Raw genomic sequence first — 56,353 nt, 5'->3', positions numbered from 1 at the left:
AAGGCGGAGTTCACCGGTCGCTGACGGCGCGGCCCCACCAACATCACGACTGACCGACCCACGCGACAAGGAAGCGATCATGACCACCGACGCCACTCCGGGTATCGATCCGGCGCCGAATCCGCATGCCACCGAGGAACAGGTGCAGGCCGCTCTGAAGGACACCAAGCTCGCCCAGGTGCTCTACCACGACTGGGAGGCCGAGACCTACGACGAGAAGTGGTCGATCAGCTTCGACGAGCGCTGCATCGATTACGCGCGTGGACGTTTCGACGCCATCGAGATCGACGAGTCGCTGCCGTACGGGCGCGCGATGGAACTCGGTTGCGGCACTGGCTTCTTCCTGCTGAACCTCATGCAGTCGGGTGTCGCCGACAAGGGTTCGGTCACCGACCTGTCGCCGGGCATGGTGAAGGTCGCACTGCGCAACGCCGAGAACCTGGGACTCGACGTCGACGGCCGGGTTGCCGACGCGGAGAAGATCCCGTACGACGACAACACCTTCGACCTCGTCGTCGGACACGCTGTGCTGCACCACATCCCCGACGTCGAGCAGGCGCTGCGCGAGGTGCTGCGCGTGCTCAAGCCTGGCGGTCGTTTCATCTTCGCCGGCGAGCCGTCGACCATCGGCGACTTCTACGCGCGCTGGATGAGCCGCGCGACGTGGGCCGTCACCACCAACGTGACCAAGTTCGGGCCGCTGCAGAGCTGGCGGCGTCCGCAGGAGGAGCTCGACGAGTCCTCGCGTGCCGCGGCTCTAGAGGCCGTCGTCGACATCCACACCTTCGATCCCGACGAGCTGGCCGGCATCGCCCGTTCCGCCGGAGCCGCCAAGGTCGCCACCGCCACCGAGGAACTGGCCGCCGCCATGCTCGGCTGGCCGGTCCGCACCTTCGAGGCCGCGGTGCCGCCGGAGAAGCTCGGCTGGGGCTGGGCGCGGTTCGCGTTCGGCGGCTGGAAGCGTCTGACGTGGCTCGACGAGAACGTCTTGCGCAAGGTCGTGCCGCAGAAGTTCTTCTACAACGTGGTGGTCACCGGCACCAAGCCCGGCGATTCGTAGAAAGCGCAGGGTTATAGCGCGCATTCTCTCTACCGATCGGGTCGTCGCCTCTGCGGCGGCCCGATCGTCGTTTTCGGGACCGAGGCCGCTTCTTGCGTGCAACCATGGGCTATGGCCACCCTGCTGACGTCCGATGAGTTCGAGATCCGTCTGCTCTTCAGTGATCCGGTACCGGAGGTGAGGCAGTTCCTCCACGAGGTCATCGCGAAGCGTGAACCGATCGCTCTCGACGTCGAGGGGACGGTGCATCTGCTGAACGTCGCCAACGCCAGACACGTGGTGCTGGCCGATCAGGACCCGGACGACGAGTCGCTGGCGACCGGCGATCGGACCACGATCGTCACATCCCTCGTGGAGCTGCGTCAGTAGGCTCTGCGACGCGGCGGGCGGCCCGGGGAGACGCGGGCCACGACGGTAGCCTGCAAGGATCATGAGCTACTCCTTCAGTCTCGACGACGTCGCCTTCCTGCGGTCGCGGCATGGTGAGAAGGCCCTGGAGACGGTGTCGGCTCTGGCCCTCACCCCGGCGTCGATGCTGTCCGACATCACCGAGGTCCGCAGCCGGTATGCACCGCATGATGCCGCGCTGATCGAGACCGTCCGGAACCGTCGACGAGCCGCGTCGAAACTGCGGGACCCGGCCGAGTTGTTGCTCACCGACGACGGCGTGCAGCAGGCGACCGCCTCGGTCGTCGCCGCGCACCGCGCCGCCGAGATCGCCGCCCGGTTTCCGGCGTCGGTGGTCCACGACATGACCTGCTCGATCGGTGCGGAGCTACGAGAACTGGTGCGCGTCAACGGGATCACCGGAGTGATCGGCAGCGACCTCGACCGCGTCCGGCTCGCGATGGCGCGCCACAACGTACCCGACGCGACGCTCCTCGTCGCCGACGCGCTCACCCCGACCTCGACTGCGGACGTACTCCTCGCCGACCCCGCGCGACGGTCCGACGCCGGCCGGATCTTCCGCCTCGACCAGCTGACCCCACCGCTGCTGGAACTGCTCGCCACCTATGCGGGCCGCGTGCTGATCGTGAAATGTGCTCCCGGACTGGATCATCAGATGCTGCGCAACCGGTTCGGATTCGACGGCGAGGTCCAGGTGACCTCGCTGGACGGCGGTGTCCGGGAAGCGTGCCTGTGGTCGGGGCCGGGGATCGAGACCCGGCGCCGGGCAACGGTTCTGCGTACGCGGCCCGACGGGACGGTGTCGCAGTTCGAGATCACCGATCACGAGGACGACGACGTGCCGGCAGGCGAGGCGGGGGAGTGGATCGTCGACCCGGACGGTGCCGTCGTGCGTGCCGGTCTCGTCAAGCACTACGCCCACCGTTTCGGACTGTGGCAGCTCGATCCCCAGATCGCCTACCTGACCGGCGATTCGGTGCCTGCGGGAGCACGTGGGTTCCGGGTGATCGAGCAGGTGGGCGTGACGGAGAAGGTTCTCCGCAAGGCCCTGGCCGCGCACGGTTGCGGGCCGCTCGAGATCCTCGTCCGCGGCCTCGACCTCGATCCCGATCAGCTCCGCAAGAAGCTCAAACCCAAGGGCGCCCGGCCACTGTCGGTGGTGCTCACCCGGATCGGACGCAAGGGAACCGCCTTCATCTGCGAGCCGGGAATCAGGTTCTGACCCGATCGCTTGTAAACCGGAGCTTGACACTCGGGCGCTTGTAAACCTAGTCTTTACAAGTGTCCGAGGTGGAAGAAACAGCACGGGAGATCGAGCGATACGCGCGCAGCGTGGCGACCGGACCCGGTTCCGAACCGGGTGACCCGGGTGCCCGCGAAGCGGCTCTGACCAGAGTCCATGACGCACTCCAATTGGGCCGTCGTGCAGAGGAATTGCTCAGTGCCACGGCTCGTTCGGCGCGCGAGTTCGGGTGTACCTGGCAGGAGATCGGCGACGTCGTCGGCGTCACCCGTCAGGCGGCGTTCCAACGCTTCGGCAAACCCATCGATCCCAGAACAGGAGCACCCATGCAGAAAGTCACGATTGCCCACGCCGACGCCATGGCCCTTGACATCATCGAGAAGATCACCGAGGCCGAGTGGGCGACCGTCACGGCACGTTTCGACGAGACCATGACGGCTGCCCTGTCCGACGCCGCACTGGCCGACGCTTGGGCGTCGGTGGTGGCACTCCACGGTGAACTCGAGAGGACCGGAACGCCTTTCGTGCGCGGTCACGGCCTCCACACGGTGGTAGACGTGCCGCTCGAGCAGGAGGCCGGGGAGGTGGTTTTCCGCGTGGCGTTCGACGCCGACGGCCGGATCGCGGGATTGTTCTTCCTCAATCCCGACGCAGCGAGCCAGGAGCTCTGAGCGACCACGCACAAACACGATGCGGGCTGAGTGCCGGTTTCCGGCACTCAGCCCGCATTCTGGTTCCGGCGCTTTATCCCAGGTTGGCCTTGCTGTCGAAGAAGTACACCTCGCCGAGGTTGGTCGCGGTCGCGATCTGGCCCCAGTAGGAGACCGAGACGCCGGTCGCGAAACCCGACGAATTCGGCAGTGGCAGGGTGCGTTTCGTCGCCCCGTCGTCGGTGGAGACCTCCACCAGCGACAGCGTGTCCTTGCCGGCGTCGCGGACGACCGTCCAGGCGGTCTTCTGCTGGGTCAACGCGGACAGGCTCACCGTGGCGAGATCGGTGCGCTGCCACACCTTTTCGGCGCGGTCACCCGCGTCTCGGTACAGCGTGAGCGGGGCACCGAGCGAACCGGTGGGGATGATCAGGCCGTCGGGCGACACGGTCATCGTCGCGAAGCCGTGGCCGCCGATGTCCTGGGTCCACTTGGTCGACCCGTTCTCGGTGTTCAGGGCGACGATCTTGCCGTCGCGCGAGAAGGCGTAGAGCGTCGCACCGTCGGCGGACAGGGTCGGCGTACCGATGACGCCGCTCGGGACGTCGGTCTGCCATGCGGTTCGCACCTCGCGCTTGCCGGCGACCTTGTTGTACTTCATCGCCCGGATCTGCGACGACGCCGCGCCCTGCGGGAAGAAGTTGAGGTAGAAGCGTTCCCGGTCGGTGTCGACCGCCGCGGGTGCCGGGATCGCGCACTGCGGTCCGTTGCGCACACAGTCGCCGAAGCCGAGGAGCGGCTCCTCCGGATCGGCGTCGTCGCGCAGCTTCACCTCGGGGGCGACGAGCTCGTTGCGCTGGGTGTCGATCAAGAGGATCTGGCCCTGCGTCGTCGTCACCAGCACCTCGTTCGGCGCAGCGAACTTCGCCGACAGCGGGACACCGATCACGCCGGCGCGCCAGCGGATCGCACCACCGGCGTTGAACGCGAGGAAGGTGGCCTCCTCGCCGAGGTACGGCTGGTCGTACTGGTCGACGAGCATCGCGTTGACCTCGACCCCGGCACGCATGTCCTTGCAGAAGTTCTTGCGTCCCGACCGGCCGTCGAGCACCAGGACGTTGCAACCCTGGGTGGCATTCGACGTGACCCCCACATTGCCCTTGCCGGAGATCGTGACCGGCGCCGTGACCGGACCGCCGGTGGGTCGGGTCCAGCTGAGGGTCAGATCATCGGGGACGTCGGCGTAGGCGAAGTTCGCGTTGCCGGGCACGCCGCCGTAGCTGGGCCAGCCGACGCTCGGGATCGAGCGTACGTCGATGTGACCGTCGGAGCAGCCGGCGAGCACCAGCGAGCTCACGGCCGTGACGGCGACGAACAGGCGGGTCAGCGCAGATCGGCGGTGTCGGGACACCTGCGGTCGTGCCAAGGCCATCGGCGCTCCTCATCGTCGGTCCTCACCGGCACGCGTCGTGCCAGCAGTGAGCCTATCGTGCGCGATTTTCGGGTCGTTTAGGGTTTGTCCCATGACCACCATGTGGAACGCCTCCTACCGGTCCCGACGCCGCGCCGGCCGTCGCCGCGACCCCGAGCAGGCGCGATTCCTCACTCTCGATTCGCTGCGCTGGGTGAAACGCAACCGCGCGTACACCCCGTGGTACCTGGTCCGTTACTACCGTCTCGCGAAGTTCCGTCTGGCCAACCCGCACGTTGTGCTGCGCGGCATGGTGTTCCTCGGCCGCAACGTGGAGATCCACTGCACCCCGGAGCTCGCCCGGATGGAGATCGGCCGCTGGGTCCACATCGGCGACGGCAACTCGATCCGCTGCCACGAGGGCAGCCTGAAGATCGGCGACAAGACCGTCTTCGGCTGCAACAACGTGGTGAACGCCTACCTCGACCTCGAGATCGGTGGATCCACCCTCGTCGCCGATTGGTGCTATATCTGCGACTTCGACCACAAGATGGACGACATCACGCTGCCCATCAAGGATCAGGGCATCGTGAAGGGCCCGGTCCGCATCGGCCCGGACACGTGGGTCGCGGCCAAGGTGTCGGTGCTGCGCAACACCATCGTCGGCCGAGGCTGTGTCCTCGGCTCGCACGCGGTGGTCAAGGGGATGATCCCGGACTACTCGGTCGCGGTCGGGGCGCCGGCTCGCGTGGTCAAGAACCGCATGGACGACTGGGCCGAGAACGCCGAGCAGCGCGCCGAACTCGAACGCGCCCTCGCCGACATCGAACGCAAGAAAGCGGCGGCGGAAAAGGCCGCGGCGGAAGGGCGGTAGGCGCTCAGGGAACGGGGTGGTCGGGCTTCGCCGGGTCGCGTTCGGGCAACGGACGCATCGGAATGTCCGGTCGTCCGACCGGATGGCGCACCCGGCGCTTGGCGGCCAGGTGCACCGACGCGGTGCGTTCGGCAACCTCGGCCCAGGAGAACTCGGCGGTCAGTCGGGCCCGTGCGCGGACAGCCCGTTGCGCTGCGGCGCCGGGGTCCGAGAGCGTCGCCCGTACCGCAGCGGCGAGCCCGGCGACGTCGGCCGGTTCGAAGGTGAGGCCGGTGTCGGGTTCCTGCACGGCCTCGCCCAGGCCGCCGGCGGTCGAGACGATCAGCGGGATGCCGGTGGCCGCCGCCTCGAGGGCGACGATGCCGAACGGCTCGTAGCGGCTCGGCAAGACGATCGCGTCGCAGCGGTGCATGAGGGTCACCAGCTGGTCGTGGTCGACGGCGCCGATGAACCGCACCGCCTTGCTCACACGATGCTTGCGGGCCTGCTCCATCAGCCTCTCTCGCTGGGTGCCGTCACCGGCGATGGTGAGAGTGGTACCCGGGTGGCTCCGACGGATACGGGGGAGTGCGGCCAGCAGGTCCTGCACACCCTTCTCGTACTCGAGGCGACCGGCGAACAACAGTTCCGCCGGTCCGATGGTCGGCGTGCGGGCCGCGAACGGCCATGTGCGGATGTCGATTCCGTTGTGGATCACCGCGATGTCGGCGGCGTCGTAACCGAAGAGTCGGTTCACCTCGTCGCGCATGGATGCCGAACAGGTGATGAGAGCGTCGGATTCGGCGACGAGCCACCATTCGACCGAGTGCACCTGCCGATTGGTGCGGCCGCTGACCCAGCCGCTGTGCCGACCGGCTTCGGTGGCGTGGATGGTGGAAACCAGTGGCACGTCGAAGAATTCGGCCAGCGCGATCGCCGGGTGGGCGACCAGCCAGTCATGCGCGTGCACGACCTCGGGGATCCATCGTGCGGTGGAATCGGCGAAAGCCCGTTCGCCGGCCAGGATCCTGAGCCCGGCACGGATGAACGAGTGTCCCATGGCGAGAGTCCAGGCCATCATGTCCTGACCGAACTCGAACTCCGGCGGGTCCTCGGCGACCGCGATCACGCGCACGCCGTCGACGACGGTGTCGGTCGTCGGATGCGTGAGTGCGTCGGTGCCGGACGGGCGTCGGGTCAGGACCGCCACATCGTGTCCGGCGGCGGCCATCTCCGTGGCGAGGTGATGCACATGCCGACCCAGTCCGCCGACGACGACGGGTGGGTACTCCCACGACACGAACAACACTTTCATCCGATGCTCCCCTCGGCATCCGCGGTCAGGATCGCGTGCAGACGGCGCGCGTCGAGTGCGGGGAAGAGATTGTCGGCCCGCGCCCAGTTCTGCGCGAGCGTCGCCGCCGCGTCGTCGCGACCACGGAGCGCGGCGTCGCTGATCTCCCGCGTGGCGTGCGCGTGCGTGTGCGCACGGGAGACAGCGTACTGCGCGGCAGTGTCCTTCGACACCATGAAAGGCCAGTCGGAGGACACCGTGAGCAGCGTCTCTCGGATGATCTGATCGGCGACACGGCTGCGCTCTCCGCTACCGGCGAGGAGTTTGGCCACGGCGTCGAGGGCGGTCTCGGTCACCTCCTCGTTGAGGGTGACGAGATGCTGCACCTGTGGACCGTTCCACACGCGCCAGTCCTTACCCGACCCCCACGACGACGCGGGGAGATCGACCGGCTCGCCGACGAGTCCGGATCGCGTTGCGCCGGCGAGGGTTCCGACCTTCACCCCGACCTCGGGCAGGCGACGAAGGACGCGTTCGAGCCAGATCGGACCCTCATGCCACCAATGCCCGAAGAGCTCGGTGTCGAAGGCCGCGACCACCAGGGCGTCGCGGCCGATGCGCGTCGACTCCTCGATGAGGCGCTCGCGGACATGCCCGACGAAATCCTCGACGTGTCGGTCGATCACTGCGTCGACGTGTGCCGGGTCGTAGGGCTTCTTCTCGTCGCCCGGCACCGAGCGACCCGTGACGCGGAACCGCTTGAGTCCCGATTCGTGGTCGTAGGTGTGGAAGTCGCGGTAGGCGGCGTGGCCGGGATAGCCCGACTTCGGCGACCACACGCGGTAACTCACCGTGAGGTCGCGTCCATAGGCGATGACACCGCTGTCGCCGACCGGGCGGCCGAGTGCGGTGTCGCCGTGGAGGGTCGGGCCGTCGACCATGAAGTGCCCGACGCCGGCGCGGGCGTACTCGGCCTCCATGCCCGGCGCGAAGGCGCATTCGGGCGCCCAGATGCCTGCGGGGTCGAAACCCCAGCGCGCGTGCGCGTCGTGGAGACCCTCACGGAGGAAGAACGTCCGCAGGCGTGGATCGAGCAGCGGAGCGAACGGATGCGCGAGCGGTCCGCCGAGGATCTCGGCGACCCCGCTCGAGGCGACGCGACGAATCAGCGGCGAGGCGCCGTGTCGCCACTTCGTCTCGAAGGTCTCCAGCGCTCGCTGGGCTTCGAGGTACTCACGGCGACCGGCGTCGGCGCGGTCGGCATCGTTCGACGTCGCGGCCTCGGTCGCCCGCAGCTGCCAGTCGGCCAGCCATTCGTACATCGACGACGCACAGTGAGGGTCGTCGAGCTGCGCGGCCAGGACCGGGGTGATCCCGAGGGTCAACTGGTCGGTGAGACCGTCGTCGGCGAGGCGCTCGAGGACGTCGAGCAGTGGGATGTACGACGACGCCCACGACTGGTAGAGCCATTCCTCACCGACCGGCCAGCGACCGTGATTTGCCAGCCAGGGCAGGTGGGAGTGCAGGACGAAGGTGAACTGTCCCGGAACCTCGGGGGTGCTGATGGTCATTGCTCAGGCCCGGGTCGCCACCGCGAACAGGTCGAGCGAGGCATCGATGTCGGAGTCGCGCGCGTCGAGCACGGCGAAGTCCTCGGCGGCCACCCCGGCGACGTCGTCGACCAGGTCGGCCGGCCACGGTTCGCCGGCGAGGGCACGCTCGATCTGGGCGTCGATCAGCGATCCGCCCCACTTCTCGTCGAGCGCGGTCAGCCGCGGTCCGTGGTGCACGCCGAGCATCGCGTCGAGGGCGAACCCGCCCTCGACGATCAGTGCGGTGAGTTCGGCGGCGTTCAGCTCACGGGTGTGGAACGGGTTGAGAGGGGTGTCGCGGCCGGGGGAGAAGGTGATCCGGTTGGGCGTCGAGATCAGCAGCTCGCCGCCCGGACGCAGCACGCGTCGGCATTCGGCGATGAATGCGGCCTGGTCCCAGAGGTGTTCGATCACCTGGAAGTTCACCACGAGATCCACCGAGGCGTCGGCCAGCGGAAGATCGATCAGATTGCCCTGGTGCACGACGAGCCCGGGGTAGCGGCGACGGGTGTGTTCGACCGCCGAGGTGTCGTAATCGACGCAGACCACCGACGACGCCCCGGCGTCGGCGATCATCGCGGCCCCGTAGCCCTCGCCGGATCCGGCTTCCAGGATCTCGCGTCCCCGGCAGCGGTCGAGGATATGGCGGTAGGCGATCTCGTGGCGGCGGAACCAGTAGTTCTCCGCGGGGATACCCGGAACCGTCCGTTCACCGGTCAGCGCCAGCTGTTGGTCGGCGTCGAGGGACTCCAGACCGGTCATCCCGGCCGTCGGCGGAGAACCGAGGTCTGCGTCAGTCATCTGCAAGAGCGTAGGGCATGGGGTCGCGGCCTCCCGGTTCGTCCCGGCGCCGCGACCGACCGAGCGATCGTGCGTGATCGCTGCAGGGTTCCCTGTCCAGGTCCGACGCCGGTCCAAAGTGTGAGGTAGTCAATGTTTAGTGAGAACATAGGAGACGCTAAAGTGGTGGAGACCCATGGCCTTACCCGCCGGTAAGTTGCCGAACCCGACGCAGGAGGTCGACGTAGACCAATGACAAACATTGTCGTACTGATCAAGCAGGTTCCCGACACGTGGTCCGAGCGCAAGTTGTCCGACGACGACTACACCTTGGACCGCGAGGCAGCTGACGCGGTTCTGGACGAGATCAACGAGCGCGCCGTCGAGGAAGCGCTGAAGATCAAGGAAGCCGACGGCGGTGAGGTCACCATCCTGACTGCGGGTCCCGACCGCGCCACCGACGCCATCCGCAAGGCTCTGTCGATGGGCGCCGACAAGGCGATCCACATCAAGGACGACCAGCTCCACGGCTCGGACGCGGTCCAGACCGCCTACGTCCTGGCCCGCGCACTGGGCACCGTCGAGGGCGTCGAACTCGTCATCGCCGGCAACGAGGCCACCGACGGCCGCGTCGGCGCGATCCCGGCCATGATCGCCGAGTACCTCGAGCTCCCGCACCTGACCCACCTGCGCAAGCTGACCCTCGAGGGCGAGACCCTCAAGGGCGAGCGCGAGACCGACGAGGGCATCTTCCACGTCGAGGCACAGCTCCCGGCGATCGTCTCGGTCAACGAGAAGATCAACGAGCCCCGCTTCCCGTCCTTCAAGGGCATCATGGCCGCGAAGAAGAAGGAAGTCACCGCCGTCTCGCTGGCCGAGATCGACGTCGAGCCGACCGACGTGGGCCTGGAGAACGCCGGCAGCGTCGTGAACTCCTCCACCCCGAAGCCGCCGAAGACCGCGGGCGAGCGCGTCACCGACGAAGGCGACGGCGGCACGAAGGTCGCCGAGTACCTGGTCGGCCAGAAGATCATCTGATCTTCCCCACCAGTCCATCCGGCGAACCCCAGTCATTCAGGAGAAAACCAACATGGCAGAAGTACTCGTGCTCGTGGAGCAGGACGCCGAAGGCGCCCTGAAGAAGGTCACCAGCGAGCTCATCACCGCCGCCCGCGCTCTCGGTACCCCGTCGGCTGTCGTCGTCGGCAAGCCCGGCACCGCCGACGCGATCATCGACGGCCTCAAGGAAGCCGGCGCCGAGAAGGTCTACGTCGCCGAGTCCGACGACGCGGCCGGCTACCTGATCAACCCGCAGGTCGATGTGCTGTCCTCGATCGCCGAGAGCGCCGCTCCGGCAGCGGTCCTGGTCGCGGCCACCGCCGACGGCAAGGAGATCGCCGGTCGTCTCGCCGTGCGTCTCGGCTCGGGTGTGCTCGCCGACGTCGTCGACGTCAAGGAAGGCGGCGTGGGCATCCACTCGATCTTCGGTGGCGCGTTCACCGTCGAGGCGCAGGCCAAGGGCGACACCCCGGTGATCTCGATCCGCCCCGGTGGCGTCGAGGCCGCTCCGCAGGCCGGTGCCGGCGAGCGTGTCGACGTCGAGGTCCCGGCAGCTGCCGAGAACGCCGTCAAGATCACCAAGGTCGAGCCGAACATCGGTGGCGACCGTCCCGAGCTCACCGAGGCGTCGATCGTCGTCTCCGGTGGTCGCGGTGTCGGTAGCGCCGAGAAGTTCTCGGTCGTCGAGGAGCTCGCCGACGCGCTCGGTGCCGCCGTCGGCGCCTCGCGCGCCGCCGTCGACTCCGGCTACTACCCGGGTCAGTTCCAGGTCGGTCAGACCGGTAAGACCGTGTCGCCGCAGCTCTATGTCGCCCTGGGCATCTCGGGCGCCATCCAGCACCGCGCCGGCATGCAGACCTCGAAGACCATCGTCGCCGTCAACAAGGACGAAGAGGCGCCGATCTTCGAGATCGCCGACTACGGCATCGTGGGCGACCTGTTCAACGTCGCCCCGCAGCTGACCGAAGAGGTCAAGAAGCGCAAGTGATCCGGTAGATCACGCAGTACCCCGGTGGCCCCCGACGTTCGCGTCGGGGGCCACCGTGTGTTCGCGGCCCGTTCACCCGAGGTCGCCGGAGCGGCACGTGTTCATCCGGATCGCCCCGACACGTCATGCGGCCGTGGTCGTGGCGACGCCGGCGGTGGCTTTCATACGGGGCATGAACGCTCTACAGTCCATCGCCACCACCGCGGCAACCGATTCCGCCGTCTCGGCCACCCTGCTGACCGCCGGACCCGTGCGGGTGCTGGTGTCCGACGACGCGGCCGACATCCTTGCCGCCCAACGACTTCGCTACCGGGTCTTCGCCGATGAGCCCGGCTTCTCCGACCGTATCGGCGACGCGACCACCGGCTGCGACGCCGACCGGTTCGACGAGTTCTGTGAGCACCTCGTCGTGCGGCACGACGACCACGGCGTCATCGGGTGCGCACGACTGCTGGCACCTCCGCGTGCGATCGCCGCCGGCGGCTGGTACTCATCCACCGAGTTCGACCTGAGTCGATTGGCCGACATCTTCTCCGAGACAGTCGAACTGGGGCGCGCCTGCGTGGACGGCAGGCATCGTGACGGATCGGTCACCGCCCTCATGTGGGCGGCCCTGCTGCAATACATGGATCTCGCGGGCTACCGGTACCTGATGGGTTGCGTGTCGGTGCCGCTGCACAGCCCGGGGGAGTGGATGCCCGGGTCCGTGCTGCGCGCCGTCCGCGACCGCCTGCGCGAGGAATATGCCGACGCCGATCGACGAGTCACCCCGCTGACGCCAGCACGCATCGGTGGGCGGCTCCTCGACGACATCACGCCGTCGGACACCATCGGGATGCCGCCCCTGATGCGCGGATACCTGCGGATGGGCGCCCGTATCTGTGGTGAGCCCGCCGTCGACGACGTCTTCGATGTCGCGGACTTCCTCACCCTCATCGACCGGGAGGGCGCCAACCGGCGCTATCTCGACCGCCTGCGATCGAGTGCCCAGCGTCTCGGCTCGGCAGGGGCCTGACCGCGGTGACCATCATGCCGGTGGAGCGTCACCCGTGGTTCCCGGTGAGCACCTGCGGGCATGCCTGCCTCGGTCCGCGGGCCGAGAGGCGGGCAGCCGACGCCGTGGTCACCGGTGGGCGGTTGTGTCGTCTGGCCGCGATCGCCGGCTGGATCGTCGCGACACCCATTGCCGACGGGACGATGGCGCGGCTCCGGAGGCGGCCCCGACGAGCCCTGCGTGCGCGGGCCGCGGGTCCGCTGCTCGCCGCGCTCGGCATCAGGGTCGTCGTCGACGACCGGCGGAGGGATCCGCGCGCAACCGGACTCATCGTCGCCAACCACATCTCCTTTCTCGACGTCCTCGCGCTGGCTCTCGTCAGCCCGGCACCGGTGGTGGCGAAGTCCGACGTCGTCGACATGCCGGTGGTGGCCGGGCTCGCGCGCCGGTTCGGGGTGATCGCGGTAGACCGTGGGACGCTGCGCGGACTCCCGGCGGCAGTGGGTGAGGTCTCCGCGCGCCTGGCAACCGGATCGTCGGTGATCGTGTTCCCGGAGGGGACAACCTTCTGCGGCCGGACCGGCGGTGCGTTCCGGCCCGCGTTCTTCCAGGCGGCGGTCGACGCCGGGGTGCCGGTGTTCCCGGTTCGCCTACGGTTCCTCGGGCCCGACGGGCGTGCCGCGACGGCCCCGAGCTTCATCGGCGACGACTCACCGCTCGACACCTTGCGCCGGGTGCTGCGGGCCCGCGGACTGACGGTGGTCGTCCGCCTCGAACACGCCGAGGTGCCGGGCGCCGACCGTCGCGAACTGGCCCGGCGTTGCGAGCGTGTGTTGAGCGCCGCGGAAAGTGACATCGAACGTTCTCTGATATAGGTTCCTTCGCAAGCGGCCGCGCACGCGGCCGAGGAGATCGCCGTATGTCGAAGGAGTCCGACGATGACGTCCACCCTGACCCGAGAAGCGGCCCGCGCCAAGTTCTTCGAACTGCGGGAAGCGGAAGGGCTCGTCGACGACGCGGTCCTCGACACCGTGTGGGCAGGACTGGCGACGCTGCGTCCCGAGGAGATGCTCGGCGCCTGGAAGGGCGGTGAGTTCACCACCGGCCACGCCATCAACGGGATGCTGGCGAAGGCCAACTGGTTCGGCAAGACCTTCACCTCGCGCAGCGATGTGCAGCCGCTGGTCTGCCGTGACGAGAACGGCAAGCTGTTCTCCAACGTCAAGCTCGGCAAGGGTGAGGCGAGCCTGTGGGCGGTCGAGTTCCGCGGGGAGATCACCGCGTCGATGGTCTACGACGGCCAGCCGGTCATCGATCACTTCAAGCGCGTCGACGACACCACCGTCATGGGCATCATGAACGGCAAGGGCGGCGTCATCGACGGACGGCACCTGTACTTCTACCTCGAACGCGTCTGAGACGTCCGAGAAGGCGGCCGCGGGGTCTGGTCGGGTGGTCGGGCGCCCGATGACCAGCGCGTGCACACAGCGCTCACAAGTCGCGGAATTTGTCGACGTCCGCCGCGCGTTTATCCTTGCTAGCGATGCCCCTGCCAACCCGAGTGCCGCCGCGCACGTCCGTCTACCTCGACCACGCCGCTTCGACGCAGATGCTGCCCGAAGCCGTCGAGGCGATGACCGCTGTCTTCGGTGCCCCGGGCAACGCCTCGTCACTGCACGGTTCCGGCCGAACCGCCCGACGCCGCCTCGAGGAGGCGCGCGAGGCGATCGCCGCGGCCGTCGGTGCACGTCCGTCGGAGGTCATCTTCACGGGCGGCGGCACCGAGTCGGACAACCTCGCGATCAAGGGCATCTACTGGGCCCGTCGCCGCGCCGATGAGCAGCGTCGCCGCATCATCGTGTCGGCGGTGGAGCACCACGCGGTCCTCGACCCTGCCCAGTGGCTCGCGGCCGACGCCGGCGCAGAACTCGTGGTGCTGCCGGTCGACGCCGACGGCGTGGTCTCACCCGCCGAGCTCCGGGCCGAACTCGAGGCACACGCCGACCAGACGGCCCTCATCTCGGTCATGTGGGCCAACAACGAGGTGGGTTCCATCCAGCCCATCGCCGAGATCGCCGCGCTCGGAGCCGAGTTCGGCGTACCGGTGCACTCCGATGCCATTCAGGCCGTCGGCCACCTGCCGGTCGACTTCGCCGCCAGCGGACTGTCCGCGCTGAGCCTCGCCGCCCACAAGTTCGGCGGTCCGCAGGGCGTCGGCGCGCTGCTGCTCGGCCGCGAGGTCGCCTGCGTCCCGCTGCAGCACGGCGGCGGCCACGAACGGGACGTGCGGTCGGGAACCCAGGATGTCGCCGGCGCCGCCGGCATGGCCGCCGCGCTGACCTGGTGCGTCGAACACCTGGAGGAGAACACCGCCCGCGTGCGCGCCCTGGCGTCGCGGCTCTCCGAGACCCTGCTCGGTGTCGAAGGGGCGGTACGCAACGGCGCCGCACCAGATGCACGGCTTCCGGGAAACGTCCACGTCTCCTTCATCGGCTGCGAGGGCGACTCTCTGCTCATGCTGCTCGACGCCAAGGGCATCGAATGCTCCACCGGTTCCGCCTGCACGGCGGGTGTCGCGCAGGCCAGCCATGTGCTGCTCGCGATGGGGCTCGACATGGCCGACGCCCGGTCGTCGCTGCGGTTCTCGCTCTCCCACACGACCACCGACGCCGACATCGACGCGGTGGCGCAGGTCATCGACGAGGTCGTGGATCGAGCTCGCGCCGCCGGCCTCGTCTCCGCACCCGGCGGAAAGGTCTCGTGATGCGCGTACTCGCAGCAATGAGCGGCGGCGTCGACTCGGCGGTCGCGGCGGCACGTGCCGTCGACGCCGGGCACGAGGTCGTCGGCGTCCACCTCGCTCTCTCCACCGCGCCCGGAGCCCTGCGCACCGGATCGCGCGGCTGTTGCTCGCGGGAGGACGCCTCGGACGCCCGCCGCGCCGCGGACGTGCTCGGAATCCCTTTCTACGTCTGGGATTTCGCCGACCGGTTCAAGGACGACGTCATCGACGAATTCGTCGAGGCCTACGCCGCCGGACGCACCCCCAACCCCTGCCTGACGTGCAACGAGAAGATCAAGTTCGCCGCGCTCGCCGACAAGGCGATCGCCCTCGGCTTCGACGCCCTCGCCACCGGTCACTATGCGCAGCTCGTCGACGGCGAGCTGCGTCGCGCGGTCGACCACGACAAGGACCAGTCCTACGTGCTGGCCGTCCTGACGCGCGAGCAGCTGTCCCGCGCGCTGTTCCCGATCGGTGACACCCCGAAGGCCGAGATCCGGGCGGAGGCGGCACGCCGCGGTCTCGCGGTGGCCGACAAGCCCGACTCGCACGACATCTGCTTCATCCCCAGCGGCGACACCCGCGCCTTCCTCGGTGCCAAGATCGGCATCCGTCCGGGCGCGGTCGTCGACGCCTCCTCCGGCGAGCGCCTCGCCGACCACGAAGGAGTCCACGGCTTCACCATCGGACAGCGCAAGGGCCTCGGCATCGATGCGCCCGCAGCCGACGGCAAGCCCCGCTACGTCACCGAGATCGACCCGGCGTCGGGCACCGTCACGGTCGGCACCGCCGAGGACCTGCAGGTCTGGGGCATCACCGCGACCCGTGCGGTGTGGACGTCGGGCATCACCCCCGACGAGCCGTTCGTGGCCGTGGTCCAGGTGCGTGCACACGGCGGGCTCGCACCCGTCACCGCGACCCCGACCACCGTCGCCGGCGAACCCGCGATCGACATCGCCCTGCACGAACCGCTGACCGGCGTCGCACGCGGTCAGGCCGCCGTGCTGTACCTGCCGGACGCGGAGCACGGCGACCAGGTCGTGGGATGCGGGCGGATCGCGTCCACCTCGTCGCAGCCGACCGCCGTCGCGACTCGGTGACCACACCAGGCCTGCCCACCGGCGTCGGAACCGGCGTGGGCTCGATGCCCGGCACCGATCCGCGCGCGGCGGCCGCCGTGGTCAACGGTGAGCTCGACCTCGCACACCTCGTCGAACTCCCCGGTCGCGGGGCGGGTTCGGATCTGATCGGCCGGATGGCCGCGATCCTCGTCGACCTCCCGATGGACACCGCGACCTGGGGATACCGTCTGGCGCAACGGGAATCGCAACTGACCCGCCGCGCCCGCGACTTCCTCAAGGAGGATCTCGACGTCGTCGAGGAGCTATGGGAGACAGCGGGATTCGTCGGTACCGGGCGTCCGTTCAAGGTCCAGGTCGCCGGTCCGTTCACCACCTCGGCTTCTGTAGAACTGCCGAACGGCCATCGCGTGCTGAAGGATCCGGGAGCGGTCCGCGACATCGTCGCGTCGACTGCCGAAGGGCTCCGTGAACACGTCGGCGAGATCAAGCGCCGCCTCGGCGCACAGGTCGTCGTCCAGATCGACGAGCCGATGATCGGTCGAGTCATCGACGGAACCGTCAAGCCCCTCACCCGGTTCGACCCGATCCGGGCGGTCCCCGCCGTCGAGGCGGCGCGGGCCCTCACCGAACTCATCGAACACGTCGACGCGCCGGTGGTGCTCCACGACTGCAACCGGCCCCGCTGGGACCTCCTCGAACACCTTCGGGGCGTGGCGTACTCGATCGACGTCACCGCACCCACCGACGCCGACCTCGACGGCATCGGGATGCTCATCGACCGCGGGGACATCCTCGTGGCCGGCCGAATCCCGTCCACCGCGCCGAAGCGACCGGTGAACGCCGACACCGTCGCGACCGACCTCGCCGCCATCACCGATCGCATCGGCCTCAGCCGAAAAGTGTTGTCCGAGAATGTTATCGTCACACCGACCTGCGGTCTCGCCGGGGCGTCGGAGAGCTGGGCGAAAAAGGCTCTCGCGGTGACCGCCGAAGCGGGTCAGCTGCTCGGCACCGACCCGACCGCGCTCTGACCTCCTGGAGCCGGTGCCCTGGAAGCTCTGCGGAACGCCGCCTGCCGGAACTATCCTGCGAGGGTGCCGCATCCGATCATGTTCGACGACGCGGACCCGATCCTGGGTCGCGTCCGCGAGATCGCGCTCGCGCTGCCCGACGCCACCGAGGTCGTCGCGCACGGTCGCCCGACGTTCCGGTGCGGCAAGATGTTCGCCAACTACGGCGGCGGCCTCAAGGGTGGCAAGGTCCGCTATGACCAGTCGATCCTGTTCATCCCCGACGAGTCGGAGAAACCGGCCCTTGAGGAGGACCCGCGGTTCTTCGTGCCCGCCTACTACGGCCCCTACGGCTGGCTGGGCCTGATCCTCGAGGACACCACCGACTGGGACGAGGTCGCCGAACTCCTCGACGCGAGCTACCGGCAGGTCGCGCCGAAGCGCTCCCTGGCCAAGCTCGACGGCTGAGGTTCTGTGGATTTGAGGGCATGCCCCGAGACTCTCCCGTGACCGGAGGCGAGGTGCTCGGAAGACTCAGACCCACACATACCCCCGGATTCTCGTCCCCGTGACAGGCACCCGAGGGCAAGTTGCCCTCGACAGTCACTGAGGGGGACGAGATTTCGCGTCCGGCGGAACTATCCTGCGAGGGGCCGCATCCGATCATGTTCGACGACGCCGACCCGATCCTGGGTCGCGTCCGCGAGATCGCCCTCGCGCTTCTCGACGCCACCGAGGTCGTCGCACACGGCCGCCCGACGTTCCGGTGCGGCTAGCTGTTCGCCAACTACGGCGGCGGTCTCAAGGGTGGCAAGGTCCGTCACGACCAGTCGATCCTGTTCATTCCCGACGAGGCGGAGAAACCCGCGCTCGAAGAGGACCCGCGGTTCTACGTACCCGCCTACTACGGCCCCTACGGGTGGCTCGGACTGATCCTCGACGGTGACACGGAGTGGGACGAGGTCGCCGAACTCCTCGATGCCAGCTACCGGCACGTCGCGCCGAAACGGTCCCTGGCCAAGCTCGACGGCTGACCCTTCGAGACGCCCTCCGCAGGCTCCGGGCTCCTCAGGGAGCAGAGAGGCGAGCCTGTCCGAGCACTCCGATACCCTCGGGACGTGGCAGAAACAACGGAGTCGGGGGCCATCGAGCAGTCGGGACCCGAGGCAGACCTGCGCGAAGAGTGGGCGGCTCTCGCCGAGGAGATCCGCGACCATCAGTTCCGTTACTACGTGAAGGATGCGCCGGTCATCACCGACGGCGAGTTCGACGAGCTGCTGCGCCGCCTGCAGGATCTCGAGGAGCGCCATCCCGAGCTCGCCACCCCCGATTCGCCGACCAAGCTCGTCGGCGGTGGTTTCTCGACCGCATTCTCCCCGGTCGACCATCTCGAGCGGATGATGTCGCTGGACAACGTCTTCGACTACGAGGAGATGACCTCCTGGGTCGAGCGGGTCAACTCCGACGCCGGCGCCGAGGCCGAGTTCCTCTGCGAACTCAAGATCGACGGCGTCGCGCTGGCGCTGGTGTATCGCGACGGTGTCTTGGAACGCGGCGTCACCCGCGGCGACGGGCGCACCGGCGAGGACGTCTCCCTCAACGCCCGCACCATCGAGGACATCCCGCAGCGCCTCACGGCCTCCGACGAGTACCCGATCCCGGACGTCCTCGAGGTGCGCGGCGAGGTCTTCTTCCGGGGGGAGGATTTCGAGGCGCTCAACGCGTCCCTGGTGGCCGACGGCAAGCCGCCGTTCGCCAATCCCCGCAATTCGGCGGCCGGTTCGCTGCGTCAGAAGAACCCGCAGGTCACGGCTCGTCGCAAACTGCGGATGATCTGTCACGGTATCGGTCACACCGAGGGCTGGCGGCCGGAGTCGCTGCATGATGCGTATCTCGCGCTCGGTGCATGGGGGCTACCGGTGTCGACGCACACCACCAAGGCTTCGGGCGCTGCCGAGATCCTCGAGAAGATCTCCTACTGGGGCGAGCACCGTCACGACGTCGAGCACGAGATCGACGGCATCGTGGTCAAGGTCGACGACTTCACCCTGCAGCGCCGCCTCGGTTCCACCTCGCGTGCACCGCGATGGGCGATCGCCTACAAGTACCCACCGGAGGAGGCCACCACCAAGCTGCGCGACATCCAGGTCGGCGTCGGACGCACCGGTCGCGTCACACCGTTCGCGGTGCTCGAACCGGTCCTCGTCGCCGGCTCGACCGTCTCCCGGGCCACCCTGCACAACGGCTCGGAGGTCAAGCGCAAGGGCGTCCTCATCGGCGACACCGTGACCATTCGCAAGGCCGGCGACGTGATCCCCGAGGTCCTCGGACCGGTCGTCGACCTGCGCGACGGCTCCGAGGTCGAGTTCGAGATGCCCGAGCGCTGCCCGGAATGCGGTACGCCGTTACGTCCGGAGAAGGAATCCGACGTCGACGTCCGGTGCCCGAATCAGGAGAGTTGCCCGGCACAGTTGCGGGAGCGGCTCTTTCACCTCGCCGGGCGCGGCTCCTTCGACATCGAGGCGCTCGGCTACGAGGCGGCGACCGCGCTGCTGTCGGCCAAGGTGATCCGCAACGAAGGAGACCTGTTCTCCATCACCGCCGACGATCTCGCCCGCACCGATCTGTTCACGACGAAGGCCGGCGCGCTGTCGGCGAACGGAAAACGTTTGCTGGCCAACCTCGACAAGGCCAAGGACGTCGCGCTGTGGCGGGTGCTGGTGGGTCTGTCGATCCGCCATGTCGGTCCCACTGCCGCGCGCGCGCTGGCCACCGAGTTCGGCTCGCTGGAGGCCATCGAATCCGCCGACGTCGAACAACTGGCCGACGTCGAGGGCCTCGGCATGACCCTCGCACAATCGATCCACGACTGGTTCACCGTCGACTGGCATCGCGAGATCGTCGAGAAGTGGCGTGCGGCAGGCGTTTCCATGGAGGACGAGCGTGACGAGTCGATCGCGCGAACGCTCGAGGGCAAGACCATCGTCGTGACCGGATCGCTGGTGGACTTCTCCCGTGACGGCGCCAAAGAGGCGATCCTGCAGCGCGGGGGCAAGGCGTCGGGTTCGGTGTCGAAGAAGACCGACTACGTGGTCGTCGGCGATTCGCCGGGAAGCAAGGCCGACAAGGCCGAACAGCTCGGCGTCCCGGTACTCGACGAGGACGCGTTCAAGCGACTGCTGGAGACCGGCAGTCCTGAGTAGACGGGGTCACCGCCAGACGCGGCCGGCAGATCGGTGATGCGTTCGCCTGGTAGCACTGCCACGAAGAACAGGCAGCGTCAACCGTTCAGCGCCTTGTCGAAGGCGCGATATGCCCGCGGGTCGAACAACACGAACCGGATCTCCGTCATCATGGTGTCGGCGGACCGGACCGTGCCGACGGCCCGGCGTGCGCCGTCGTCCATCGGCCAGCCGTAGACGCCGGTCGAGATGGCCGGGAAGGCGATCGTCGATGCACCCAATTCGTCTGCGACACGCAGAGATTCACGATAGCAGGAGATCAGGAACTCGGAACGGTCCTCGTCGTATGAGTGCACCGGCCCGACGGTGTGGATGACCCAGCGTGCGTCCAGATCGCCCGCAGTGGTGGCGACCGCCTCACCGACCGGGAGACCGCGCTTGTAGCGACCGGCCCGGAGGTCCTTGCACTCGGCGAGAATCGCGGGACCCCCGCGACGGTGGATGGCCCCGTCGACCCCGCCGCCGCCGAGCAGCGTCGAGTTGGCGGCGTTGACGATCGCGTCGACCGACTGAAGGGTGATGTCTCCCTGCACGAGCGTGATGGAGGTCATGGCTCCATCATCGCGCTATCCGTCGGCGCGCAACACCGTACTGACGATGCCTGCCAGGTAGCCGAGCCGGGCGACCTCGGATGGCCGGAAATCGGGTCCGCCGATGCGGCCGAGCAGGACCGCCTTGTCGTTGGAGCCGATGGGCGCCGCGGCGAGTCGGGTGTCCATGTCCTGCCAGGCATCCGGTACCCAGTCGCCCTCCGCGTCGAGCTGTGCCGCATGCTCCAGCGGCAGCCAGTCGGCCCGGGTGAGCGGGGTTTCCGGCGCCCCGGAGGAACCGAACAGCTGCAGGACGCCGCCGCTGGCCTTGGTGATGACCATCGCCCAGGACACCCGCAGTACGCGCGGGGCGTTGTCGACGAGGACCTGGAGGCGGTCGTTGCGCTTGGCGGTGGCGACCTGGTCGACGAGTTCGAGTTCACGATGGGTGTCGAGCACACCGGAGTACGGGCGGATGGAATCCACCCGGACGCCGTTGACCTTCTCGGCGGCCGTGATCAGGCTGTCGGGCAGTGAGCCCGGCGGGACCTCGACGACGAGGTCGTCGACTGCGTAACCGTTGCCGCGTTCGACCACCTCGAGAGACAGGATGTCTGCACCGACCGAACCGAGTTGCACGGCGAGCACGCCGAGACTGCCGGGACGGTCCTCGAGGTAGACGCGCAACAGGTAAGACACGTGGGCCATTCTCGCACTCGTGAGGGTCGGGCGCGCACCGCCGGGGAGGGGCGGACCGAGCCCGGGCGTGCAAACGGTGGCTGAAGTGAGTCGGATCGGCGCGTTCCCATAGGCTGGAGAGGCACATCTGCGTCGCGAAGGCGCCGCGGTGGGCATTCATTCCCGAGCAAGTGATGGTGAGAAAGGGCGATGACGGTGGCTGGCGAACCGAAGTCCATATCGCGAGAAGAGGTCGCGCACCTGGCGCGATTGTCGCGACTGGCGCTGAGCGAGGACGAACTCGATGTCTACGCCAAGCAGCTGGACTCCATCCTGACCCACGTCGCATCGGTGTCCGAGGTGGCTGCCGACGACGTACCCGGCACCGCACATCCGGCCGAGCTCGCCAACGTGCTGCGCCCCGACGTCGTCGTGCCCGGTCTGAGCACCGACGCCGCGCTGTCCGGTGCGCCGGCCGTCGAGCAGGACCGTTTCGCCGTTCCGCAGATCCTGGGAGAAGAGCAGTGAGCCCCGCGTCGCACGCCGCAGCGCCTCGTCCCGCCGGTGACCTGACCGGTCTGTCCGCCGCCGAACTCGCCACCAAGATCGCGACCCGCGAGGTCAGTTCGGTGGAGGTCACGCAGGCACACCTCGATCGCATCGCCGAGGTCGACGGTGAGCTCGGTGCCTTCCTGCATGTCAGCGGCGCCGAGGCGCTCGTCGCCGCCAAGGCTGCCGACGATGCGATCGCCTCGGGCGACGCGGTGTCGTCGCTCGCCGGTGTGCCCATCGCGCTCAAGGACGTCTTCACCACCACCGACGCCCCCACCACGTGCGGTTCCAAGATCCTCGAGGGATGGGTGCCGCCCTACGACGCCGCGGTCACCGAACGTCTCCGCGCCGCGGGCATCCCGATCCTGGGCAAGACCAACATGGACGAGTTCGCCATGGGCAGCTCGACCGAGAACTCCGCCTACCAGCTGACCCGAAACCCGTGGGACCCCACCAAGATCCCGGGTGGCTCGGGTGGTGGCAGCGCCGCGGCACTGGCCGCGTACGAGGCGCCGCTGGCGATCGGCACCGACACCGGTGGCTCCATCCGTCAGCCGGCCGCGGTCACCGCGACCGTCGGCGTCAAACCCACCTACGGAACCGTCTCGCGCTACGGGCTCGTCGCCTGTGCGTCGTCGCTGGACCAGGGTGGCCCGTGTGGTCGTACAGTTCTCGACACCGCGATGCTGCACGAGGTCATCGCCGGGCACGACCCGCGCGACTCGACGTCGATCAACGTCCCGGTGCCCGACGTGGTCGCCGCCGCCCGCGAAGGTGCCGAGCAGGACCTCAAGGGTGTCAAGATCGGCGTCGTCACCGAACTGCAGGGCGAGGGCTACCAGTCGGGCGTGCTCGACTCGTTCCACCAGGCCGTCAAGCTCCTCACCGAGCGCGGCGCCGAGGTCGTCGAGGTCAGCTGCCCGCACTTCACCTACGCGCTCGGCGCCTACTACCTGATCCTCCCCTCGGAGGTGTCGTCGAACCTCGCACGCTTCGACGCCATGCGATACGGCCTGCGTGTCGGCGACGACGGTTCGCATTCGGCCGACGAGGTGATGGCACTGTCCCGCGAGGCCGGGTTCGGACCAGAGGTCAAGCGCCGCATCATGATCGGCACCTATGCGCTGTCGTCGGGTTACTACGACGCCTACTACGGTCAGGCACAGAAGGTCCGCACCCTGATCTCGCGCGACTTCACCAACGCCTTCGAGAAGGTCGACGTGCTGATCTCGCCGACCACGCCGACCACCGCCTTCCCGATCGGGGAGAAGGTCGACGACCCGCTGGCGATGTACCTGTTCGACCTCTGCACCCTGCCGGTGAACCTGGCCGGGATCGGCTCGATGTCGGTGCCGTCGGGTCTGTCCGAGGACGACGGCATGCCCGTCGGCCTGCAGATCATGGCGCCCGCCCTCGCCGACGACCGGCTGTACCGCGTCGGCGCGTCGTATGAGGCGGCCCGCGGCGCGATCATCTGAGGTCATCGCGGCAGGCCGGTAACCCACGTGCCTGCTCCGCCCCGTAGCGGTGTCCGACGCCGGTGGGCCCGTCGAGGGCGGACAGCAGGTCGACGCTGGTCTGCAGGAAGCTGATCACCGGTAGCCAGGGGACCTGGGGCACCCTCGGTCCGCCGAGTACGGTCCCGTCCGGCGTCGTCGCGGGACGCCACAGCGAGCTGAGCGACCACCGGATCACCGGATCGGTGCGATTGGCCACGACGACCCGCGGTGAGTCCGACTCCGCGGCCACCGTCTCGGCGGGCGGTGCGGTCAGCACGGTCTCGGCGAGCAGTCCCGGGTGGCGGTCCTCGAGCCAGGTGCGGGCGGCGTCGGCGCCGACCGCGCCCAGGCTCTGGCCGTAGAGCACCAGCAGGGGCCGGTCACCAGCGGGTCGGCCCTGCAACACCTCCGCGACCTCGCGAACCAGCGCGATCGACGACTCCGTCGCCGCGGCGTCGTCGGAGATGAACGCCTGCCACGACGGGACGTCGGCGTAGGGGAGCACCAGGATTCGGACGTCGGCGCCGAAGCGGTCGACGAAGCCGGTGACCGCGGCCGGGTCGACCCAGCCCGATCCGGTGGGGACGGCCACGATCACCGCCCGCGCCGACAGTCCGTCGGCGCCCAGCCACGTCTTCACCAATCGTGTTGCCGGACGCTCGAATTCCGGTGCCGAGAGCTCCCCGCGCAGCAGTGTCCCGGATTCGGAGACGGTACGCGGCAGCGGTTGTCCTTCGTCGGCACCCGCAGAGGCTGGGGTGAGGAGGCCCGCGGTGAGCGCGACCGCCGCCGCCGCGATGACCGCGGTGACACGAGGGACGACCACGGTTGCGGCAACGACCGCGACGGGTGCGAGCGTGGCGCCCGCCCACCAGTCGGGGCCGACCGGCAGTGCACCGACGGCAGCACGGATCAGGTTCTGCCACCACACTGCCAGTCCCGCACCGCCGGCCGCGACCAGCACGCCGACACCGAGGACGTCGCGTCGTGTCTGCCCATCCGGTTGCCCGTGGCGTCGGGATACCCATCGCGCCAACAGCATTCCGATGACCGCGCCCAGTGCCGTGACGCCGGTCGTCACGACCGTGGTCGTCATCGCATCGCGCGGAAGTGTGCCAGGGTGGAGGGCGACGAGATATGCGACGACGACGCTGATCACGAGGACAGGGTGAGGCAGGTGTCGCCCGGTGTGCGCCGACGTTGGTGCGGGCGAGGCCATCACGAGAGCTCCTCGGTGGTGGTCCCGGTGCGGGGGTGCCGGTCGACGAGTGCGCGTTCGACCGTGGTGGACACCAGTTGCGGGATCGATTCGTGCCGGGTCGGCGGTCCGCCGAACTGACGCCAGGTGTTCCAGGATAAGCCGATCCGGGCGACGCGTGCCGCGGCGTCGCACGCCGGGTTGCTGCACGAGCGCTGCATCGCGTCGATCAGCATGCGGTCCAGGGCGAACCGCGCCCACGAGCCCAGTGGACGACCGTCGGTGGCCGCCGCGCGCAGCAGGTCGTAACCGAGATCATGTGTGCGGCAGAGCGGTGTGAACCGGTCGGGGAGCGGTACCGGGGAGGAGCAGTCGCCGTTCGGGTCGCTGGGCGCACCCGCCACGACGGCCGGCGTGTAACCCATGTGCACGTCGAAGGTCGCGGGCAGGACGCCCATCGTCGTGGCCGGGGCAGGCCCCGTCAGCGCCACGACGGCGGCGGCGTACGGGTTGTCGGCGTCCTCCGGGTCGGGGACGACCACACCCATGGTCGAAATGACGTCACCGGCGACCGCGTGCGCCGTCGACATCCACTGTCCGGCAAGGAGAAAGGTCAGTGTCAGTGCGGCGACCAGCCAGCGGTGCGGACGTCGTGGGCGTGTGCGACCGGCATGATCGGTGAGTTGAGAAGTGTTGGCCGAAGGACATTTCCGCAGTGGACCTGAAGGGTTCATGGGCATTGACGCTAGGGAGCGCAACCGCCTGGCCACATCGCTCCGACGGGCGGTTCCCGCTCACCGGTCGGGGCGGGGATCCGGAGTGCGGACACCACTCGGGAACGAGTGCATCTCCCCCGAAAGTATGAGGACTGCCGGTCCTCACCGGGCCTAGGGTGAACCTCATGTTCGGTTTACGCAAGCATCTGCGCGCGGCCGGCGGCGACTTCGTTGACTGGGCGTCCACCGCGCCCATCGCCCAGGACCCCGCGGTGCGTGCCTACTTCTCCAAACGGGTCAACTGGTTCTTCTTCGTCGTCGCCTTGATCATGTACTCGATCGCCTGGCCGACGCTGCCCGTCACGCATGCCGTGCCCGTCTTCCTACTGCCTCTTGTCGCGGCGTTCGCGGCACTGCCGATCGCGCTCGCCTGGTCGGCGCCACTGGTCGGCTGGGCGATCTCGGTGGTCTCGGCTCAGGTCATCGGCTTGATCGTGCCGACGCACAGCGGGTGGGAGCTGACCATCCAGGTCACTCACTTCATCGAGTTGCTCGTGCTGACCTTCATGGTCATGCTCCGCTGCCAGCTGCGGTGGATACCGGTGGTGTGGCTGACGACCTCCCTCGTCGTCGCCTATGCGGTTCACCCGGCGTGGATCGTCGGGATCTCGGTGCTCGCGGTGGTCGTGACACTGCTCCGCGGACTGATGGCGTCACGACGGCAACTCGCCGTGCGCACGAAACAGACCGAGGAGGCGGAGGCGGAATCCGCAGAGTTGCAGGAGCGTGCACGCATCGCCCGCGACCTGCACGACGTGGTGGCTCACCGGATGTCGATGGTCGTCGTCATGTCGCAGACCGCGCGGTACCGGATCGACGACGTCTCACCCGCTGCGGCAGCCGAATTCGACGCCATCGCCGACGCCGCCCGGACCTCGCTCGACGAGGTGCGGCAGCTGCTCGGGGTGTTGCGGATCGAGGGTGCCGAGACCGTCGCGGCCCCCAATCCGGGACTGGCGCAGGTCGAGTCGCTCGTCGACGAGACCCGTCGGGCCGGCTCCGAGGTCACCCTGAACCGGGAGGTCGACGATGAGATGGTCGGTGAGTCGGCGGCACTCGTCATCTACCGGATCGTCCAGGAGTCGCTCGCCAACGCCACCCGGCACGCGCCGGGCAGCCGCACCCTGGTGAGCGTCACCCCGGGGGAACACGGCACGGTCGAGGTGGCCGTGGTCAACTCGGCTCCGACGGCGGCGCCCCTCGGGATCGGCGGTAACGGCGTCGGCATCCCCGGAATGCTCGAACGTGCTCAGGCAGTGGGCGGTTCGCTCCTCGCGGCACCGACGGTCGAGGGCGGGTTCGCGGTGCGCGCGCGTATCCCGGCGACACCGCCACGGGACGGCATCCTGCCCGACGCGGCCCGGTCCGTAACGACGCCGAAGGTCCCCTCACCGGCCTCCGACCAGTAGCGTGTCAGGCGTGCTGATCAACGCGGAACCGCTACAAGCACAGGGCAGCTCCCGCCCGATCACCGTCGTCATCGCCGACGACCAGGCGATGGTCCGACAAGGCTTCTCGGCCCTCCTCGCCGCTCAGTCCGACCTGTCTGTGCTCGGGGACGCGGCCGACGGCGTCGAGGCGGTCGAGGTGTGCAAGCGTGCGCGGCCCGACGTCGTCCTGATGGACGTGCGGATGCCACGCAAGGACGGACTCTGGGCGGCCGAACAGATCCTGTCGGCGGGACTCGAACCGCCGACCCGCGTGCTGATGCTCACCACTTTCGACATCGACGACTACGTCTACGAGGCCTTGCGGATCGGCGCATCGGGGTTCCTGCTCAAGGACGCGCCGGCCGACGAACTCGTGCGTGCGGTGCGGGTGGTCGCCGCCGGTGAGGCCCTGCTCGCGCCGTCGATCACCAAGCGGCTCATCACCGAGGTGACCGCCCGGCGTCGACGCCCCGCCCGGAACCCGGCGCTGGAACACCTCACCCCGCGGGAGCGGGAGGTGCTGGACCTGGTGGCCGACGGCAAGTCGAACGCGGAGATCGGCGCCGACCTCTACGTCACCGAACAGACCGTCAAGACCCACGTGAGTAGTCTCCTGGGCAAGCTGCGACTGCGGGACCGCGCGCAGGCGGTCGTATTCGCCTACGAGAACGGCATCAAGTGAATTCGTGCTCAGCGGGCAGGGCACCCGCGCACTAGATTGGGTGTGTTCGTCGCGTTCGAGAGGGAGGGTCTCACCACATGGCCAAGAGATTCGGCATTCTCACCTCCGGTGGTGACTGCCCCGGACTGAACGCCGTCATCCGCGGTGCGGTGCTCAAGGGTGAAACCGTCTACGGTCACGAGTTCGTCGGCTTCAAGGACGGCTGGGCGGGTCTCGTCTACGGCGACATCATGGAGTTGAACCGCTCGACGGTCCGCGGTCTGTCCCACGAGGGCGGAACGATTCTCGGCACGAGCCGATTCGGGCCCTACACCGAACCCGACGGTGGTCCCGACAACATCAAGAAGGTGCTCAAGAACCTCGGTATCGACGGGGTCATCGCGATCGGCGGCGACGGCACGGCCGCGGCGTCGAAGCGTCTGTTCGACGACGGCATCAACATCGTCGGCGTGCCCAAGACCATCGACAACGACATCGACGCCACCGACTACACGTTCGGGTTCAACACCGCCGTCGAGATCGCGACCGAGGCCATCGACCGCCTGCGCACCACCGGCAACTCGCACAAGCGATGCATGGTGCTCGAGGTCATGGGCCGCCACGCCGGCTGGATCGCGCTGCACTCGGGTATCGCCGGCGGTGCGCACGTGATCCTCATCCCGGAGAACCCCGAGAGTCTCGACCAGATCTGCGCCTGGGTGACCAGCGTCAAGGCCCGCGGCCGTTCGCCGATGGTCGTCGTCGCCGAGGGGTTCAAACTCCCCGAGATGACGGAGGCGTACTCCACCAAGGGCCTCGACGGCTTCAACCGTCCGCGGCTCGGCGGCGTCGGCGAGGTGCTGGCCCCGCTCATCGAGGAGCGCACCGGCATCGAGACGCGGGCCACCGTGCTCGGCCACATCCAGCGCGGCGGCGTGCCGTCGGCCTACGACCGCGTCCTCGCCACCCGCATGGGTATGGCGACCGCCGACCTGGTCGCCGAGAAGGGCTGGGGTCAGATGGTCGCCCTCCACGGCACCCGGATCGACCGGATCACCTTCGACGAGGCGCTCGGCGAGCTGAAGACCGTCCCGCAGGATCAGTACCAGGAGATCCGGGTCATCTTCGGCTAGACCGGCACGACTGCGGCCGGCTCGCGCGGAATGACGATCCACAGTGCCAGGTAGATCAGGACCTGCGGGCCGGGGAGCAGCATCGACAGCACGAACAGGACGCGGACCAGGGTCGGGTCCCAGCCCCAGCGTTCGGCGATGCCGCCGCAGACGCCACCCAGCCAGGCGTTCGAACGGGAGCGCGTCAGTCGCGGGGCGGACGAAGCGGGCTGTGCGGTGGTCATCGGGGTCTCCCTGCTGATCGAGGTGATGTGGGTCGGTGAACTGATGTCTACGACGGTAGGTCCGCCGACCCGTTCCCGGCATCGGTGATCACCCTGAACGTTCCCCTGGGATATCGCCGCATAAACTGGCAGCCATGACTTCCGCCGCCGTCGAACTGTTGGAGTACGACGAGGTCATCGCCGCTTTCGATCCGGTGATGGGCCTCGAGGTGCACGTCGAGCTGGGTACCGCGACCAAGATGTTCTGCGGATGCCAGACCGACTTCGGCGCCGAGCCCAATACCCAGGTGTGCCCGGTGTGCATCGGCCTGCCCGGTTCGCTGCCGGTCGCCAACGCCAAGGCCGTCGAGTCCGCGATCCGCATCGGCCTGGCACTGAACTGCTCGATCCGGCCGTCGAGCAAGTTCGCGCGGAAGAACTACTTCTACCCGGACCAGCCGAAGAACTACCAGATCTCGCAGTACGACGAGCCCACCTCATACGACGGCTACCTCGATGTCCTGCTCGCCGACGGCACCACGTGGCGCGTCGAGATCGAGCGCGCACACATGGAGGAGGACACCGGCAAGTCGCTGCACATCGGCGGCGCCACCGGTCGTATCCACGGTGCGAGCCACTCGCTGCTCGACTACAACCGCGCAGGCGTCCCGCTCGTCGAGATCGTCACCCGACCCATCGTCGGTGCGGGGGACCGTGCTCCCGAGGTCGCACGCGCGTACGTGACCGCGCTGCGCGACCTGCTCAAGTCCCTCGACGTGTCGGACGTGCGAATGGACCAGGGCTCGATGCGCTGCGACGTGAACCTGTCCCTGATGGCCAAGGGCGCGAGCGAGTTCGGGACCCGTACCGAGACCAAGAACGTCAACTCGCTCAAGAGCGTCGAGATCGCCGTCCGCTACGAGATGCGCCGTCAGGCAGCGATCCTGCAGGCCGGTGGCGAGATCGTGCAGGAGACCCGCCACTTCCACGAGACCGACGGCACCACGTCGGCCGGTCGTCGCAAGGAGACCGCCGAGGACTACCGCTACTTCCCGGAGCCCGATCTGCCTCCGGTGCAGCCGGATGCGGCGTGGATCGAAGAGCTGCGCGCCACCCTGCCCGAGCTGCCGTGGCTGCGCCGTGCCCGCATCCAGGAGGAGTGGGGTGTCTCCGACGAGGTCATGCGCGACCTGGTCAACGTCGGCGCCGTCGACCTCATCATCGCGACCGTCGACGCCGGTGCCTCACCCGAGGCCGCCCGCGGCTGGTGGGTGTCGTTCCTTGCGCAGCAGGCCAATTCGCGGGGCGTCGAACTCGACGGTCTCGCCATCACGCCGGCGCAGGTCGCCGAGATCATCGGACTCGTCGACGAGGGCAAGCTGACCACCAAGCTCGCCCAGCAGGTCGCCACCGCGGTGCTCGACGGTGAGGGCGAGCCGAAGCAGATCGTCGCCGACCGCGGCCTCGAGGTCGTCCGCGACGACTCCGCACTGCAGAAGGCCGTCGACGACGCACTCGCCGCCAACCCCGACATCGCCGAGAAGATCCGCGGCGGCAAGGTCCAGGCCGCAGGCAAGATCGTCGGCGACGTCATGAAGGCCACCCGCGGACAGGCCGACCCGGCGCGCGTCAAGGAACTCGTCCTCGCCGCCTGCTCGTAGACGCCACCTCCGCTGCGAGGCGTGAGGAGCGACAGCGACGACCGGCAGACGTCAGCTCCACCGGCAGACTTCGATCGAAGTCTGCGAGTCGAGATGAGGTTCGCCGGTCATCAGCGCTCAGGGAGCGGTGGCGCCCGGTCAGGTCCGGTCGTTGCCGCCGCCCTGCGGGAGGAAGCGGAACACGCGGTCGTCGGTCGGCTTCGGATTGCCGGCCTGCTTGTTGACCGTGGCCACCTGCAGGAGTCCGTTGGGCAGGGCCGCCATTCGGCCGAGCGCGCCGTAGCGCTTCTCGAGCGCGACGACCGGCGGCGTGATCGTCGGGTCCTCGAGGGTGGGTTCGCGGATGCCCTCGATGCGCTGGGTGCGGGTCGTCGAGACGAAGATGCTGCCGCCCGCGACACCGCATCCGGCGATCTGCGGCTTGTCGGGCCACGTCCACAGGACCTTGGGGCCGCCCTCTTCGATGACCTGCACACGGTCCTCGGTCGCCGTCTGGTCGGCGACATAGATGGTGCCGGAGGACTCGTTGGGGCACAGTGCGACCGATGATCCGAAGCCGGAGGCCAGGATTCGCGGGCGCGGACTGACACCCGAGGTGAACGAGGTCACCAGCAACAGCTTTCCGGCCAGCGACGACGGGTCGTCGGCGGCCGCGGGGTTCCCGGCGTCGCCCGTGGCCACCACGAGTTCGGTGGGCGTGCGGAAATACATCGAGCCCATGTTCCCGGTGGCGCCCTTGGGGATTCCGGTCAGGATCGGCTTCGGCACATCGTCGGGGGCCAGCCGCACGATCCGGTTGTCCGACGGCGTCGTGATCAGTGCGTATATCAGACGGTCCTGGGAGTAGGTGGGGGAGAAGGCGAAATCGATGAGTCCGCCGTCGCCCGAGGCGTCGACGGGTGCCTGACCGAGGACCCGTTCGGGGCCATAACGCTTGGTGGTGATGATCTTTCCGGTGGTGCGTTCGGCGACCACCGTGACCTCGCCCTGCTCGTCACCGGGCATCACCCCGCCCGTCGACGCGAGGCAGGTCGCGATCACCGCGGGGTCGGGGTCGACGCACGGACCGGTGGGCGGTGGCTGGGTGTCCCGCGGCGTCTCCGGCGGCGGCGTCGGCTCGGCCTGACCGCTCGGACGGTTGTTGGGACTGAACGCGCCGGCCTCCCGCTGACGGTCCTGTTCGGTGAAGTTCGCGCAGCCGCCCACGGTGAGCGCGATCACCGCCAGAACGGCCACCAGCATTCGGCCTGTCGGCCGCCCCTTCCACATGGCGTCCACAGTAATGGTGTGCCGACACCCCGCCGGGGTGCGGGGACCGCACCCCGCGAGCCTCTAGAGTCGGGCTTGTGAGCGAACGCGACACGCCGAGCGCCAGGGAGCCCGATACGTCGAGCCCGCCCGCGATGAGCCCCTACGACGAGCCGACCGGCCAGATCCCGGTCCAGGATCATCCGCCGACCCCCGCACCGCGGCCCGAGGTCGATCGCGATGACTTCTACAACCGGCACGCGCGGCGGCCGGCACCGTATGCGCGGGTCGACGACCTGGACGACATCGACCCCGGCGACGTGGAGACCCGACAGACCAAGGGGAGTGCGGACAAGCCGCCGGCCACACCCGTCCCCGTACCCCCGCGCGTCCCGGAATCCTCGAAGGCCCCGGAACCTCCCCGCACGCCGGAAGCCCCGCACGCGTCGGAGCCCGATGTCGAACCGACCGTCGCATTCGAGCGTCGCGCGGCAGCCGGTTCCGACGCCGGCGACATCCCCGCCGACGACACCGCGACCCGGCCCGAACCCGCGTTGCCGCCGGTCGGCGCCGCTCGCTACGACTTCCTCGACGAAGACGACACCGCCGGCCGCTACAGCGCGAACCCGGCCGATTCGAGCGCCGCGGACACCGCCCTGCTCGACGACGAGCCGGAGCGCAGGAGCCTGTTCGGTCGTCGCCGGAACCGGACTCCCGAGGACGAGTACGAAACCAAATCGGTCGCCGACGACGACCTCGAAGACGCGCTCGCGAAGTCCCGACGCGGCACCCTCGACCTCGGCCTGTTGCTGCTGCGCATCGCGCTCGGCGGTTTCGTCGGCGCGCACGGACTGCAGAAGCTGTTCGGACTGTGGAACGGGCCGCGCCTCAGCGGTTTCGAGCAGATGCTCGTCGACGGCGGATTCAACGCCGACTATGCGCAGATCCTCGCCATCGTCGGCGCACTCGCGGAGACGGTCGGCGGGCTCATGGTCATCCTCGGCCTCCTCACCCCGATCGGCGCCTCGGCCATCCTCGGCACGATGCTCGTCGCCGCGGCGTACCGGGTTTCCGCGGCCGGCGGCTTCGAGTTCTTCGCCGCCGCACAGGGAGCGGAGTACGAGCTGTTCCTTGCGGCCACCGCGGCCGCGGTCATCCTCACCGGGCCGGGCCTGTACTCACTGGACTACCCGCGCGGCTGGGCACGCCGACCCTTCGTCGGGTCGTTCGTGTGGCTGATCGTCGGCATCGGTGCAGCCGTCGCCGTGTGGATCCTGGCGAACGGGACCAACCCGCTGAACTGAGCTCCGCGCACAGACAACAGTGCGGGGTGCGTACCGACATCCGGTACGCACCCCGCACTCTGTGGTTCAGTGGTCAGTCGACCTGACGGACCGCGCCCTTGTCGGCCGAGGTCGCGAGCTTCGCGTAGGCGCGGAGCGCGGTGGTGACGGTGCGCTCGCGGTCCTTCGGCTGCCACGGACGCTCGGAGGCCTCCATCTTCGCGCGGCGCTCGGCGAGCACCTCGTCGTCGACGAGCACCTCGAGGCGACGGGTCTTGACGTCGATGAGGATCTGATCGCCGTCCTCGACGAGTCCGATCGCACCACCCGACGCCGCCTCCGGCGACATGTGGCCGACCGACAGACCCGACGATCCGCCGGAGAACCGGCCGTCGGTGATGAGGGCGCACTTCTTGCCCATGCCGGTGCCCTTCATGAAGGCGGTCGGGTGCAACATCTCCTGCATGCCCGGCCCGCCCGCGGGGCCCTCGTAGCGGACGACGAGCACCTCGCCGGCCTGGATGGTCTTCGACAGGATGACCTGAACGGCCTCTTCCTGGCTCTCGACCACGCGGGCCGGACCCTCGAAGTGCCACAGGTCCTCGTCGATGCCCGCGGTCTTGAGCACGGCGCCGTCGGGAGCGAGGTTGCCGCGCAGGACGCACAGCCCACCTTCGACGGTGTACGCGTGCTCGAGGTCGCGGATACAGCCGCCGGCGGCGTCGGTGTCGAGCGAACTCCAGCGGTTGGCCGTGGAGAACGGGGTCGTGGTGCGCACGCCACCCGGCGCGGCGTGGAACAGTTCGACGGCCTCGTCGGTCGCCTTGCCGCCGCGGATGTCCCAGTCGTCGAGGGCCTGGGCCAGGGTCGGGCTGTACACGGTCGAGGTGGTGTCGTCGAGCAGTCCGGCACGGCGGAGCTCCCCGAGGATCGCGGGGATTCCGCCGGCGCGGTGGACGTCCTCCATGTGGTAGTCGGAGTTGGGGGAGACCTTCGACAGGCAGGGAACGTTGCGGCTGATCTCGTCGATGGTCGACAGATCGAAGTCGGCGACCTCGCCCTCCTGCGCCGCGGCGAGGATGTGCAGCACGGTGTTGGTCGAGCCGCCCATCGCGACGTCGAGCGCCATCGCGTTCCGGAAGGCGGTCGGGGTCGCGATGCTGCGCGGCAGCACCGATGCGTCGTCCTCGCGGTACCAGCGGTTCGCGGCGTCGATGACGACCTTGCCGGCGCGCTCGAACAGCGCACGACGCGCCTCGTGGGTGGCCAGCGTGGACCCGTTGCCCGGCAGGGCGAGTCCAAGGGCCTCGGTGAGGCAGTTCATCGAGTTGGCGGTGAACATGCCCGAGCACGAGCCACAGGTCGGGCAGGCCGACCGCTCGACCTCGCTCAGCCCGTCCTCGTCCACGTCGCTGTTCGCGGAGGCGGAGATCGCGGTGATCAGGTCGGTGGGGGCCTGGGCGACGCCGTCGACGACGACTGCCTTGCCGGCCTCCATCGGACCGCCGGACACGAAGACGGTCGGGATGTTCAGGCGCATCGCGGCATTGAGCATGCCGGGGGTGATCTTGTCGCAGTTGGAGATGCACACCAGCGCGTCGGCTGTGTGGGCGTTGACCATGTATTCGACGGAGTCGGCGATGATCTCGCGGGACGGCAGCGAGTAGAGCATGCCGCCGTGACCCATCGCGATGCCGTCGTCGACGGCGATGGTGTGGAACTCACGCGGGACGCCGCCCGCGGCCCGCACTGCGTCGGCGACGATGTCGCCGACATCCTTGAGGTGCACATGGCCCGGCACGAACTGCGTGTACGAGTTGGCGATCGCCACGATGGGCTTGCCGAAATCGTCGTCGGTCATACCGGTGGCGCGCCACAGGGAGCGTGCTCCGGCGGCTTCGCGGCCGACGGTGGTGGTGCGTGACCTCAAGGCTGGCATGGGTTCCTCAATATCGATCGTCGGGTCGGGCAGAGTCGGCGTCGCCGAACGGCTTCGGGCGCTGCTGGGCCGAAGTCGTTCTCCGCGTCGGACTCTTGGCGTCAACACCGCGATCCCGGGGGTTTGTCTCACTCGGGCTGTGTGGTCCCGGGACCTGGGTTGAACGGCGTCGCACGCTGAGGGTGGGCGTCGCGAGTCGCCGAGAGACCAGGCTACTCCGCTGTGACATGCGGAAACAAAACGATTCGGACGTGCCCCCGGTGCTCCGGTGGTGACCTCAGATTCCCAGAACCGCCTTGGCGATGGAGAAGTAGACGATCAGGCCGGTCGCGTCGCAGAACGTCGAGATGAACGGGGTGGAGAAGACGGCGGGGTCCACCCGGATGGATTTCGCGACGAGCGGCATCACGCCGCCGACGGTCGCCGCCATCGTGCAGATCGACACGATCGTCAGCCCGATCACCCCACCGATGTCGACGCCGTAGACCAGTGCGGCGACGGCGAACCCGACGACGCCGAGCAGCGATCCCATGGTCAGCCCGACCCGGACCTCCTTGGCGGCGACCCGGACGACGTCGCGAGTGGTGACGTCGTCGGTCGCAAGGGCACGAGTCACGGTCGTCGCGGCCTGCGATCCGGTGTTGCCGCCGATGCCGGTCAGCAGTGGGATGAACAGCGCGAGGGCGACCTTCTGCTCGAGGGTGCCCTCGAAGATCTCCAGGACGTTGACGGTGAGGATCGCCGACACCGCGAGGACGAACAGCCACACGATGCGGGCGCGGGTGATCGACAGGATCGATGCATGGAGGTACGGCTCGCGGAGCGGCTCGCGGGCGCCGGCACGGGCCTCGTCGGTGTCGCGGGCCTGTTCGACGACCTCGACCGCGTCGTCGATGGTGAGGACGCCGACCAGCCGGTTGTCGCGATCGACGACCGGCATCGCGAGAATGCCGCGGTCGACGCATCGTTGGGCGGTGGCCTCGGCGTCGTCGTCGGCGTGCGCGAACATCGGCCTGCTCATCAGGTCGGCGATGGGTTCGTCGGGTTCCGCGAGGAGAAGGTCGCGGAGGCTGACGACGCCGCACAGGGACCGCGCGACGTCGAGGACCGGCACGGTGTAGATCGTCTCGGCGGCGTGGCCGCGGTCCTTGACCCGGGTGAGTGCGGCACCCGCGGTCTCGTCGCGTCGGGCGTGGACGAACTCGGGACTCATCCGACGCCCGACCGAACCGCGCGGGTAGCCGAGCACGACGGCGGTGACGTCGCGTTCGGCGGGGGTGAGTTGCTGGATGAGTGCGCGGGCGACGCCGGCGGGCAGTTCGTCGAGGAGTTCTGCACGGTCGTCGGGGTCGAGGTGGTCGAACGCCGCCACCACCTCGGCCGTCCCGAGATCGTCGATGAGCCGACGCTAGGAGCCCGCGGAGAGATCGTCGAAGACCTCGACGGCGAGATCCTTCGGGAGGAGACGGAAGGCCACGCCCCGCGCTTGGTGGGACAGACGGTCGAGGAGCGCGGCGATGTCACCGGCGGGCAGTGCGGACAGCGCGGTCGCGGCCGCTCCGAGTTGACCGTCGGAGATCAGGTCGTCGAGTTGGTTCGCGTCGAGCATCGCGTACGTCACCCGACGAGCCTATCGGCTGGTGTCGGTGTCAAAGCCGTTCGCGCAGCGACGATTCTGTGCCGCCGGGGACGGGTCGGGCCTACTTGTCGCGGTTTGCGGCGGCCTCGAACGGATCCGGGATGCGGCCCTTGCTGACCACGTTCAGCACCGGGAGATCGCGAAAACCGATGGCGGGCAACTTGACCCGCTCACCGTCGGGGCGGACCGCACGCACCGAGCTCCACTTGGGGAACTGCAGGCCGGCGATCTCGGACCAGGGGAGTTCGGTCGTGGACAGGGCGCCGACCGCGCGCACTCCGTCCTCGGTGACGACCGTGCGGAGGCGGTGGATCCACATGTACAGAGCCACCGGGGCGACGAAGAGGAAGGCGAACCAGTACGACGCGCCGAGCAGCAGGACCACCACGAGCGCGACCATCGGCACCGTGAAGTAGGCGACACGGTTGATGCGGAAGACCACGGGATAGGGGATCTCCGCCGAGTCGTCGGGTGTCGAGGCGGCGGGGTCGCTGGAATCAGTCGGCACACATCCATTGTGCCAACACGGCCACGGTGAACGCGGCGTCGGGTCTACCGGGCAGTAGTCGGTGAGACGTCCGTCACCACCTGTGCGTTCCCATGATGTGGGACGGCGTGGTCCGGAGTTTGACTCAGAACGACGCACGGTCCTACCGTGATCTACGTGATGACGAACGGGATCCTCGTAGTAATCGGCTGGCGCGTCGCCTGACCGGTCACCTCGCAGACCCCTACCGGCATCGACGCGCCACCCTCGAACAGCGGAAGCTGTCGGGGGTTTTTTCATGTCAGGTAGTCACATCACCCCACCACCGAAATACAGACAAGATGAGGATCGTGCAGTGAGCGCACCAACAGCACGCACCGACGCCGGCCGGAATGAGCCGACGCGCAACGCCGGACTGCGTCAGCAGTCTCCCGCGGCGGGCAACCTCCGTGCGGTAGGTCAGCACACCGTCGCGCCGGAGCGCGTCAGCGGTGCGCAGTCTGTGGTCCGATCGCTCGAGGAGCTCGGGGTCGAGGTCGTCTTCGGCATCCCCGGCGGCGCGGTCCTGCCGGTCTACGACCCGCTGCTGGACTCCACCAAGGTTCGCCACGTCCTCGTGCGCCACGAGCAGGGTGCCGGTCACGCCGCCACCGGCTACGCACAGGTCGCCGGTCGTGCCGGCGTCATGATGGCGACCTCGGGCCCCGGTGCCACCAACCTGGTGACCCCGCTGGCCGACGCGCAGATGGACTCCGTCCCGGTCGTGGCGATCACCGGCCAGGTCGGCCGCTCGCTGATCGGCACCGACGCCTTCCAGGAAGCCGACATCTCCGGCATCACCATGCCGATCACGAAGCACAACTTCCTGGTCAGCCGCGCCATCGACATCCCGAAGACCATCGCCGAGGCCTTCCACATCGCCGAGAGCGGCCGTCCCGGTGCGGTTCTCGTCGACATCCCGAAGGACATCCTGCAGAGCCAGACCACGTTCTCGTGGCCGCCGCAGATCGACCTGCCCGGCTACCGTCCGGTCACCAAGCCGCACGGCAAGCAGGTCCGCGAGGCGGCTCGCCTGATCAACGCCGCCAAGGCGCCGGTCCTCTACGTCGGGGGCGGCGTCATCAAGGCCAACGCCTCCGAGGAGCTGCTCGAGCTCGCCGAACTGACCGGCATCCCGGTCGTCACGACCCTGATGGCGCGTGGCGCGTTCCCCGACAGCCACGACCAGCACCTGGGCATGCCGGGTATGCACGGCACCGTGGCAGCCGTCGGCGCCCTGCAGCGCAGTGATCTGCTGATCACCCTCGGCGCCCGGTTCGACGACCGCGTGACCGGACAGCTCGATTCCTTCGCGCCCGACGCCAAGGTCATCCACGCCGACATCGACCCGGCCGAGATCGGCAAGAACCGTCCGGTCGACGTCCCGATCGTCGGTGACTGCAAGGCGGTCATCGCCGAGCTGACCGAGACGCTGCGCGACGAGCGGGCGACCACCGGCACCACACCGGACCTGTCCGAGTGGTGGACCTACCTCGACGGCATCCGGAAGACGTACCCGCTGAGCTACGACCGTCAGACCGACGGTTCGATGTCGCCGGAGTTCGTCATCCAGGCGCTGGGCAAGGCCGCCGGACCCGACGCGGTCTACTGCGCCGGCGTCGGCCAGCACCAGATGTGGGCCGCACAGTTCATCTCCTACGAGAAGCCGCGCACCTGGCTCAACTCCGGTGGTCTGGGCACGATGGGCTACGCGGTGCCCGCCGCCATGGGCGCCAAGGCCGCCGCACCCGACACCGAGGTGTGGGCCATCGACGGTGACGGCTGCTTCCAGATGACAAACCAGGAACTGGCCACCTGCGCGATCGAGGGCATCCCGATCAAGGTCGCGCTGATCAACAACGGCAACCTGGGCATGGTCCGGCAGTGGCAGACCCTCTTCTACGAGGAGCGGTACTCCAACACCGACCTGGCGACACATTCGCGGATGATCCCGGACTTCGTGAAGCTGTCGGAAGCGTTGGGCTGCGTCGCTTTCCGCGTCGAGCGTGAGGAGGACGTCGACGACGTCATCGCGCAGGCACGGGCGATCAACGACCGCCCGGTCGTCATCGACTTCATCGTCGGCAAGGACGCCCAGGTGTGGCCGATGGTCGCCGCGGGCACCGGCAACGACGAGATCATGGCGGCCCGCAACATCCGGCCGCTGTTCGACGACGACGAGGCGGCTTCCGACCCGGTCGACATCCACGAGACCATGACCAAGCCCGATGCAGCGGCCCCGGCCGACGCGCCGGCAGCGAAGAAGGACCAGAAGTGAGCACCACCCACACCCTCAGCGTCCTGGTGGAGGACCGGCCGGGCGTCCTGGCCCGCGTCTCCGGACTGTTCTCGCGTCGCGGGTTCAACATCGAGTCGCTGGCCGTCGGACCGACCGAGCTCAAAGGGATCTCGCGGATGACCATCATGGTCTCCGTCGAGGACTTCCCACTCGAGCAGGTCACCAAGCAGCTGAACAAGCTGGTGAACGTGATCAAGATCGTCGAGCAGGACCCGGCCAACTCCGTGTCCCGCGAATTGATGATGGTCAAGGTCCGTTCGGACTCGACCGTGCGCACCGAGGTCATCGAAGTGGTGAACCTGTTCCGCGCCAAGGTCATCGACGTGTCGCCGGAGTCGCTCACCATCGAGGCCACCGGTACGTCGGAGAAGCTCGAGGCTTTGCTGCGGATGCTCGATCCTTACGGCATCCGTGAGATCGCCCAGTCCGGCGCCGTTGCGCTCGGACGCGGACCGAAGAGCATGTCGGCCAACCGCTGACCTATACACTCCGCTGGAAACAGCGGCGAGAAATTTAAAAGTCCCTCGGCGAGAGAGAAAATCGCGAGGGGCGCCACATATCGAAGGGAAACAAAGTGGCCATCGAACTGTTCTACGACGACGACGCGGATCTGTCGATCATCCAGGGTCGCAAGGTCGCGGTGATCGGCTACGGCAGCCAGGGCCATGCGCATTCGCTGTCGCTGCGTGACTCGGGCGTCGACGTCGTCATCGGCCTGCGTGAGGGTTCCAAGTCCAAGGCCAAGGCGGAGGAGCAGGGCCTCAAGGTTCTGACCGCTTCCGAGGCTGCTGCCTGGGCCGACGTGATCATGGTCCTCGCACCCGACACCTCGCAGGCACAGATCTTCACCGAGGACATCGAGCCGAACCTCTCCGACGGCGACGCGCTGTTCTTCGGTCACGGCCTGAACATCCACTTCGGTCTGATCAAGGCTCCGGAGAACGTCACCGTCGCCATGGTCGCCCCGAAGGGCCCCGGCCACCTCGTTCGTCGTCAGTTCGTCGACGGCAAGGGTGTGCCCGCGCTCATCGCGGTCGCCCAGGACCCGAAGGGTGAGGGCCAGGCTCTCGCTCTCAGCTACGCCAGCGCCATCGGCGGTGGCCGCGCCGGAATCATCAAGACCACGTTCAAGGAAGAGACCGAGACCGACCTCTTCGGTGAGCAGGCCGTGCTCTGCGGTGGCACCGAGGAACTGGTCAAGGCCGGCTTCGAGGTCATGGTCGAGGCCGGTTACGCACCGGAGATGGCCTACTTCGAGGTGCTGCACGAGCTCAAGCTCATCGTCGACCTCATGTACGAGGGTGGCATCGCCCGCATGAACTACTCGGTCTCCGACACCGCCGAGTTCGGTGGCTACATCTCGGGCCCGCGTGTCATCGACGCCGACACCAAGGAGCGCATGCGCGCCATCCTGAAGGACATCCAGGACGGCACCTTCGTCAAGCGCCTCGTCGCCAACGTCGAGGGCGGCAACAAGGAGCTCGAGGGCCTGCGCAAGCAGAACGCCGAGCATCCGATCGAGGTCACCGGCAAGAAGCTGCGCGACCTGATGAGCTGGGTTGATCGTCCGATCACCGAGACCGCCTGAGTCTCTCTGCTCTGACCGCGGGCCCGCACCTTTCGAGGTGCGGGCCCGCCGTCGTCGGAGCGCAAAAGGGTGGGATCACGAGAGGTGCGGCGGGGCAGAAGATGTCCCGGAAATGCACAACGCCCCGGGTGTGAACCCGGGGCGTCGCGAGGGGAAGTTCGATCAGGCGATCGTGAATCCCTTGTACTCGGGGACCGAGGCCACCCGGTTCAGGATCGGCTTGATGTTGGTGCCGGTCTCCGGACCGAAGCAGCCGAGGAAGTAGTAGGCGTTCACCATGCCGACGAGGCGGTCACCGACGACGACGGGACTGCCGGAGTCGCCTTCGATCACGCACAGCTGGCTCAGATGGACGTCACCCTCGGAGAACCAGGCGATGCCACAGGTGTTGCCGGTGGTGCGACCTTCCTTGCACGCGATGGTGGGGAAGCCGATCGGCCGGGGATCGACCGAGCGGATCGTCACGCCGCGGACGGTGCGCAGCGGCACGACCTTCGAGGCGTCCATCTGGATGATCGCCATGTCGAGGTCGGAGAACGAATGGGTGATGGTGCCGGCCTGCCCGCGGTCCTGGAAGGTCTCCGAATAGACCTTCTGACCTGGGTTACCGCAGTGTCCCGCGGTGATGCCGATGAGCTTGCCGGTCTTGGAGCGGCCGATCGTCGTCAGGGTGCAGGCTGCAGCGGAGTTTCCACCCTTGAGGACAAGAATTCCAGAGCCGCCCCCGAGGAAGATCTTCGCCGGGGCCGCGACCGCGACACCCGCTCCCCAGCCGGCGAGCACCGTCGCAGCCAAAACCGCCAACAGTGCCGTCAGCTTCTTCGTCATCCGCTCTCCACTTCTGATTCGCAATGCGCCGAAACGCCTGCCGGAACTGGTCGCGGCAGGCGGTCAAAACACACCGTACCGGGACTCTCCGGCGTTCGCTCCTGCGTGGGATCGACCCGCGGTCGGTTTGCAACCCTTCCGTGATGCTTGCCGCAGCGCGCCGTAACCCCCGTCACACTCTACCCAGCCGCGCGGACACGGCGTCACTTCCAGGGTAGACCGCCTGTTCGGGGCCATCTACCAGACCTTTAAGCTGTGACACGGAGAGTCCTCGACGCTCCGTCCCGCCAAAGGTGAGAAATCGCACCTGCCCCGAACCTGGAGAAAAGACTGTGAGCTCTGCTGGCCGCCCGGTCGTACTCATCGCCGACAAGCTGGCGCCGTCCACCGTGGAAGCACTCGGTGACGGTGTCGAGGTGCGCTGGGTCGACGGCCCGGACCGTCCCAAGCTGCTCGAGGCCGTCGTCGACGCCGACGCCATCCTCGTGCGTTCCGCGACGACTGTCGACGCCGAGGTCCTCGACGCCGGCAAGAAGCTGAAGATCATCGCGCGCGCCGGTGTCGGTCTCGACAACGTCGACGTCCCCGCCGCCACCGAACGCGGCGTCATGGTCGTCAACGCGCCCACCTCCAACATCCACACCGCCGCGGAGCACGCCATCGCGCTGCTGATGTCGGCGTCGCGCCAGATCCCGGCCGCCGACGCCACCCTGCGTGAGAAGACGTGGAAGCGTTCGGCTTTCAACGGCGTCGAGATCTTCGACAAGACCGTCGGCGTCGTCGGCCTCGGCCGCATCGGTCAGCTGGTCGCCGCACGTCTGGCCGCCTTCGAGACCCACATCATCGCGTACGACCCCTACGTCTCGCCGGCCCGTGCCGCTCAGCTCGGTATCGAACTGGTCAGCCTCGACGAGCTCCTCGAGCGCGCCGACTTCATCACCGTGCACCTGCCCAAGACGCCCGAGACCCTCGGTCTCATCGGCGCCGAGCAGCTCGCCCGCACCAAGAAGGGCGTCGTCATCGTCAACGCCGCCCGCGGTGGTCTGATCGACGAGCAGGCACTGGCCGACGCCATCAACTCCGGCCAGGTCCGCGCTGCCGGCCTCGACGTCTTCGCGACCGAGCCCTGCACCGACTCGCCGCTGTTCGACCTCCCGCAGGTCGTCGTGACCCCGCACCTCGGCGCCTCCACCAGCGAGGCCCAGGACCGTGCCGGCACCGATGTCGCCAAGAGCGTCCGCCTCGCCCTGGCCGGTCACTTCGTGCCCGACGCCGTCAACATCACCGGCGGCGCGGTCGACGAAGAGGTCGCCCCGTGGCTCGAGGTCGCCCGCAAGGCCGGTGTCCTCGTCGGCGCCATCAGCAAGGAGCCGCCGACCTCGCTGGTCGTCGACGTCCGCGGTGAGCTGGCCGCCAAGAGCGTCGACGTCCTCGGACTCTCCGCGCTGCGCGGTCTGTTCTCGGCCGTCCTCGACGAGCCGGTCACCTTCGTCAACGCTCCGGCCGTCGCCGAGAGTCGCGGCGTCACCTGCGAGGTGACCACCGCTCCGGAGAGCCCCAACCACCGCAGCGTCGTCGACGTGAAGGCCGTCTTCGCCGATGGTTCGGTTCACAACGTCTCCGGCGCGCTCACCGAGCCGCGCCTGGTCGAGAAGATCGTCAACATCAACGGTCGCAACTTCGACCTCCGCGCCGAGGGCCACAACCTGGTCGTCAGCTACGCGGATCGTCCGGGCTCGCTCGGCAAGATCGGCACCCTGCTCGGCGATGCCGGGGTCGACATCCTCGCCGCTGGTCTGTCCCAGGACGCCGAGGGCGGCGGCGCGACCATGATGCTGCGCATCAGCAGCGTGCTCGCCGACGACGTCGTCGAGGCGATCGGCTCGGCCGTGGGCGCCACTCTGATCGAGCAGGTGGACCTCTCGTGAAACTCGCAATCATCGCCGGCGACGGCATCGGTCCCGAGGTCATCGGGGAGGCACTCGGCGTCCTCGAGACCGTCGTTCCGTCGGTGAGCACCACCGAGTTCGATCTCGGTGCTCGCCGCTACCACCGCAACGGCGAACTCCTCACCGAGGACGACCTCGAGTCGCTGCGCAGCCACGACGCAATCCTGTTGGGCGCCATCGGCGATCCGTCGGTGCCGCCGGGCATCCTCGAGCGCGGTTTGCTGCTCACCATGCGTTTCGCCCTCGATCACCACGTGAACCTGCGTCCGTCGCGCCGGTACCCGGGTGTCACCTCGCCGCTGGCGGGCGACCCCGAGATCGATTTCGTCGTCGTCCGCGAGGGCACCGAGGGTCCGTACACCGGCAACGGCGGTGCGATCCGCGTCGGCACCCCCCACGAGGTCGCGACCGAGGTCAGCGTCAACACCCGCTTCGGCGTGGAACGCGTGGTGCGCAACGCCTTCGGGCGGGCGCAGCAGCGTCGTAAGAAGCTGACGCTGGTCCACAAGACCAACGTGCTCGGCTTCGCCGGATCGTTGTGGAGCCGCGCGGTCGAGGAAATCGGTGCCGAGTTCCCCGACGTCACCACTGACTACTGCCACGTGGACGCGGCGACCATCTACATGGTCACCGATCCGGGCCGCTTCGACGTGATCGTCACCGACAACCTGTTCGGCGACATCATCACCGACATCGCGGCTGCCGTCAGTGGCGGCATCGGACTCGCGGCGTCGGGCAACATCGATGCCACCGGCGCGAATCCGTCGATGTTCGAGCCGGTTCACGGTTCGGCACCGGACATCGCCGGCCAGGGCAAGGCCGATCCGACCGCTGCCATCCTGTCGACGGCACTGCTGCTCCAGCACCTCGGCGAGAACGACGCCGCGGCCCGGATCGAGAAGGCTGTCGCCGACGACCTCGCCGAGCGCAGCGGACCGGTTGTCACCAGCGAGGTCGGCAAGCGCATCCGCGAACGCCTCTCCTGAGGTTCCGCGAACCAGCACCGACGCATCAACCCACCACCCGGCGATCGGGTGGTGGGTTGATCCGTATGTGCTGAGGTCTGAGGTCGCGGTCAGGTCAAACTCTCACGGGCTCCTCGACGAGGCGCTGTGCGTCGCGCGGGACCAGGGGAGTGGCGACCAGCGGTGCGAGCGCGGTGACCGCGAACGCCGCCGGGAAACCGACCGCTGCGATCAGTGCGCCCAGCACGGGCGTCGTCGCGGCGGTGACCAGGTACTGGCCCGTGTTCTGCACCGCGAGTCCGCGTCCGCTCCAGTCGGGCCCGGCGAACTCGGCGATGGCGGTGAACGCCAAGCCGTTGTCGGCCACCGAGATCACGCTCGCCACGGCCATCAGTGCGGGGGCCACGGGGCTGTCGAACCAATCCGCCACTGCGAGAGCGCACATCGATGCGATGCCGGCGACCGCGATGATCCGGATCGGGCGCATCCGGGAGAGCCAGGCGTCCGACCATCGACCCGCGGCGATCCGGCCGAGCGCGCCGACCACCTGTGTCACGGTGATCAGGATGCCGGCGCCGGCCGGCGACCAGTCGTGCGCCACGATCAGCCACGTGGGTACGAAGGTCCACATCATCGACTGCGGTACGACGAGCAGCATGCTGACGGTGTGAACCCGGGCGAGGAACGAATTGCCCCGGTAGGGGTTTCGAGTGATCGCCGGAGCATCGTCGTGGCCGCTGGGTGTCGCCCGGCGCGACGGGTCGCTGATGCCGATCAGCACCGCCAGCAAGCCGACGGCGGTGATCACGGCCGGGATGGCCAGTGCCGCAGCGGGTCCGTGGGTGGCGGCGACAACCGGCATGGTCAACGCGCACACCCCGATACCCAGAGGTTGCGCCATCTGCCGAATCCCCATCGCGGTGCCACGCTGATGGGCGGGGAACCAGCCCACCACGATTCGGCCGCTGGCGCCGTTGGCGGCGCCGGAACCGATGCCGCCCACCAGGAGAGCGGCTCCCACAAGGGCATACGACGCATCCGTGGCCGCAGCAACGGCCGCGCCGGTGGCGCCGACCAGCGAGATCGACAGGGAGATCAGCAGAATCCGGCGTTCGCCGTAACGGTCCAGCAGAATTCCCCACAGGAATGTGGCCATCGTGAGGCCGATGGTGGGGACGGCGGCGAGCGTCGACGCCGCGGTGAGGGTCAGCTCCGCATCGGTGTGCAGCGCGGGTATCAGATACGCGACGCCGCTCACGACGCAGGTGGTCGTCAGCGCGGCGAGCAGTGAGCATCCGAGGATGACCCATCTCCTGGTGTTGGAAATGATGCCGATGTCATCCATCCGAACTCACCCCGCTCTCTACTATCTCATACTATGGGACTTGAGGTTCACATTGTAAGAACTGCGAGGTGGTTCGCCAACTCGGCTCTCAACCGATGGGATCAGTCGGTGCGATAGGGTCTGGACATGCGCTTAGGTCGAATTGCGAGTCCCGACGGAGTGGCCTTCGTGTCCGTCGAAGGGGAGGGCGACGACGCTGTCGCCAAGGAGATCGCCGAGCATCCGTTCGGCACCCCGACGTTCACCGGTCGTTCCTGGAAACTGGCCGACGTCCGTGTGCTGGCTCCGATCCTGGCCAGCAAGGTGATCTGCATTGGCAAGAACTACGCCGCACATGCGGCCGAGATGGGTGGTGAGGCACCGGCCGACCCGGTGATCTTCATCAAGCCGAACACCTCGATCATCGGTCCCGAGGTCCCGATCGTGCGCCCGCCGTCGTCGGAACGTGTGGACTACGAAGGTGAACTCGCCGTCGTCATCGGACGTCCCTGCAAGGACGTCAAGGCCGGCCAGGCCAAGGACGTCATCCTGGGTTACACGATCGCCAACGACGTGACCGCCCGCGATCAGCAGAAGGCCGACGGTCAGTGGACGCGGGGCAAGAGCTACGACACCTTCTGCCCGCTCGGTCCCTGGATCGAGACGTCCTTCGATCCGTCCGACGTCGAACTCGTCACCGAGCTCGACGGCGAGGTCAAGCAGCGCACACGGACGTCGTTGATGCTGCACGACATCGGTGAGATCGTCGAGTGGATCACGCGGATCATGACCCTGCTCCCCGGTGACGTGATCCTCACGGGCACGCCCGAAGGAGTGGGACCCATGGTCGCCGGACAGCGGGTCTCGGTGACCGTCAACGGAATCGGCACGCTCTCCAATCCGGTGGTGGACAAGGCATGACAGCTCCCAGCACGGCACGCGTCAACGGCATCGACATCTCCTACAGCGTGGCCGGGAGCGGCCCGCTCGTCGTGATGGTGATGGGGACCGGAAGTCCCGGTCGCGTGTGGAAGGCCAATCAGGAACCGGCGCTGGTGAAGGCGGGCTACACCGTCGTCACCTTCGACAACCGCGGCATCGCCCCGTCGTCGGAGTGTGCGGAGGGTTTCAGCCTCGACGACATGGTCGCCGACACGGCCGCGCTCATCGAGTATCTGGACCGCGGTCCGGCCATCGTCGTGGGGACCTCGCTGGGCGCCCGGATCACCCAGGAACTCGCACTGGCCCGGCCCGACGTCGTCAAGGCCGCTGTCCTCATCGCCACCTACGGGCGCAACACCCCGCTGCAGGAAGCGATCTCGGCCGGCGAGCGCGCGCTCTACGACAACAAGATCAAGCTGCCGCCGGAGTACGAGGCCGCCATCACGGCTCATCTCAACCTGTCTCCGCACACCCTCGACGACGACCGCTCGGCCCGTGACTGGCTCGACATCATCGGGTTCTCGCCGCAGACGATGACCCCGGGAGTGCGTGCGCAGCTCGAACTCCACCACAAGGAGTCCGACCGGCTCTCGGCGTACCGCAACATCACCCGCCCGACGCTCGTCGTCGGTTTCGCCGACGACCGCACATTGCCGCCGAAGCTGGCTCGCGAGGTGGCCGAGGCGATTCCGGGCGCGGAGTACGTGCAGATCGAACGTGCCGGGCATTTCGGCTATCTCGAACAACCGGCCGAGGTGAACCGCGTGCTCGTCGACTTCTGCGGGCGGTTCCGGGACTGAACGCGCCGGTCAGCGCCTGAGGCGGTTTCGATACCCTGAGGGTCATGACCAGTAGTGAAGCCGTACGAGTCCGATTCTGTCCGTCCCCGACCGGTACACCCCATGTGGGACTCGTGCGGACCGCGCTGTTCAACTTCGCCCAGGCGCGTCACGACGGCGGAACCTTCGTGTTCCGCATCGAGGACACCGACGCCTCGCGCGACAGCGAGGAGTCGTACCAGGCGATCCTCGACGCGCTGCGCTGGCTCGGGATGGACTGGGACGAGGGGCCCGAGGTCGGTGGCCCCTACGGTCCCTACCGTCAGTCGGAGCGTCGTGACATCCATGCCGACGTCGTCGCGCGCCTGCTCGAGGCGGGGGAGGCCTACGAGGCCTTCTCCACCCCCGAGGAGGTCGAGGCGCGGCACAAGGCGGCCGGACGCGACCCCAAGCTCGGCTACGACAACTTCGACCGCGACCTCACCGACGAGCAGCGGGAGGCCTACCGCGCCGAGGGTCGCAAACCGGTTGTGCGCCTGCGTATGCCGGACATCGACCTCTCCTGGGACGACCTGGTCCGCGGTACGACGACGATCAAGGCCGGCACCGTTCCGGACTTCGCGCTGACCCGCGCATCGGGGGACCCGCTGTACACGTTGGTCAACCCGGTCGACGACGCCATGATGAAGATCACCCACGTTCTGCGCGGTGAGGATCTTCTCTCCTCGACGCCGCGTCAGCTCGCGCTGTACGAGGCGCTCATCCGGATCGGTGTCGCCGACTTCGTGCCGAAGTTCGCCCATCTCCCGTTCGTGATGGGCGAGGGCAACAAGAAGCTGTCCAAGCGCGACCCCCAGTCGAACCTCTTCCATCACCGCGACCGCGGATTCATCCCCGAGGGGCTGCTCAACTACCTGGCCTTGCTCGGGTGGGGTTTCTCCAGCGACAACGACGTCTTCTCGCTTGACGAGATGATCGCGGCTTTCGATGTGCGACAGGTCAATTCGAATCCGGCGCGCTTCGACCAGAAGAAGGCCGACGCGATCAACGCCGAACACATCCGCCGGCTCGAACTCGGTGACTTCACCGCGCGCCTCAAGGAGTTCCTGATCGGTCACGGCCACCTGTCGGAGCCGATCGACGATGTGAGTTTCGCCGCACTCGCCGAACTCGTCCAGACGCGCATCCAGGTCCTCGGCGACGCCTGGGACCTCATCAAGTTCGTCTACGTCTCCGACGACGACTTCACCATCGACGAGAAGGCCGCGAGCAAGAATCTGGGCGCCGATGCGGTGGCCGTTCTCGACGCCACGATCGCCGCTGTCGAGCCGCTGGCGTCCTGGACCACCCCGGAGCTGCAGGACGCGCTCAACGCGGCTCTGGTGGACGGTATGGAGCTCAAACCGCGCAAGGCGTTCGGTCCGGTGCGTGTCGCCGTCACCGGTTCGCAGGTGAGTCCGCCGCTCTTCGAGTCGATGGAGATCCTGGGTCGCGACAAGACCCTCGCGCGTCTCGCCGCAGCCCGGGAGATCGCCGGGAAATAGCCCTCTGAACTGCGCGTTTGTGGACTTCCGGTAACCCTTTGCTATTGTCTTCCTCGGCACTTTTCCTCAGGGAAAAGGGAAGTCCATGGGGTATGGTGTAATTGGCAACACAGCTGATTCTGGTTCAGCCATTCTAGGTTCGAGTCCTGGTACCCCAGCGAACTGAAGAAGATCGAGACCGCGAGGTCCGATCGCTGGAAGTTCCTTGGCCCCGTCGTCTAGCGGCCTAGGACGCCGCCCTCTCAAGGCGGTAGCGCGGGTTCGAATCCCGTCGGGGCTACAGAAGCTCCCTCTTCCTGCTCAGGCGAGGAGGGGGGAGTTTTTCACTGCAAGGTGAGTGCGGCCGGACCCGTGCTAGGGTCTGGTTCGCCGGAAAGTTCCAGGGCCCCGTCGTCTAGCGGCCTAGGACGCCGCCCTCTCAAGGCGGTAGCGCGGGTTCGAATCCCGTCGGGGCTACAGAAGCACCCTCCCTCTGTCCAGCAGGGGGAGGGTGCTTTTCTCTGTGAGACAGAGCAACTCGCCCGTATCGCGATGTGGTGATCGCGAGACGGGCGAGTCCGTGAGTGCGGGGATTGGGTTACAGGTACTGCGCGGTGCTTCCCGACGCCGGCATCTCCGGGATGCCGAGCTTGCGGTGATCCCACGAGCGGACGCGTGAGGGCACCAGGCGGACGGCCACGCGCTTGTGCATCATCTGCTCGACGAAGGGACGCGACTCCTCGGTGTAAGGGGCCGTGTAGCGCTCCCAGACGCTGATCCCTATCTTCAGGCAGGAGTCGGGGTCGTCGAGGATCTCGGCGGTTCCCTCGAAGCTGACGCCGCGCAACGTGTCGTAGGTGTCGCCGTCCTCGATCATCACCGTGCACCGGTTGTTGCGGCGGAGGTTGACCGCCTTCTGCGACTTGAACTTCGTCTCGAACCAGATCTCGCCGTCGATGACGCCGTACCACATGGCGACGAGGTGGATGCCGCCGTCGGGGCCCGTGGTCGCGAGGGTGGCCGTGCGGCTGCGCGCGACGAAGTCCTCGATCTCGGCGTCGGACATGACGATCTGGTTGCGTTGGTTGACTCCCATGTGACGAAGCTATCCGACGGGCCCGTCACACGGAACGGTCACTATCGGGAGCGGCTTTGAAGGTGACTCAGGCGCGGGAGGTCTGCAGGCGCTTGTGGATCGCGTCTGCGGCGGCGAGGAGATCGGCGGCCCACCGGGCGCCGGGCCGTCGGCCCATGCGGTCGATCGGGCCGGACACCGAGATCGCCGCGACGACGTCGCCGTTGCCGTCGCGCACGGGCGCAGAGACGCTCGCCACGCCCGCGGCACGTTCGCCGGCACTCTGGGCCCAGCCGCGGCGTCGGATCTCGTGCAGTGTCCGTTCACCGAAGACGCTGTCGTGCAGCAGTGCGCGCTGCGTCGCGGGGTCGGCCCAGGCGAGCAGGACCTTGGCCGCGGAGCCGGCGGTCATCGGGAAGCGCGTTCCGACGGGCACGGTGTCGCGGAGTCCGGTCGGCGGTTCCATCGCCGCCACGCACACGCGCTCGGCACCTTCGCGGCGATAGACCTGTACCGATTCGCCGGTGATGTCGCGGAGCCGGGGAAGGACCATCAGGGCCGACTCGGTCACGGGATCGTGGGCGGATGCGGCGAGTTCGCCGAGGGCCGGCCCCGGCTGCCAACGGCCGCTGATGTCGCGGGCGAGGAAGCGGTGGGTCTCGAGACCCACCGCCAGACGGTGGGCCGTGGCACGCGGGAGCCCGGTCCGCTCGCACAACTCCGAGAGGTTGCACGGGGCCTCCGCGATGGCATGGAGCACAGCCACGGATTTGTCGAGTACGCCGATTCCGCTGCTGACTCCGGATGCGCTATCCTTTCCCATAGGACGATACTAGCTGTCCAAATAGTGAGATGCACGTTTCATCGCGAGATGGGCGTGCACCGTCCGCCGAACCCGAGAAGATATCGAGTGCAGCCATGAGCAACAGCCCAGCCCAGCCGCTTACTCTTGCCGAGAAGGTCTGGCGCGACCACGTTGTCGTGCCCGGTGAAGCAGATGCGTCCGGAACCAGGAACCCGGACCTGATCTACATCGACCTCCATCTCGTGCACGAGGTCACCAGTCCGCAGGCCTTCGACGGCCTCCGGTTGGCGGGACGTCCCGTGCGGCGTCTCGACCTGACGATCGCGACCGAGGACCACAACGTCCCGACGATCGACATCGACAAGCCGATCGCCGACCCGGTGTCGCGCACCCAGGTCGACACCCTCCGCAAGAACTGCGAGGAGTTCGGTGTCCGGCTACACCCGATGGGTGATGTCGAGCAGGGCATCGTGCATGTCGTCGGCCCGCAGCTGGGTCTGACGCAGCCCGGCATGACCGTGGTGTGCGGTGACAGCCACACGGCCACCCACGGCGCCTTCGGATCGATCGCGATGGGTATCGGCACCAGTGAGGTGGAGCACGTCCTCGCCACGCAGACGCTTTCGCTGCGTCCGTTCAAGACGATGGCGATCAACGTCGACGGCGAGCTGCCGCCCGGCGTCACGGCCAAGGACCTCATCCTGGCGATCATCGCCAGGATCGGCACCGGCGGTGGGCAGGGATACGTCCTCGAGTACCGCGGCGAGGCGATCCGCAAGCTGTCGATGGAAGCCCGGATGACCGTGTGCAACATGTCGATCGAGGCCGGCGCCCGCGCCGGGATGATCGCTCCCGACGAGGTCACCTACGAGTTCCTCAAGGGGCGTCCGCACGCCCCGAAGGGTGCCGAATGGGATGCGGCTGTTGCCTACTGGGACAGCCTGCGCACCGACGACGACGCCGTCTTCGACGCCGAGGTCCACATCGACGCAACCGAGCTGACCCCGTTCGTCACCTGGGGAACCAACCCGGGCCAGGGCGCCCCGCTGGGATCGACCGTTCCGAACCCCGCAGAGTTCGGTGACGAGGTCGCGTCGAGCGCCGCTGCGAAGGCCCTCGAGTACATGGACCTGAAACCCGGTACGCCGTTGCGTGACATCAAGGTCGACACCGTCTTCGTCGGATCGTGCACCAACGGTCGCATCGAGGATCTGCGCGCGGTCGCCGACGTGCTCAAGGGGCGCAAGCTCGCCGACGGCATGCGGATGCTCATCGTGCCCGGCTCGATGCGGGTCCGCGCCCAGGCCGAGGAAGAGGGTCTCGGGGAGATCTTCCTGAACGCCGGCGCCGAGTGGCGTCAGGCCGGTTGCTCGATGTGTCTGGGAATGAACCCGGATCAGCTCGCGCCCGGCGAGCGTTGCGCGTCGACGTCGAACCGCAATTTCGAAGGGCGGCAGGGCAAGGGCGGACGGACCCACCTGGTGTCCCCGGCTGTCGCGGCCGCGACCGCGATCCGCGGGACGCTGTCCGCTCCGGCCGATCTCGGTTGAGTAACCCCCAGACCACATTCCAGACAACTTCCGAACAGGGGCTTTGAAAAATGCAGCCGTTCACCGAACACACGGGCATTGGCGTCCCGCTGCGCCGCAGCAACGTCGACACCGACCAGATCATCCCGGCCGAGTACCTGAAGCGCGTGACCCGCACGGGCTTTGAGGACGGTCTGTTCGCCGGGTGGCGCACCGATCCGGACTTCATCCTCAACAACGAGCCGTGGAGCAACGGCTCGGTGCTCGTCGCCGGTCCGGACTTCGGCACCGGTTCCTCGCGCGAGCACGCGGTGTGGGCGCTGTCCGATTTCGGGTTCCGCGTGGTGATCTCGTCTCGTTTCGCCGACATCTTCCGCGGGAACGCCGGTAAGGCCGGGCTCGTCGCTGCCCAGGTCGAGCAGTCCGACGTCGAATTGCTGTGGAAGCGACTCGAAGAGAGTCCCGGGATGGAAATCACGGTGAGCCTTGTCGATAAGACCGTCACCGCCGGAGACCTCGTGGTGCCGTTGGCAATTGATGACTACACGCGGTGGCGCCTGATGGAGGGTCTCGACGACATCGGATTGACGTTGCGCCAGGTAGACGCGATTTCCGAGTACGAATCGAAGCGCCCGTCGTTCAAACCGAGGACTCTCGCGGACTGACCGGAGACCCTTGTCGGCCGCGCGAACGGCCGGGTCCCGCCGAAGCGGAGACCTTGTGAGCTGACATGCGATTTCGCAACACGGCGTCTTAATTGGCGTGGAAGATGGACGTTTTCAAATTCGACGTTTACCGTGTGTTGGTAGCTGGCCGAAAATCGGTCAGATCAGCTTGCGGAGGTACTCATGAACAAGGCGGAGCTCATCGATGAGCTGACCAAGAAGCTCGACGCGGATCGCAAGACTGCGACTGAAGCCGTCGAGCTCGTCGTCGACACGATCGTTCGCGCGGTCCACAAGGGCGAGAGCGTGACGATCACCGGCTTCGGTGTTTTCGAGAAGCGGAAGCGCGCGCCGCGCGTGGCTCGCAACCCGCGCACGGGCGAGACCGTGAAGGTCCGTGCTACTTCGGTTCCCGCGTTCCGTCCGGGCGCTCAGTTCAAGGCCGTCGTGGCCGGCAAGCAGAAGCTTGCTGCCAGCGGTCCGGCTGTGAAGCGCGGCAGCGGCACCACCACCACGGCGGCCAAGAAGGCGGCCCCGGCGAAGAAGACCGCGGCAAAGAAGGCCACCCCGGCCAAGAAGACCGCGGCCAAGAAGGCGCCGGCCAAGACCACGGCAGCGAAGAAGACCACCGCGGCCAAGAAGGCTGCGCCGGCGAAGAAGACGACCGCAGCAAAGAAGACGACGACCGCGGCGAAGAAGACCACCGCGGCCAAGAAGGCTGCGCCGGCGAAGAAGACCGCGGCAAAGAAGGCTCCGGCCAAGAAGACTGCGGCCAAGAAGGCTCCGGCCAAGAAGTCGACGCGTCGCTGAAAACCGGCCCGGTAGGGCAAACCTCTCAGATCAACCCCTGGTGACTTCCCCGCCAGGGGTTGATCTGTGTCCGGGGGTGCTCAGCCCGGGGGCAGTGGACTCGCGATGTGATCGGCCGCCACGAGCCGGCCGTCGAGAAGAGAGCAGACCCATACGCTGCCCTTGCGGTTCGACGCCTTCGGCAGCGTGATCCCGTCCTGCTCGGCCCACCATTCCATGAGCGGCGGGATCACCTTGCCCTGGCTGCACACCGCCAGGGTGTCCGGCATCTCGGACGCCAGCTCCCGGATCCGGCGTTGTGCCGCCGCCGGATCCGCGCGGTAGACCTCTTCGGAGAGATCCGGCTCGCTCCGCGCCTCGACCTCGAGGCGGTCCCGCAGCGGCTCGAGCGTCTGCTCGCAGCGCACCCGATCCGCGGCGTGAACCCGACGGGCGCCGAAGGCCAGCAGAAGGGGGACGAGCGCCGCCGACTGCGTGCGTCCGAGCGCGTCGAGCGGACGGAGGCGGTCGTCGCCCTTGTACTGAGAGCGCCGACCGGCCTTGGCGTGGCGCACCAACAACAGGGTGTGCAGATCGGCCGGCAGCCGCGTGAACTCGCTCAGGATCTCGCGATCCAACTCGTGGCTCAGTGTCTCACGCGCCTTCTCGACCGTGAGCCAGCGCAATTCGTCGACCTCGTCGTCCGGGGTGAACGCAGCGTCGCCACCGCGCGCCGACCAGTAGCGCACGTGTTTGCGACCTGCCTCGACGTCGTAGTGGACATCGCCCAGGTGCCGTCCGAGGACGACGTGTTGTCCGGTCTCCTCGGCGATCTCGCGAACCGCGGTGTCGACGAGGGTCTCGCCCGATTCACCCTTGCCCTTCGGGATCGTCCAGTCGTCGTAGCGCGGCCGGTGGACGACGGCGATCTCCACGTCCTCCGTCGCCGTCGAGCCCGACGTCCCCGGACGCCAGACCACGGCGCCCGCGGCCCACACATCCTTCGGCGGGTTCTTACTCATCGGTGATCACCGTCGGGACGGGGCGCCGAGATCGGCCGGTCACGAAATGGTCTCCGGCCGACGACGATTGCGGCGCATCATCTGCCGCTGGTGATCGCGGACCTCTTCGCCGGCGGCGGGTGAGGCCACCCAGCTACCGTCGGTCTGCAGGACCCAGCAACGGGTGCGGGGGTCGAGGGCCGAGTCGAAGATGTCGCCGAGCTCGCCGGCAAGACGCTTGTCGCGTACGTTCACCATCACCTCGACGCGGCGGTCGAGATTGCGGTGCATCATGTCGGCGCTGCCGATCCAATACTCGTTCTGGGCACCGAAATGCAGGATTCGCGAGTGCTCGAGGAACTGACCGAGGATGGACCGGACGTTGATGTTGTCGCTGACACCTTCCATCCCCGGGCGCAGTGCGCTGATGCCGCGGACCACCACGTCGACCGGAACCCCGTTCTGGGACGCGCGATACAGCGCGTCGATCACCTGCTCGTCGACCAGCGCGTTGGCCTTCAGCTGCACGCGGGCACGATCGTCGCCCGCGCGGAACAGTTCGATCTCGCGGTGGATTCGCTCGATGATGCCCGCCCGGATGCCCTGCGGGGCAACGAGGATGTTCCGGTACTCCTTCTTGCGTGAGTATCCGGTCAGCGTGTTGAACAGGTCGGTCAGGTCCGCGCCGATGTCGGGGGCGGCCGTCAGCAGGCCCACGTCCTCGTACAACCGCGCGGTCTTCGGGTTGTAGTTGCCGGTGCCGATGTGGCAGTAGCGCTTGATCGTCGAGCCCTCACGCCGCACCACGAGACACGTCTTGCAGTGCGTCTTGAGTCCCACGAGTCCGTAGACGACGTGCACTCCCGCCTGCTCGAGTTGCCGGGCCCA

General features: G+C 68.0%; 52 protein-coding genes, 3 tRNA genes and 2 pseudogenes (2 of these 57 running past the window's edge). 38 read left to right on the top strand and 19 right to left on the bottom strand.

Going from position 1 to position 56,353, the window contains the following annotated elements:
- From GOALK_RS13705 to GOALK_RS13685, 5 genes are all read left to right on the top strand, one after another.
- Window positions 1–24, top strand: the end of a protein-coding gene (locus GOALK_RS13705; protein WP_040004216.1) for an enoyl-CoA hydratase-related protein. It extends 765 nt beyond the left edge of the window; the window shows 24 of its 789 coding nt (coding positions 766–789); its start codon lies off the left edge, out of view; it ends in the stop codon at window positions 22–24.
- A gap of 55 nt (window positions 25–79) precedes the next feature.
- Window positions 80–1,060: a class I SAM-dependent methyltransferase gene (locus tag GOALK_RS13700; protein ID WP_006359420.1), complete on the top strand. Its 981-nt coding sequence runs from the start codon at window positions 80–82 to the stop codon at window positions 1,058–1,060.
- Between the two features lie 111 nt (window positions 1,061–1,171).
- The gene (locus GOALK_RS13695; protein WP_006359419.1) at window positions 1,172–1,429 is read left to right on the top strand and encodes a hypothetical protein; all 258 of its coding nucleotides are present in this window, start codon (window positions 1,172–1,174) and stop codon (window positions 1,427–1,429) included.
- A 61-nt stretch (window positions 1,430–1,490) separates the two neighbouring features.
- Complete coding sequence (locus tag GOALK_RS13690) at window positions 1,491–2,690, top strand: class I SAM-dependent methyltransferase (protein ID WP_006359418.1); 1,200 nt, start codon at window positions 1,491–1,493, stop codon at window positions 2,688–2,690.
- 59 nt (window positions 2,691–2,749) lie between these two features.
- Window positions 2,750–3,382, top strand: coding sequence for a DUF3887 domain-containing protein (locus GOALK_RS13685; protein WP_006359417.1), 633 nt, complete (start codon window positions 2,750–2,752; stop codon window positions 3,380–3,382).
- A gap of 73 nt (window positions 3,383–3,455) precedes the next feature.
- Here GOALK_RS13685 and GOALK_RS13680 read toward each other — a convergent pair whose 3' ends face one another.
- Window positions 3,456–4,793 (bottom strand): outer membrane protein assembly factor BamB family protein, encoded by a 1,338-nt coding sequence (locus GOALK_RS13680; protein ID WP_006359416.1) that lies wholly within the window; start codon window positions 4,791–4,793, stop codon window positions 3,456–3,458.
- A gap of 91 nt (window positions 4,794–4,884) precedes the next feature.
- Here GOALK_RS13680 and GOALK_RS13675 point away from each other — a divergent pair, with 91 nt between their 5' ends.
- A complete protein-coding gene (locus GOALK_RS13675) occupies window positions 4,885–5,646 on the top strand; it encodes an acyltransferase (protein WP_006359415.1) in 762 nt (253 codons plus the stop codon).
- A gap of 4 nt (window positions 5,647–5,650) precedes the next feature.
- Here GOALK_RS13675 and GOALK_RS13670 read toward each other — a convergent pair whose 3' ends face one another.
- The 3 genes from GOALK_RS13670 to GOALK_RS13660 are packed head-to-tail and all read right to left on the bottom strand — an operon-like array spanning window position 5,651 to window position 9,312.
- Window positions 5,651–6,940 (bottom strand): glycosyltransferase family 4 protein, encoded by a 1,290-nt coding sequence (locus GOALK_RS13670; RefSeq protein ID WP_040004215.1) that lies wholly within the window; start codon window positions 6,938–6,940, stop codon window positions 5,651–5,653.
- Window positions 6,937–8,490, bottom strand: coding sequence for a 1,4-alpha-glucan branching protein domain-containing protein (locus GOALK_RS13665; RefSeq protein WP_006359413.1), 1,554 nt, complete (start codon window positions 8,488–8,490; stop codon window positions 6,937–6,939). The genes GOALK_RS13670 and GOALK_RS13665 overlap by 4 nt, the downstream gene beginning before the upstream one ends.
- A 3-nt stretch (window positions 8,491–8,493) precedes the next feature.
- Entirely contained in the window at window positions 8,494–9,312 is an 819-nt protein-coding gene (locus GOALK_RS13660) for a class I SAM-dependent methyltransferase (protein ID WP_035751233.1), read from the bottom strand.
- A 231-nt stretch (window positions 9,313–9,543) separates the two neighbouring features.
- Here GOALK_RS13660 and GOALK_RS13655 point away from each other — a divergent pair, with 231 nt between their 5' ends.
- From GOALK_RS13655 to ligA, 11 genes and pseudogenes are all read left to right on the top strand, one after another.
- A complete protein-coding gene (locus GOALK_RS13655) occupies window positions 9,544–10,329 on the top strand; it encodes an electron transfer flavoprotein subunit beta/FixA family protein (RefSeq protein WP_006359411.1) in 786 nt (261 codons plus the stop codon).
- A 52-nt stretch (window positions 10,330–10,381) separates the two neighbouring features.
- Window positions 10,382–11,338 (top strand): electron transfer flavoprotein subunit alpha/FixB family protein, encoded by a 957-nt coding sequence (locus GOALK_RS13650; protein ID WP_006359410.1) that lies wholly within the window; start codon window positions 10,382–10,384, stop codon window positions 11,336–11,338.
- Window positions 11,339–11,435: 97 nt separating this feature from the next.
- Window positions 11,436–12,353: a GNAT family N-acetyltransferase gene (locus tag GOALK_RS13645; RefSeq protein ID WP_006359409.1), complete on the top strand. Its 918-nt coding sequence runs from the start codon at window positions 11,436–11,438 to the stop codon at window positions 12,351–12,353.
- 14 nt (window positions 12,354–12,367) lie between these two features.
- Window positions 12,368–13,207 carry a lysophospholipid acyltransferase family protein gene (locus GOALK_RS13640; protein WP_035751361.1) on the top strand — a complete coding sequence of 280 codons (840 nt, stop codon included), beginning with the start codon at window positions 12,368–12,370 and terminating at the stop codon, window positions 13,205–13,207.
- A 63-nt stretch (window positions 13,208–13,270) separates the two neighbouring features.
- A complete protein-coding gene (locus GOALK_RS13635; protein ID WP_006359407.1) occupies window positions 13,271–13,750 on the top strand; it encodes a DUF4334 domain-containing protein in 480 nt (159 codons plus the stop codon).
- 125 nt (window positions 13,751–13,875) lie between these two features.
- Window positions 13,876–15,096: a cysteine desulfurase family protein gene (locus GOALK_RS13630; protein ID WP_050918717.1), complete on the top strand. Its 1,221-nt coding sequence runs from the start codon at window positions 13,876–13,878 to the stop codon at window positions 15,094–15,096.
- Window positions 15,096–16,214, top strand: a complete 1,119-nt coding sequence (gene mnmA, locus GOALK_RS13625; protein WP_006359405.1) for a tRNA 2-thiouridine(34) synthase MnmA — start codon at window positions 15,096–15,098, stop codon at window positions 16,212–16,214. The genes GOALK_RS13630 and mnmA overlap by 1 nt, the downstream gene beginning before the upstream one ends.
- Window positions 16,160–17,227, top strand: coding sequence for a uroporphyrinogen decarboxylase/cobalamine-independent methonine synthase family protein (locus GOALK_RS13620; RefSeq protein WP_006359404.1), 1,068 nt, complete (start codon window positions 16,160–16,162; stop codon window positions 17,225–17,227). Before mnmA ends, GOALK_RS13620 begins: the two co-directional genes overlap by 55 nt.
- A 63-nt stretch (window positions 17,228–17,290) precedes the next feature.
- Complete coding sequence (locus GOALK_RS13615) at window positions 17,291–17,674, top strand: MmcQ/YjbR family DNA-binding protein (protein ID WP_006359403.1); 384 nt, start codon at window positions 17,291–17,293, stop codon at window positions 17,672–17,674.
- Between the two features lie 197 nt (window positions 17,675–17,871).
- A pseudogene (locus tag GOALK_RS13610) lies at window positions 17,872–18,240 on the top strand (MmcQ/YjbR family DNA-binding protein).
- A gap of 84 nt (window positions 18,241–18,324) precedes the next feature.
- Complete coding sequence (gene ligA / locus GOALK_RS13605) at window positions 18,325–20,409, top strand: NAD-dependent DNA ligase LigA (protein WP_006359401.1); 2,085 nt, start codon at window positions 18,325–18,327, stop codon at window positions 20,407–20,409.
- A 77-nt stretch (window positions 20,410–20,486) separates the two neighbouring features.
- Here ligA and GOALK_RS13600 read toward each other — a convergent pair whose 3' ends face one another.
- Both GOALK_RS13600 and GOALK_RS13595 read right to left on the bottom strand, forming a co-directional pair.
- Window positions 20,487–20,999 carry an O-acetyl-ADP-ribose deacetylase gene (locus GOALK_RS13600; RefSeq protein ID WP_006359400.1) on the bottom strand — a complete coding sequence of 171 codons (513 nt, stop codon included), beginning with the start codon at window positions 20,997–20,999 and terminating at the stop codon, window positions 20,487–20,489.
- 15 nt (window positions 21,000–21,014) lie between these two features.
- Window positions 21,015–21,686, bottom strand: a complete 672-nt coding sequence (locus GOALK_RS13595; protein ID WP_006359399.1) for an ACT domain-containing protein — start codon at window positions 21,684–21,686, stop codon at window positions 21,015–21,017.
- 186 nt (window positions 21,687–21,872) lie between these two features.
- Here GOALK_RS13595 and gatC point away from each other — a divergent pair, with 186 nt between their 5' ends.
- Window positions 21,873–22,184: an Asp-tRNA(Asn)/Glu-tRNA(Gln) amidotransferase subunit GatC gene (gatC, locus tag GOALK_RS13590; RefSeq protein WP_006438859.1), complete on the top strand. Its 312-nt coding sequence runs from the start codon at window positions 21,873–21,875 to the stop codon at window positions 22,182–22,184.
- Window positions 22,181–23,686, top strand: a complete 1,506-nt coding sequence (gene gatA / locus GOALK_RS13585; RefSeq protein WP_035751243.1) for an Asp-tRNA(Asn)/Glu-tRNA(Gln) amidotransferase subunit GatA — start codon at window positions 22,181–22,183, stop codon at window positions 23,684–23,686. The genes gatC and gatA overlap by 4 nt, the downstream gene beginning before the upstream one ends.
- On the opposite strand, the gene GOALK_RS13580 is transcribed toward gatA, so the two are convergent.
- The gene (locus GOALK_RS13580; RefSeq protein ID WP_306302401.1) at window positions 23,679–24,866 is read right to left on the bottom strand and encodes an alpha/beta-hydrolase family protein; all 1,188 of its coding nucleotides are present in this window, start codon (window positions 24,864–24,866) and stop codon (window positions 23,679–23,681) included. The two genes, gatA and GOALK_RS13580, sit on opposite strands and share 8 nt — an antisense overlap.
- 59 nt (window positions 24,867–24,925) lie before the next feature.
- Entirely contained in the window at window positions 24,926–25,639 is a 714-nt protein-coding gene (locus GOALK_RS13575; RefSeq protein ID WP_232283172.1) for a hypothetical protein, read from the bottom strand.
- A gap of 167 nt (window positions 25,640–25,806) precedes the next feature.
- On the opposite strand from GOALK_RS13575, the gene GOALK_RS13570 reads away from it, so the two are divergent.
- The 3 genes from GOALK_RS13570 (at window position 25,807) to GOALK_RS13560 (ending at window position 28,905) form a co-directional block, all read left to right on the top strand.
- Window positions 25,807–27,090: a sensor histidine kinase gene (locus GOALK_RS13570; RefSeq protein ID WP_006359394.1), complete on the top strand. Its 1,284-nt coding sequence runs from the start codon at window positions 25,807–25,809 to the stop codon at window positions 27,088–27,090.
- Window positions 27,091–27,100: 10 nt separating this feature from the next.
- Window positions 27,101–27,793 carry a response regulator gene (locus tag GOALK_RS13565; protein WP_006359393.1) on the top strand — a complete coding sequence of 231 codons (693 nt, stop codon included), beginning with the start codon at window positions 27,101–27,103 and terminating at the stop codon, window positions 27,791–27,793.
- A gap of 77 nt (window positions 27,794–27,870) precedes the next feature.
- On the top strand, window positions 27,871–28,905 hold the full coding sequence (locus GOALK_RS13560) for a 6-phosphofructokinase (RefSeq protein ID WP_006359392.1): 1,035 nt from the start codon (window positions 27,871–27,873) through the stop codon (window positions 28,903–28,905).
- Here the strand turns inward: GOALK_RS13560 and GOALK_RS13555 are convergent.
- Window positions 28,902–29,129: a PspC domain-containing protein gene (locus GOALK_RS13555; RefSeq protein WP_006359391.1), complete on the bottom strand. Its 228-nt coding sequence runs from the start codon at window positions 29,127–29,129 to the stop codon at window positions 28,902–28,904. The two genes, GOALK_RS13560 and GOALK_RS13555, sit on opposite strands and share 4 nt — an antisense overlap.
- A 134-nt stretch (window positions 29,130–29,263) precedes the next feature.
- On the opposite strand from GOALK_RS13555, the gene gatB reads away from it, so the two are divergent.
- Window positions 29,264–30,769: an Asp-tRNA(Asn)/Glu-tRNA(Gln) amidotransferase subunit GatB gene (gene gatB, locus GOALK_RS13550; RefSeq protein ID WP_006359390.1), complete on the top strand. Its 1,506-nt coding sequence runs from the start codon at window positions 29,264–29,266 to the stop codon at window positions 30,767–30,769.
- Window positions 30,770–30,907: 138 nt separating this feature from the next.
- On the opposite strand, the gene GOALK_RS13545 is transcribed toward gatB, so the two are convergent.
- The gene (locus GOALK_RS13545; RefSeq protein WP_006359389.1) at window positions 30,908–32,011 is read right to left on the bottom strand and encodes a PQQ-dependent sugar dehydrogenase; all 1,104 of its coding nucleotides are present in this window, start codon (window positions 32,009–32,011) and stop codon (window positions 30,908–30,910) included.
- Window positions 32,012–32,115: 104 nt separating this feature from the next.
- Here GOALK_RS13545 and GOALK_RS13540 point away from each other — a divergent pair, with 104 nt between their 5' ends.
- The gene (locus GOALK_RS13540) at window positions 32,116–33,321 is read left to right on the top strand and encodes a DoxX family protein (protein WP_040004214.1); all 1,206 of its coding nucleotides are present in this window, start codon (window positions 32,116–32,118) and stop codon (window positions 33,319–33,321) included.
- A 73-nt stretch (window positions 33,322–33,394) separates the two neighbouring features.
- Here the strand turns inward: GOALK_RS13540 and ilvD are convergent, their stop codons facing one another.
- From ilvD to GOALK_RS13525, 3 genes and pseudogenes are all read right to left on the bottom strand, one after another.
- On the bottom strand, window positions 33,395–35,239 hold the full coding sequence (ilvD, locus tag GOALK_RS13535; protein WP_006359387.1) for a dihydroxy-acid dehydratase: 1,845 nt from the start codon (window positions 35,237–35,239) through the stop codon (window positions 33,395–33,397).
- Between the two features lie 277 nt (window positions 35,240–35,516).
- Window positions 35,517–36,848, bottom strand: a pseudogene (gene mgtE / locus GOALK_RS13530) (magnesium transporter).
- A gap of 91 nt (window positions 36,849–36,939) precedes the next feature.
- Window positions 36,940–37,386 carry a PH domain-containing protein gene (locus GOALK_RS13525; RefSeq protein ID WP_006359384.1) on the bottom strand — a complete coding sequence of 149 codons (447 nt, stop codon included), beginning with the start codon at window positions 37,384–37,386 and terminating at the stop codon, window positions 36,940–36,942.
- Between the two features lie 334 nt (window positions 37,387–37,720).
- On the opposite strand from GOALK_RS13525, the gene GOALK_RS13520 reads away from it, so the two are divergent.
- The 3 genes from GOALK_RS13520 (at window position 37,721) to ilvC (ending at window position 41,291) form a co-directional block, all read left to right on the top strand.
- On the top strand, window positions 37,721–39,682 hold the full coding sequence (locus GOALK_RS13520) for an acetolactate synthase large subunit (protein WP_006359383.1): 1,962 nt from the start codon (window positions 37,721–37,723) through the stop codon (window positions 39,680–39,682).
- Window positions 39,679–40,182, top strand: coding sequence for an acetolactate synthase small subunit (gene ilvN, locus GOALK_RS13515; protein WP_005199381.1), 504 nt, complete (start codon window positions 39,679–39,681; stop codon window positions 40,180–40,182). Before GOALK_RS13520 ends, ilvN begins: the two co-directional genes overlap by 4 nt.
- 95 nt (window positions 40,183–40,277) lie before the next feature.
- Window positions 40,278–41,291 carry a ketol-acid reductoisomerase gene (ilvC, locus tag GOALK_RS13510; RefSeq protein WP_006359382.1) on the top strand — a complete coding sequence of 338 codons (1,014 nt, stop codon included), beginning with the start codon at window positions 40,278–40,280 and terminating at the stop codon, window positions 41,289–41,291.
- Window positions 41,292–41,453: 162 nt separating this feature from the next.
- Here the strand turns inward: ilvC and GOALK_RS13505 are convergent, their stop codons facing one another.
- Window positions 41,454–42,119 (bottom strand): S1 family peptidase, encoded by a 666-nt coding sequence (locus GOALK_RS13505; protein WP_005199379.1) that lies wholly within the window; start codon window positions 42,117–42,119, stop codon window positions 41,454–41,456.
- Between the two features lie 332 nt (window positions 42,120–42,451).
- On the opposite strand from GOALK_RS13505, the gene serA reads away from it, so the two are divergent.
- Together serA and GOALK_RS13495 are read left to right on the top strand one after the other, a co-directional pair.
- Window positions 42,452–44,047 (top strand): phosphoglycerate dehydrogenase, encoded by a 1,596-nt coding sequence (gene serA, locus GOALK_RS13500; protein WP_006359381.1) that lies wholly within the window; start codon window positions 42,452–42,454, stop codon window positions 44,045–44,047.
- Complete coding sequence (locus GOALK_RS13495; protein ID WP_006359380.1) at window positions 44,044–45,054, top strand: 3-isopropylmalate dehydrogenase; 1,011 nt, start codon at window positions 44,044–44,046, stop codon at window positions 45,052–45,054. Before serA ends, GOALK_RS13495 begins: the two co-directional genes overlap by 4 nt.
- A gap of 94 nt (window positions 45,055–45,148) precedes the next feature.
- Here GOALK_RS13495 and GOALK_RS13490 read toward each other — a convergent pair whose 3' ends face one another.
- Window positions 45,149–46,378 carry an MFS transporter gene (locus GOALK_RS13490; RefSeq protein ID WP_006359379.1) on the bottom strand — a complete coding sequence of 410 codons (1,230 nt, stop codon included), beginning with the start codon at window positions 46,376–46,378 and terminating at the stop codon, window positions 45,149–45,151.
- Window positions 46,379–46,504: 126 nt separating this feature from the next.
- Here GOALK_RS13490 and GOALK_RS13485 point away from each other — a divergent pair, with 126 nt between their 5' ends.
- The 6 genes from GOALK_RS13485 (at window position 46,505) to GOALK_RS13460 (ending at window position 50,078) form a co-directional block, all read left to right on the top strand.
- Window positions 46,505–47,278, top strand: a complete 774-nt coding sequence (locus tag GOALK_RS13485; protein WP_006359378.1) for a fumarylacetoacetate hydrolase family protein — start codon at window positions 46,505–46,507, stop codon at window positions 47,276–47,278.
- Window positions 47,275–48,099: an alpha/beta fold hydrolase gene (locus GOALK_RS13480; RefSeq protein WP_006359377.1), complete on the top strand. Its 825-nt coding sequence runs from the start codon at window positions 47,275–47,277 to the stop codon at window positions 48,097–48,099. Before GOALK_RS13485 ends, GOALK_RS13480 begins: the two co-directional genes overlap by 4 nt.
- Window positions 48,100–48,143: 44 nt before the next feature.
- A complete protein-coding gene (gene gltX / locus GOALK_RS13475; RefSeq protein ID WP_040004213.1) occupies window positions 48,144–49,622 on the top strand; it encodes a glutamate--tRNA ligase in 1,479 nt (492 codons plus the stop codon).
- Between the two features lie 86 nt (window positions 49,623–49,708).
- Window positions 49,709–49,780, top strand: a tRNA-Gln gene (locus tag GOALK_RS13470).
- Window positions 49,781–49,829: 49 nt separating this feature from the next.
- Window positions 49,830–49,902 (top strand) — tRNA-Glu (locus GOALK_RS13465).
- Between the two features lie 103 nt (window positions 49,903–50,005).
- Window positions 50,006–50,078, top strand: a tRNA-Glu gene (locus GOALK_RS13460).
- A 121-nt stretch (window positions 50,079–50,199) separates the two neighbouring features.
- On the opposite strand, the gene GOALK_RS13455 is transcribed toward GOALK_RS13460, so the two are convergent.
- Window positions 50,200–50,697 (bottom strand): PPOX class F420-dependent oxidoreductase, encoded by a 498-nt coding sequence (locus GOALK_RS13455; protein ID WP_006359375.1) that lies wholly within the window; start codon window positions 50,695–50,697, stop codon window positions 50,200–50,202.
- 67 nt (window positions 50,698–50,764) lie between these two features.
- A complete protein-coding gene (locus GOALK_RS13450; RefSeq protein ID WP_035751258.1) occupies window positions 50,765–51,499 on the bottom strand; it encodes an IclR family transcriptional regulator in 735 nt (244 codons plus the stop codon).
- A gap of 95 nt (window positions 51,500–51,594) precedes the next feature.
- On the opposite strand from GOALK_RS13450, the gene leuC reads away from it, so the two are divergent.
- The 3 genes from leuC (at window position 51,595) to GOALK_RS13435 (ending at window position 54,485) form a co-directional block, all read left to right on the top strand.
- Window positions 51,595–53,031 carry a 3-isopropylmalate dehydratase large subunit gene (gene leuC / locus GOALK_RS13445; protein ID WP_006359373.1) on the top strand — a complete coding sequence of 479 codons (1,437 nt, stop codon included), beginning with the start codon at window positions 51,595–51,597 and terminating at the stop codon, window positions 53,029–53,031.
- Window positions 53,032–53,081: 50 nt separating this feature from the next.
- Window positions 53,082–53,675 carry a 3-isopropylmalate dehydratase small subunit gene (gene leuD, locus GOALK_RS13440; RefSeq protein WP_006359372.1) on the top strand — a complete coding sequence of 198 codons (594 nt, stop codon included), beginning with the start codon at window positions 53,082–53,084 and terminating at the stop codon, window positions 53,673–53,675.
- A gap of 183 nt (window positions 53,676–53,858) precedes the next feature.
- A complete protein-coding gene (locus GOALK_RS13435) occupies window positions 53,859–54,485 on the top strand; it encodes an HU family DNA-binding protein (RefSeq protein ID WP_006359371.1) in 627 nt (208 codons plus the stop codon).
- 80 nt (window positions 54,486–54,565) lie between these two features.
- On the opposite strand, the gene GOALK_RS13430 is transcribed toward GOALK_RS13435, so the two are convergent.
- Entirely contained in the window at window positions 54,566–55,486 is a 921-nt protein-coding gene (locus tag GOALK_RS13430) for an NUDIX hydrolase (protein WP_006359370.1), read from the bottom strand.
- Window positions 55,487–55,525: 39 nt separating this feature from the next.
- A protein-coding gene (locus GOALK_RS13425) for an RNA degradosome polyphosphate kinase (RefSeq protein ID WP_006359369.1) crosses the window boundary here: on the bottom strand, window positions 55,526–56,353 show its 3' end. Its footprint extends 1,368 nt past the window's final position; only the last 828 of its 2,196 coding nucleotides appear in the window; the start codon falls outside the window, past its right edge; the stop codon is at window positions 55,526–55,528.

Source organism: Gordonia alkanivorans NBRC 16433, from assembly GCF_000225505.1.
In the GTDB taxonomy this organism is placed as follows: Bacteria; Actinomycetota; Actinomycetes; order Mycobacteriales; family Mycobacteriaceae; genus Gordonia; species Gordonia alkanivorans.
This window is presented reverse-complemented; position numbering and strand designations above follow the sequence as displayed.

Excerpts from the sequence above, each read along its gene's own strand:
- GOALK_RS13700 (WP_006359420.1), top strand. The coding sequence starts at position 80 with ATGACCACCGACGCCACTCCGGGTATCGATCCGGCGCCGAATCCGCAT.
- GOALK_RS13695 (WP_006359419.1), top strand. The coding sequence starts at position 1,172 with ATGGCCACCCTGCTGACGTCCGATGAGTTCGAGATCCGTCTGCTCTTC.
- GOALK_RS13690 (WP_006359418.1), top strand. The coding sequence starts at position 1,491 with ATGAGCTACTCCTTCAGTCTCGACGACGTCGCCTTCCTGCGGTCGCGG.
- GOALK_RS13680 (WP_006359416.1), bottom strand. The coding sequence starts at position 4,793 with ATGGCCTTGGCACGACCGCAGGTGTCCCGACACCGCCGATCTGCGCTG.
- GOALK_RS13675 (WP_006359415.1), top strand. The coding sequence starts at position 4,885 with ATGACCACCATGTGGAACGCCTCCTACCGGTCCCGACGCCGCGCCGGC.
- GOALK_RS13670 (WP_040004215.1), bottom strand. The coding sequence starts at position 6,940 with ATGAAAGTGTTGTTCGTGTCGTGGGAGTACCCACCCGTCGTCGTCGGC.
- GOALK_RS13665 (WP_006359413.1), bottom strand. The coding sequence starts at position 8,490 with ATGACCATCAGCACCCCCGAGGTTCCGGGACAGTTCACCTTCGTCCTG.
- GOALK_RS13660 (WP_035751233.1), bottom strand. The coding sequence starts at position 9,312 with ATGACTGACGCAGACCTCGGTTCTCCGCCGACGGCCGGGATGACCGGT.
- GOALK_RS13655 (WP_006359411.1), top strand. The coding sequence starts at position 9,544 with ATGACAAACATTGTCGTACTGATCAAGCAGGTTCCCGACACGTGGTCC.
- GOALK_RS13650 (WP_006359410.1), top strand. The coding sequence starts at position 10,382 with ATGGCAGAAGTACTCGTGCTCGTGGAGCAGGACGCCGAAGGCGCCCTG.
- GOALK_RS13640 (WP_035751361.1), top strand. The coding sequence starts at position 12,368 with ATGCCGGTGGAGCGTCACCCGTGGTTCCCGGTGAGCACCTGCGGGCAT.
- GOALK_RS13635 (WP_006359407.1), top strand. The coding sequence starts at position 13,271 with ATGACGTCCACCCTGACCCGAGAAGCGGCCCGCGCCAAGTTCTTCGAA.
- GOALK_RS13630 (WP_050918717.1), top strand. The coding sequence starts at position 13,876 with ATGCCCCTGCCAACCCGAGTGCCGCCGCGCACGTCCGTCTACCTCGAC.
- mnmA (WP_006359405.1), top strand. The coding sequence starts at position 15,096 with ATGCGCGTACTCGCAGCAATGAGCGGCGGCGTCGACTCGGCGGTCGCG.
- GOALK_RS13620 (WP_006359404.1), top strand. The coding sequence starts at position 16,160 with ATGCGGGCGGATCGCGTCCACCTCGTCGCAGCCGACCGCCGTCGCGAC.
- GOALK_RS13600 (WP_006359400.1), bottom strand. The coding sequence starts at position 20,999 with ATGACCTCCATCACGCTCGTGCAGGGAGACATCACCCTTCAGTCGGTC.
- GOALK_RS13595 (WP_006359399.1), bottom strand. The coding sequence starts at position 21,686 with ATGGCCCACGTGTCTTACCTGTTGCGCGTCTACCTCGAGGACCGTCCC.
- GOALK_RS13575 (WP_232283172.1), bottom strand. The coding sequence starts at position 25,639 with ATGAACCCTTCAGGTCCACTGCGGAAATGTCCTTCGGCCAACACTTCT.
- GOALK_RS13570 (WP_006359394.1), top strand. The coding sequence starts at position 25,807 with ATGTTCGGTTTACGCAAGCATCTGCGCGCGGCCGGCGGCGACTTCGTT.
- GOALK_RS13560 (WP_006359392.1), top strand. The coding sequence starts at position 27,871 with ATGGCCAAGAGATTCGGCATTCTCACCTCCGGTGGTGACTGCCCCGGA.
- GOALK_RS13555 (WP_006359391.1), bottom strand. The coding sequence starts at position 29,129 with ATGACCACCGCACAGCCCGCTTCGTCCGCCCCGCGACTGACGCGCTCC.
- gatB (WP_006359390.1), top strand. The coding sequence starts at position 29,264 with ATGACTTCCGCCGCCGTCGAACTGTTGGAGTACGACGAGGTCATCGCC.
- GOALK_RS13545 (WP_006359389.1), bottom strand. The coding sequence starts at position 32,011 with ATGCTGGTGGCCGTTCTGGCGGTGATCGCGCTCACCGTGGGCGGCTGC.
- ilvD (WP_006359387.1), bottom strand. The coding sequence starts at position 35,239 with ATGCCAGCCTTGAGGTCACGCACCACCACCGTCGGCCGCGAAGCCGCC.
- GOALK_RS13505 (WP_005199379.1), bottom strand. The coding sequence starts at position 42,119 with ATGACGAAGAAGCTGACGGCACTGTTGGCGGTTTTGGCTGCGACGGTG.
- GOALK_RS13490 (WP_006359379.1), bottom strand. The coding sequence starts at position 46,378 with ATGGATGACATCGGCATCATTTCCAACACCAGGAGATGGGTCATCCTC.
- GOALK_RS13485 (WP_006359378.1), top strand. The coding sequence starts at position 46,505 with ATGCGCTTAGGTCGAATTGCGAGTCCCGACGGAGTGGCCTTCGTGTCC.
- GOALK_RS13480 (WP_006359377.1), top strand. The coding sequence starts at position 47,275 with ATGACAGCTCCCAGCACGGCACGCGTCAACGGCATCGACATCTCCTAC.
- gltX (WP_040004213.1), top strand. The coding sequence starts at position 48,144 with ATGACCAGTAGTGAAGCCGTACGAGTCCGATTCTGTCCGTCCCCGACC.
- GOALK_RS13455 (WP_006359375.1), bottom strand. The coding sequence starts at position 50,697 with ATGGGAGTCAACCAACGCAACCAGATCGTCATGTCCGACGCCGAGATC.
- GOALK_RS13450 (WP_035751258.1), bottom strand. The coding sequence starts at position 51,499 with ATGGGAAAGGATAGCGCATCCGGAGTCAGCAGCGGAATCGGCGTACTC.
- leuC (WP_006359373.1), top strand. The coding sequence starts at position 51,595 with ATGAGCAACAGCCCAGCCCAGCCGCTTACTCTTGCCGAGAAGGTCTGG.
- leuD (WP_006359372.1), top strand. The coding sequence starts at position 53,082 with ATGCAGCCGTTCACCGAACACACGGGCATTGGCGTCCCGCTGCGCCGC.
- GOALK_RS13435 (WP_006359371.1), top strand. The coding sequence starts at position 53,859 with ATGAACAAGGCGGAGCTCATCGATGAGCTGACCAAGAAGCTCGACGCG.
- GOALK_RS13430 (WP_006359370.1), bottom strand. The coding sequence starts at position 55,486 with ATGAGTAAGAACCCGCCGAAGGATGTGTGGGCCGCGGGCGCCGTGGTC.